The organism is Paraburkholderia tropica (assembly GCF_914484835.1).
In the GTDB taxonomy this organism is placed as follows: Bacteria; Pseudomonadota; Gammaproteobacteria; order Burkholderiales; family Burkholderiaceae; genus Paraburkholderia; species Paraburkholderia tropica_A.
Genome location: NZ_CAJZAR010000061.1, coordinates 57,048 through 99,226 on the forward strand (window position 1 = coordinate 57,048; position 42,179 = coordinate 99,226).

The 42,179-nt window shown below is 62.6% G+C and carries 31 protein-coding genes and 2 tRNA genes (1 of these 33 only partly in view); 27 read left to right on the forward strand and 6 right to left on the reverse strand.

What is annotated here, in order from left to right; translation table 11 throughout:
• The 4 genes from LDO54_RS20840 to infC all read left to right on the forward strand — a co-directional run.
• On the forward strand, positions 1-830 hold the end of the coding sequence (locus LDO54_RS20840) for a RelA/SpoT family protein (RefSeq protein WP_224012566.1). The gene continues 1,432 nt to the left of window position 1, outside the view; the window shows 830 of its 2,262 coding nt (coding positions 1,433-2,262); its start codon lies off the left edge, out of view; its stop codon occupies positions 828-830.
• 118 nt (positions 831-948) lie between these two features.
• Positions 949-1,025, forward strand: a tRNA-Val gene (locus tag LDO54_RS20845).
• A gap of 271 nt (positions 1,026-1,296) precedes the next feature.
• Positions 1,297-3,204, forward strand: coding sequence for a threonine--tRNA ligase (gene thrS / locus LDO54_RS20850; RefSeq protein ID WP_224012567.1), 1,908 nt, complete (start codon positions 1,297-1,299; stop codon positions 3,202-3,204).
• A gap of 49 nt (positions 3,205-3,253) precedes the next feature.
• Positions 3,254-3,775: a translation initiation factor IF-3 gene (gene infC / locus LDO54_RS20855; protein WP_074987823.1), complete on the forward strand. Its 522-nt coding sequence runs from the start codon at positions 3,254-3,256 to the stop codon at positions 3,773-3,775.
• Here the strand turns inward: infC and LDO54_RS20860 are convergent.
• Positions 3,744-4,079: a hypothetical protein gene (locus LDO54_RS20860; protein WP_224012568.1), complete on the reverse strand. Its 336-nt coding sequence runs from the start codon at positions 4,077-4,079 to the stop codon at positions 3,744-3,746. The genes infC and LDO54_RS20860 overlap by 32 nt on opposite strands.
• On the opposite strand from LDO54_RS20860, the gene rpmI reads away from it, so the two are divergent.
• From rpmI to LDO54_RS20940, 16 genes are all read left to right on the forward strand, one after another.
• Positions 4,078-4,275, forward strand: a complete 198-nt coding sequence (rpmI, locus tag LDO54_RS20865; RefSeq protein ID WP_035530936.1) for a 50S ribosomal protein L35 — start codon at positions 4,078-4,080, stop codon at positions 4,273-4,275. The genes LDO54_RS20860 and rpmI overlap by 2 nt on opposite strands.
• A gap of 30 nt (positions 4,276-4,305) precedes the next feature.
• Positions 4,306-4,665 carry a 50S ribosomal protein L20 gene (rplT, locus tag LDO54_RS20870; RefSeq protein ID WP_004192938.1) on the forward strand — a complete coding sequence of 120 codons (360 nt, stop codon included), beginning with the start codon at positions 4,306-4,308 and terminating at the stop codon, positions 4,663-4,665.
• Positions 4,666-4,933: 268 nt separating this feature from the next.
• On the forward strand, positions 4,934-5,947 hold the full coding sequence (gene pheS, locus LDO54_RS20875) for a phenylalanine--tRNA ligase subunit alpha (protein ID WP_205993676.1): 1,014 nt from the start codon (positions 4,934-4,936) through the stop codon (positions 5,945-5,947).
• A 125-nt stretch (positions 5,948-6,072) separates the two neighbouring features.
• On the forward strand, positions 6,073-8,529 hold the full coding sequence (gene pheT / locus LDO54_RS20880; protein ID WP_224012569.1) for a phenylalanine--tRNA ligase subunit beta: 2,457 nt from the start codon (positions 6,073-6,075) through the stop codon (positions 8,527-8,529).
• Positions 8,530-8,610: 81 nt separating this feature from the next.
• Positions 8,611-9,021 carry an integration host factor subunit alpha gene (locus LDO54_RS20885; protein WP_065060340.1) on the forward strand — a complete coding sequence of 137 codons (411 nt, stop codon included), beginning with the start codon at positions 8,611-8,613 and terminating at the stop codon, positions 9,019-9,021.
• Between the two features lie 129 nt (positions 9,022-9,150).
• On the forward strand, positions 9,151-9,540 hold the full coding sequence (locus tag LDO54_RS20890) for a MerR family transcriptional regulator (RefSeq protein ID WP_224012570.1): 390 nt from the start codon (positions 9,151-9,153) through the stop codon (positions 9,538-9,540).
• A gap of 102 nt (positions 9,541-9,642) precedes the next feature.
• Positions 9,643-9,719: transfer RNA gene (locus tag LDO54_RS20895), tRNA-Pro, on the forward strand.
• Positions 9,720-9,814: 95 nt separating this feature from the next.
• Entirely contained in the window at positions 9,815-11,344 is a 1,530-nt protein-coding gene (locus LDO54_RS20900) for a DUF6538 domain-containing protein (protein WP_224012571.1), read from the forward strand.
• 1,020 nt (positions 11,345-12,364) lie between these two features.
• Complete coding sequence (locus LDO54_RS20905) at positions 12,365-13,267, forward strand: hypothetical protein (protein ID WP_224012572.1); 903 nt, start codon at positions 12,365-12,367, stop codon at positions 13,265-13,267.
• On the forward strand, positions 13,264-15,600 hold the full coding sequence (locus tag LDO54_RS20910; RefSeq protein ID WP_224012573.1) for a UvrD-helicase domain-containing protein: 2,337 nt from the start codon (positions 13,264-13,266) through the stop codon (positions 15,598-15,600). The genes LDO54_RS20905 and LDO54_RS20910 overlap by 4 nt, the downstream gene beginning before the upstream one ends.
• A 220-nt stretch (positions 15,601-15,820) precedes the next feature.
• Positions 15,821-16,417 carry a recombinase family protein gene (locus tag LDO54_RS20915; protein WP_224012574.1) on the forward strand — a complete coding sequence of 199 codons (597 nt, stop codon included), beginning with the start codon at positions 15,821-15,823 and terminating at the stop codon, positions 16,415-16,417.
• 640 nt (positions 16,418-17,057) lie between these two features.
• Entirely contained in the window at positions 17,058-18,596 is a 1,539-nt protein-coding gene (locus LDO54_RS20920; RefSeq protein ID WP_224012575.1) for a hypothetical protein, read from the forward strand.
• A gap of 154 nt (positions 18,597-18,750) precedes the next feature.
• Positions 18,751-19,425, forward strand: coding sequence for an endonuclease domain-containing protein (locus tag LDO54_RS20925; RefSeq protein WP_224012576.1), 675 nt, complete (start codon positions 18,751-18,753; stop codon positions 19,423-19,425).
• A gap of 526 nt (positions 19,426-19,951) precedes the next feature.
• Positions 19,952-20,890 (forward strand): DMT family transporter, encoded by a 939-nt coding sequence (locus LDO54_RS20930; protein WP_224012577.1) that lies wholly within the window; start codon positions 19,952-19,954, stop codon positions 20,888-20,890.
• A 484-nt stretch (positions 20,891-21,374) separates the two neighbouring features.
• A complete protein-coding gene (locus LDO54_RS20935) occupies positions 21,375-21,941 on the forward strand; it encodes an acyloxyacyl hydrolase (protein ID WP_224012578.1) in 567 nt (188 codons plus the stop codon).
• Positions 21,942-22,167: 226 nt separating this feature from the next.
• Complete coding sequence (locus LDO54_RS20940; RefSeq protein ID WP_224012579.1) at positions 22,168-23,028, forward strand: 3-hydroxybutyryl-CoA dehydrogenase; 861 nt, start codon at positions 22,168-22,170, stop codon at positions 23,026-23,028.
• 63 nt (positions 23,029-23,091) lie between these two features.
• On the opposite strand, the gene LDO54_RS20945 is transcribed toward LDO54_RS20940, so the two are convergent.
• Together LDO54_RS20945 and LDO54_RS20950 are read right to left on the reverse strand one after the other, a co-directional pair.
• Entirely contained in the window at positions 23,092-24,156 is a 1,065-nt protein-coding gene (locus tag LDO54_RS20945; RefSeq protein WP_224012580.1) for an aldose epimerase family protein, read from the reverse strand.
• A gap of 39 nt (positions 24,157-24,195) precedes the next feature.
• Entirely contained in the window at positions 24,196-25,446 is a 1,251-nt protein-coding gene (locus LDO54_RS20950; RefSeq protein ID WP_224012581.1) for a XylR family transcriptional regulator, read from the reverse strand.
• Between the two features lie 271 nt (positions 25,447-25,717).
• Here LDO54_RS20950 and xylA point away from each other — a divergent pair, with 271 nt between their 5' ends.
• The 6 genes from xylA to LDO54_RS20980 all read left to right on the forward strand — a co-directional run bounded on the left by xylA (position 25,718) and on the right by LDO54_RS20980 (position 36,060).
• The gene (xylA, locus tag LDO54_RS20955; RefSeq protein ID WP_224012582.1) at positions 25,718-27,040 is read left to right on the forward strand and encodes a xylose isomerase; all 1,323 of its coding nucleotides are present in this window, start codon (positions 25,718-25,720) and stop codon (positions 27,038-27,040) included.
• Between the two features lie 62 nt (positions 27,041-27,102).
• Positions 27,103-28,593, forward strand: coding sequence for a xylulokinase (gene xylB / locus LDO54_RS20960; protein ID WP_224012583.1), 1,491 nt, complete (start codon positions 27,103-27,105; stop codon positions 28,591-28,593).
• A gap of 215 nt (positions 28,594-28,808) precedes the next feature.
• Complete coding sequence (gene xylF, locus LDO54_RS20965) at positions 28,809-29,837, forward strand: D-xylose ABC transporter substrate-binding protein (RefSeq protein ID WP_224012584.1); 1,029 nt, start codon at positions 28,809-28,811, stop codon at positions 29,835-29,837.
• Between the two features lie 146 nt (positions 29,838-29,983).
• A complete protein-coding gene (xylG, locus tag LDO54_RS20970) occupies positions 29,984-31,525 on the forward strand; it encodes a D-xylose ABC transporter ATP-binding protein (protein WP_436975636.1) in 1,542 nt (513 codons plus the stop codon).
• Positions 31,522-32,721 carry a sugar ABC transporter permease gene (locus LDO54_RS20975; protein ID WP_224012586.1) on the forward strand — a complete coding sequence of 400 codons (1,200 nt, stop codon included), beginning with the start codon at positions 31,522-31,524 and terminating at the stop codon, positions 32,719-32,721. Before xylG ends, LDO54_RS20975 begins: the two co-directional genes overlap by 4 nt.
• Before the next feature lie 477 nt (positions 32,722-33,198).
• Positions 33,199-36,060, forward strand: a complete 2,862-nt coding sequence (locus tag LDO54_RS20980) for an ATP-dependent Clp protease ATP-binding subunit (protein WP_224012587.1) — start codon at positions 33,199-33,201, stop codon at positions 36,058-36,060.
• Between the two features lie 82 nt (positions 36,061-36,142).
• Here the strand turns inward: LDO54_RS20980 and LDO54_RS20985 are convergent, their stop codons facing one another.
• Entirely contained in the window at positions 36,143-38,416 is a 2,274-nt protein-coding gene (locus LDO54_RS20985) for an ATP-dependent DNA helicase (protein ID WP_224012588.1), read from the reverse strand.
• The gene (locus LDO54_RS20990) at positions 38,413-40,290 is read right to left on the reverse strand and encodes a VRR-NUC domain-containing protein (protein ID WP_436975637.1); all 1,878 of its coding nucleotides are present in this window, start codon (positions 40,288-40,290) and stop codon (positions 38,413-38,415) included. The genes LDO54_RS20985 and LDO54_RS20990 overlap by 4 nt, the downstream gene beginning before the upstream one ends.
• A gap of 143 nt (positions 40,291-40,433) precedes the next feature.
• On the opposite strand from LDO54_RS20990, the gene LDO54_RS20995 reads away from it, so the two are divergent.
• Positions 40,434-41,003 carry a hypothetical protein gene (locus LDO54_RS20995; RefSeq protein ID WP_224012589.1) on the forward strand — a complete coding sequence of 190 codons (570 nt, stop codon included), beginning with the start codon at positions 40,434-40,436 and terminating at the stop codon, positions 41,001-41,003.
• 56 nt (positions 41,004-41,059) lie between these two features.
• Here the strand turns inward: LDO54_RS20995 and LDO54_RS21000 are convergent.
• Positions 41,060-42,179 (reverse strand): DUF3443 domain-containing protein (locus tag LDO54_RS21000; protein WP_436975635.1); only part of this gene is annotated, 1,120 nt, incomplete at its 5' end.

The following is a 42,179-nucleotide window of genomic DNA, read 5'->3' on the forward strand; positions in this document are numbered from 1 at the left end:
CGGTGAAGGAGGGAGGTCCGTCGCGCGACTGGCTCAATCCGCAACTCGGCTATCTGCAAAGCCACCGCGCGCGCCAGAAGGTGCGCGCGTGGTTCAACGCGATCGAGGCGCAGGAACACATTGCGACTGGCCGCGCGATGGTCGAAAAGACGCTGCAACGCGAGGGGCGCACCTCGGTCAATCTCGACCAGCTGGCCGCGAAGCTCGGTTTCAAGTCGACCGACGAGTTCTTCAGCGTAGTCGGCAAGGAAGAGTTCAGCCTGCGTCACGTCGAGCACGCGCTCAGCGATGCGCCGGTCGCGGAGCCCGAGGAGGAAACGCCCGAACAGCTCACGAAGCGCGCGAGCGGCGCGAACGTGGCGCACGGCGGCTCGTCGGGCGTGCTGGTCGTGGGCGTCGATGCGTTGCTCACGCAGCTCGCGCGCTGCTGCCGTCCCGCGCCGCCGGACGAGATCAGCGGGTTCGTCACGCGCGGCAAGGGTATGTCGATTCACCGCAGCGATTGCCCGACGTTCATCCGCATGGCGCGCCGCGCGCCCGAGCGCGTGCTGCAAACCACGTGGTCCGCCGACGTGATGGGCGGGCGCGGCCAGTCGGTCTATCCGGTTGATATCTCGATCGAGGCCACCGACCGGCAAGGCTTGCTGCGCGACATCTCCGAAGTGTTCGCGCGCGAGAAGATGAACGTGATCGGCGTGAAGACGCAGTCGCGCCGCAACGCGGCCTATATGCAGTTCACGGTCGAGGTGTCGAATTCCGCGCAGATCCAGCGCGCCTGTGTCGTGTTGGGCGAAGTGGCGGGCGTGGTGCGGGCGTCGCGGCGGAGTTGATGCGTATCGATGCGGGTGAGGGAGGGCGCAATGGTTTCTCCCGATTGCGTTCCTCCATGCCGCAACGCAAAAAAGCTCTTGCCAGCTCCGTGAAAACGTTATATAGTCTTGCTTCTTCAGGCTCGTAGCTCAGCTGGTTAGAGCACCACCTTGACATGGTGGGGGTCGTTGGTTCGAGTCCAATCGAGCCTACCAACGAAATCGAAGTTTTGATGTGCGGTTAGCATCGGGGCTTCAAGGCAGTAAAAGCGCTCTGCGCTCAAGGCGAATACGGTTATGACATCGCGAACGTTTACCGAAACTACTTCGGAGCGACGCTAGTCGAGGACCTCTTTCGCCCTGCAATCTGGTTTGAAAAGTGAATGCGGCCCCTCGAAAGCGGGGCCGCATTTTTTTTCGCCGCGAGTTTTGCGCGGGGCTGTTCCCACGAATACGATGTGCCGTCGAGGCACTTCTGGAGAAAAACATGGTTGCGATACGTCTGCCCGACGGTTCGGTTCGACAGTACGATCATCCCGTCACGGTCGCCGAAGTGGCGGCTTCGATTGGCGCGGGCCTCGCCAAGGCGGCGCTCGGCGGCAAGCTCGACGGTGAACTGGTCGACACGTCGACGCTGATCGATCACGACGCATCGCTGGCCATCGTCACGGACAAGGACGCCGACGGTCTCGACATCATCCGTCACTCCACGGCGCACTTGCTGGCGTACGCGGTCAAGGAGCTGTTCCCGGAAGCGCAGGTCACGATCGGGCCGGTCATCGACAACGGCTTCTATTACGACTTCGCCTACAGCCGTCCCTTCACGCCCGAAGATCTGGAAAAGATCGAAAAGCGCATGCAGGAGCTCGCAAAGAAGGACGAGCAGGTCACGCGCCGCGTCGTCTCGCGCGGCGACGCCGTCGACTACTTCAAGAGCATCGGCGAGAAGTACAAGGCTGAGATCATCGAGTCGATTCCGGGCGACCAGGACATCAAGCTGTATTCGCACGGCGGTTTCACCGACCTGTGCCGCGGCCCGCACGTCCCGTCGACGGGCAAGCTCAAGGTTTTCAAGCTCATGAAGGTTGCTGGCGCGTACTGGCGCGGCGACGCGAAGAACGAGCAGCTGCAGCGCATCTACGGCACGGCCTGGACGAAGAAGGAAGATCAGGAACTCTATCTTCACAATCTCGAAGAGGCTGAAAAGCGCGATCACCGCAAGCTCGGCAAGCAGCTCGACCTGTTCCACATGCAGGACGAGTCGCCGGGCATGGTGTTCTGGCACCCGAAGGGCTGGACGCTCTGGCAGCAGGTCGAGCAGTACATGCGCGGCCGCCTGCGCGTGGCCGGCTACGACGAAATCAAGACGCCGATGATCATGGACCGCTCGCTGTGGGAAGCGTCGGGTCACTGGCAGAACTATCGTGAAAACATGTTCACGACGGAGTCGGAGAAGCGCGACTACGCGATCAAGCCGATGAACTGCCCGGGCCACGTCCAGGTGTTCAACCACGGCCTGCGTTCGTACCGCGATCTGCCGCTGCGTTACGCGGAATTCGGTTCGTGCCATCGCAACGAGGCGTCGGGCGCGCTGCACGGTCTGATGCGCGTGCGCGGTTTCGTCCAGGACGATGCGCACATCTTCTGTACGGAAGATCAGATCATCGCCGAGTCGATCGCCTTCAACACGCTCGCGATGAGCGTCTACAAGGATTTCGGGTTCGATCACATCGACATCAAGCTGTCGCTGCGCCCCGAGTCGCGCGCGGGTACGGACGAAATCTGGGATCGTGCCGAACAAGGTTTGCGCGAAGCGCTGACGGCGTGCGGCCTGAGCTGGGAAGAACTGCCGGGCGAGGGCGCGTTCTACGGTCCGAAGGTCGAGTACCACATCAAGGATGCGCTCGGCCGTTCGTGGCAGTGCGGCACGCTGCAGCTCGACATGGTGCTGCCGGAGCGCCTTGGCGCCGAGTACGTGGCGGAAGACAACAGCCGCCGCCGCCCGATCATGCTGCACCGCGCGATCCTCGGTTCGATGGAGCGTTTCCTCGGTATTTTGATCGAGCACCATGCTGGTGCAATGCCGTCCTGGCTGGCTCCGATGCAGGTCGTTGTGATGAATATCGCGGAAAGTCAGGCCGAATATGCAGCAAATCTAGCCCAATCGTTGCAAAAACAAGGGGTTAGAGTGCAGGCCGATTTGCGCAATGAGAAAATTAGCTATAAAATACGCGAGCACACGCTTGAGAAGGTCCCGTACCTGCTGGTTGTCGGCGACAAAGAGCGTGAAGCACAAACGGTAGCCGTGCGTGCCCGTGGCGGTGTCGACCTGGGTGTCATGCCTGTCGACGCATTCGCTGAACGTCTGGCGCAGGACGTCAAGTCGTTCAAGTGAGCCACCTGGCAGCGCGGCTCGTTTTTTTAATTTTTAGAGGAAACGTAACATCGCTACGGATAAGTCGCATCGCATCAACGGTGAAATCTCTGCACCCGAGGTGCGTCTCGTCGGAGTCGACAACGAGCCGCTCGGCATCGTAAAGCTGGCCGAAGCGTTCCGGATGTCGGAACAACAGGACGTCGATCTGGTTGAAATTGCCCCGCAGGCTGTGCCCCCCGTGTGCCGCCTGATGGACTACGGCAAGTTCAAATACCAGGAGGCGAAAAAGCAACACGAGGCCAAGCTCAAGCAGAAGGTTATCCAGGTCAAGGAAGTCAAATTCCGTCCGGGTACCGATGACGGCGATTACAACGTCAAGCTGCGCAATCTCGTCCGCTTCCTCGAAGACGGCGACAAGACGAAGATCACGTTGCGTTTCCGTGGCCGTGAAATGGCCCACCAGGAAATCGGCATGCGCGTGCTTGAGCGTCTGCGTACGGACCTCGAAGAAGTTGGTCAGGTCGAGCAGATGCCGAAGATGGAAGGGCGCCAGATGATCATGGTGCTTTCGCCGAAGAAGAAGAAGTAATGATGGTGTGCCGCGTCTCACACGACGCGGCGGCCAGAAGAATTTGGTAGGACGTGCAGCGCGCCATAGGGCGTGAAGCACGGGAAGCAGGTTCCGGAAATGGCGCCCGCGCGCCGCGCGAAAGTGCGGTAAACGGGCGTTTTTCCTGAAAGCGGCGGCGAGCTTGTTTTTTTAAGGCCGGCCAGCTGCCAAAACAAGTGGAGTGGGTTTCGAAGGGCGGTATGAGGGCAAAACACGAGGTGTTCGCACCGCGTGTGGGAGCCAGCCGCACACCCATGTCCATCAAATAAATGGAGTTTTTCATGCCCAAGATGAAGACCAAGAAGAGCGCCGCAAAGCGCTTCGTGGTTCGTCCGGGTGGTACCGTCAAGCGCGGTCAAGCCTTCAAGCGTCACATCCTGACCAAGAAGACCACCAAGAACAAGCGTCATCTGCGTGGTGCAACGGCCGTTCACGAGTCCGATGTGAAGTCCGTCCGCGCAATGATGCCGTTCGCGTAATCCTCAACCGACAACTCATAGGAGCTACTCATGCCTCGAGTCAAACGTGGGGTTACCGCACGGGCCCGTCACAAGAAGATCATCAACCTGGCCAAGGGTTACCGCGGCCGTCGCAATAACGTCTATCGCATCGCCAAGCAGGCGGTCATGCGCGCAGGCCAATACGCCTACCGCGATCGCCGCAACAAGAAGCGTGTGTTCCGCGCACTGTGGATCACGCGTATCAATGCAGCGGTGCGTCAGCACGACATGACCTACAGCGTGTTCATCAACGGCCTGAAGAAGGCTTCGATCGAACTCGACCGTAAGGTCCTGGCTGACATGGCTGTGTTCGACAAGGCTGCATTTGCTGCGATCGTCAAGCAGGTGAAGGCCGCCGTCGCTGCCTAAGTCGGGTATTGCGCAGGTTCGTTGCAGCAGCGTCCGGTCGTTTCGGTGATGCTGCAACAAAAACGGGGCTCCTCACCGAGCCCCGTTTTTGTTGGTGAAGCGCTTCCTGCGCGCTTCAAGTGCTGTGCTTCACGTGCTGTTCAAGTGCCGAGTACGGCGCCGCTTCTGGCAGTGTCGTCACGACGTCGTCCGCGTGGGTCATCATGGCGGTCGGCAGCGTGCCTCGCTGCTCCAAGTCTCAAACACTGACGCTGAAAAGATGGGATCAATGGATCTGGACCAGATTGTCGCCGACGCGCAACGCGCCTTCGCTTCCGCCCCCGACGTCAACACGCTTGAAAACGAAAAGGCTCGCTTTCTCGGCAAGTCGGGCGCGCTGACCGAACTGCTCAAGGGCCTCGGCAAGCTCGACCCGGAAACGCGCAAGACCGAGGGCGCGCGCATCAACGCCGTCAAGCAGCAGGTCGAGGCGGCGCTCAACGCGCGCCGCCAGGCGCTCGCCGACGCGCTGCTCAACCAGCGTCTCGCCGCCGAGGCGATCGACGTCACGCTGCCGGGCCGCGGCACCGGCACGGGCAGCCTGCATCCGGTGATGCAGACGTGGGAACGCGTCGAGCAGATCTTCGGCTCGATCGGCTTCGACGTGGCCGACGGTCCCGAGATCGAGACCGACTGGTACAACTTCACGTCGCTCAACAGCCCGGAAAACCATCCGGCGCGTTCGATGCAGGACACGTTCTACGTGGACGGCAAGGACGCCGATGGCCGTCAGCTGCTGCTGCGCACGCACACGAGCCCGATGCAGGTGCGCTACGCGCGCACGCACACGCCGCCGATCAAGGTGATCGTGCCGGGCCGCACGTATCGCGTGGACAGCGACGCCACGCACTCGCCGATGTTCAACCAGGTCGAAGGCCTGTGGATCGAAGAGAACATCAGCTTCGCGGACCTGAAGGGCGTGTACAGCGACTTCCTCAAGAAGTTCTTCGAGCGTGACGACATTCAGGTGCGTTTCCGCCCGTCGTACTTCCCGTTCACGGAGCCGTCGGCGGAAATCGACATGATGTTCGAGCACGGCAAGAACGCGGGCAAGTGGCTCGAGATCTCGGGCTCGGGTCAGGTGCATCCGACCGTGATCCGCAACATGGGTCTCGACCCGGAGCGCTACATCGGCTTCGCGTTCGGCAGCGGCCTCGAACGCCTGACGATGCTGCGTTACGGCGTGCAGGATCTGCGTCTGTTCTTCGAAGGCGATCTGCGCTTCCTGCGCCAGTTCGCCTGAGTACGCGACGCGCGCGATAGCACGCTAGAGCTGCATTAGCTGCGCGCGAAGCGGACGCGGCACCGGAGACGGTGCGCGAGAACCCGCTTCGCTGTGGTCACAATCTGTCTGGAACGTAAAACCCCATGCTATTTCCCGAATCCTGGCTGAGAAGCTTTGTCGATCCGAAGCTCACGACCGATGAACTCGCCCACGCGCTCACGATGGCGGGCCTCGAAGTCGAAGGCCTGAGCCCGGCCGCGCCGCCCACCACGAAGATCGTCGTGGGCCGCGTGCTCGAAGTCGTGAAGCACCCGGATGCCGACAAGCTCAACGTCTGTCAGGTCGACGCCGGCACCGGCGCGACGCTGCAGATCGTGTGCGGCGCGCCCAACGTGGCGCCCGGCATCAAGGTGCCCGTGGCGCTGGTCGGCGCGGAACTGCCGCCCGCCGAAGAAGGTGGCAAGCCGTTCGCGATCAAGCTCTCGAAGCTGCGCGGCGTGGAAAGCCAGGGCATGCTGTGCTCGGCGCGCGAGCTCAAGCTCTCGGAAGACCACAGCGGCCTGATGATCCTGCCGGAAGATCAACCGATCGGCCAGGACATCCGCGAAGCGCTCAATCTCGACGACACCATCTTCGAAATCAAGCTCACGCCGAACAAGGCCGATTGCCTTTCGGTGTACGGCGTTGCGCGCGAAACCGCCGCGATCACCGGCGCGCCGCTGCAAGCGCCCGTGTATCCGAAGGTCGAGGTCAAGCTCAACGAAACGCTGCCTGTGAAGATCTCGGCGCCCGATCTGTGCGGCCGTTTCTCGGGTCGCGTGATCCGCGGCGTGAACGCGCACGCGAAGACGCCCGCATGGATGGTCGAGCGCCTCGAGCGTTCGGGCCAGCGCAGCATCTCGGCGCTCGTCGACATCTCGAACTATGTGATGCTCGAACTCGGCCGCCCGTCGCACGTGTTCGATCTCGACAAGATCCACGGCTCGATGGACGTGCGCTGGGGCAAGAAGGGCGAGTCGCTCAAGCTGCTCAACGGCAACACGGTCGAAGTCGATGAAACCGTGGGCGTGATCGCCGACGATCGCGAGATCGAAAGCCTCGCGGGCATCATGGGCGGCGACAGCACGTCGGTCACGCTCGACACGAAAAACATCTATCTGGAAGCCGCTTTCTGGTGGCCGGATGCGATTCGCGGCCGCTCGCGCCGCTACAACTTCTCGACCGATGCGGGTCATCGTTTCGAGCGCGGTGTGGACTGGTCGACGACCGTCGAGCACATCGAACGCATCACGCAACTGATCCTCGACATCTGCGGCGGCGAAGCCGGTCCGGTCGACGATCAGACCGTGAACGTGCCGCAGCGCGCGGCCGTGAAGATGCGCGTCGCGCGCGCGAACCGCATCATCGGCGTGAAGATTGGCGCCGATGAAATCGCTGAGATCTTCACGCGTCTCGGTCTGACGTTCGAACGTAGCGTCGATGCCGCGGGCGAAGAGTCGTTCAGCGTCGCGCCGCCGCCGTATCGTTTCGACATCGAGATCGAAGAAGACCTGATCGAAGAAGTCGCGCGTATCTATGGCGTCGAAAAGATTCCGGCGCTGCCGCCGGTGGCGCGCAGCGAAATGCGCGCGACCAACGAAACGCGTCGTTCGATCCATGCGATCCGTCACGCGCTCGCCGCGCGCGACTACGCGGAAACGATCAACTTCAGCTTCGTCGACGCCGAGTGGGAACTCGATTTCGCCGGTAACGACAAGCCCGTGAAGCTGCTGAACCCGATCGCGAGCCAGCTTTCGGTGATGCGCACGACGCTGTTCGGCAGCCTCATCAACGTGCTGCGCCACAACCTCAATCGCCGCGCGGACCGCGTGCGCGTGTTCGAGGCGGGCCGTGTATTCCTGCACGATGCGTCGATCAAGGCCAGCGAGATGACGGTCGAAGGCTTCGCACAGCCGAAGATGATCGGCGCGCTCGCGTATGGTCCCGCGCTCGACGAGCAGTGGGGCGCGCAAACGCGCGGCGTGGACTTCTTCGATATGAAGGGCGATCTCGAAGCGCTGTTCGCAGGCCTCGGCGCTGCGAAGACGCCGCGTTTCGTGAAGGCCGAGCACCCGGCGCTGCATCCGGGACGCAGTGCGCGCGTGGAAGTCGACGGCCGCGCCGTGGGCTGGATCGGCGAACTGCATCCGCGCTGGATGCAGAAGTACGACCTGCCGCATGCACCGATTCTCTTCGAAGTGGAAGCCGACGCGCTGATGGCGCGCGAGCTGCCCGCACCGACCGATGTCTCGAAGTTCCCGCCGGTGCGACGCGATATCGCGCTTGTTGTGGATCAAAAGATCGAGGTGCAAGCGCTGCTCGACGAGTTCCGCAAGGGCATCCAGGACGAGCCCGCACGGATTGTGCAGAGGGTTGCGTTGTTCGATGAATTTCGTGCAAAATCAAACACTTCCGGGCTTGGCGCGGACGAGAAAAGCCTTGCCTTCCGGGTGACCCTGCAAGATACTGGCGGAACTCTTCAGGACGAGACGGTCGACGCGGCCATCAAGTCCCTGGTGGATCGCCTGGCTCGAGTGTTTGGCGCCCGGTTGCGCGGATAAGCCTCACGGCTCATCACGGACCGACAATCGCTTCCGGTTTGCAGCGTCATTGCAACCGGAAGCGCGCCATTTCAAAGATAGATGAACGAAATGAACTCGAGTGATTTCGAAGCCCTTCTAGCGGCACAGCGTAGCGCCATGATTCGCGACATTCCTGCCTCGTCGGCAAGCGCCACGAACGACACGCCCACGCTGACCAAGGCCGAACTCGCAGAGCTGCTGTTCGACAACGTCGGGCTCAACAAGCGTGAAGCGAAGGACATGGTCGAAGCGTTCTTCGAAGTGATTCGTGACGCGCTCGAAGGCGGCGACAGCGTGAAGCTCTCGGGCTTCGGCAATTTCCAGCTGCGCGACAAGCCGCAGCGTCCTGGCCGCAACCCGAAGACGGGCGAGGCGATTCCTATCGCGGCACGCCGCGTCGTTACGTTCCACGCGAGCCAGAAGCTCAAGGCGCTGGTCGAGAGCGGCGCCGAGGCGAGCTTTCCGCGTTAAGCGAGATCAATGCATGCGCGGGTCATCCCGCGCGCGCCCGCACGGGTGGCACAGCGGCGGGCGTGACTGGATACTACGGACCCTGGCGGCGACGCCAATTTGCGCAACCACCACGACGGCAACCCGGCGATGACATCGACAATCGAAAAGGTCGTCTTGCCTCCGATTCCCGCCAAGCGCTACTTCACGATCGGCGAAGTGAGCGAGCTCTGCGGCGTGAAGCCCCATGTTTTGCGGTATTGGGAGCAGGAGTTCACGCAGTTGAAGCCGGTGAAGCGGCGCGGCAATCGCCGCTATTACCAGCATCACGAGGTCTTGCTGATTCGCCGCATTCGCGAATTGCTCTACGAACAGGGCTTCACGATCAATGGCGCGCGCAACCGTCTCGATTCGCATGGCGCCGCGAGCGACGAACCCGAAGCGAACGAAGCGCCGGTGAGCGAAGGCAACATGGCGAACGTCGATGTCGATCAGCTGCGCAAGGCGCTGCTGCATGTGCTCGATGTGCTTGGGCGGTGAGTGGTGTTGAGTGGCGGTGAAATTGCCCCGCAGCTTCTTTTCCGACGAATTGCACGCAGGCAGTTCTAATTGCGAAAAGGGTCTGTTATACTCTCTAGCTCTCGGGGCGTAGCGCAGCCTGGTAGCGTACCTGCATGGGGTGCAGGTGGTCGGAGGTTCAAATCCTCTCGCCCCGACCAGATATCTCTTTGATTCTGTTCTGGAATCAAGAAAATCAATGGCTTAAAGCAGGGTGTAGCCGGTGTTACACACACTTGTTACACTCCTGCCCGCCATGACAAACCATCTCATCAAACGCGGCAACGTTTATTACTTTCGCCGCAAAGTTCCCGTCGATCTCGAAGAGCACCTTGGCCAAAAGGCCATCATGTTCTCGCTGCGTACGCGCGAGTACGCGGAAGCCAAGCAACTGGCTGCTACACATACCGTCCTTACGGACGCTCAATTTGCTGCGGCCCGAGCGCTGAAGGCGGCCAAGACCCCGGAACCCAACGCCACACCGCCTATGGATTCGGCAATGGCCGACGTATTCCTTGTTGAGGAGGAATGGCGGCGCGAGTACGAGGCGAACAAACAGTGGCACGATGCGCGCTCCGCTGGGGAGCGCGACCAGCGCGAATCCGTTGATGCGATCATGGCCACGTCTGGTATGCCCAGCGTGAGCCAAATGGAGTTTTTCGCAAGCGAAGGCGGCTTCCATCCCGACGACATGCCGACGCCGAAGGAAGTAGCGCTGGTGGTCGCAATGCGACGTGCTGCCGGGACGGCGAACTCCTCCAAGATTGGTCACGCTGGTATAGAGCGGGACGTTGCGCCCGCAATCAGCTTGAGCGGGGAAACCTTGCGACATGTCGTTCCGTCGTGGATCGCTCGCAACGCACCTAAGGCAAACGCGATCAGCCGGACGAATAAGGCGTTGGACCTGTTTGAGGAGGCAGTGGGTCTAATTCCCCTGCGGCAACTCACGAAAGCCCATGGAGCGAAGTTTGTTCGGTTCCTGCTTGATGAGAGCGAGCGAGGCTTTAAGCGGAAAACAGCAAGTAACCACGCTAACGCGATTGGCGTGCTGGTCCGTGTCGCGGTGAAAGACGACCTAATCGACAGAAACCCTTTTGACTTGACCTTTGACAAGACCATCGGTGCCGAGACGCGGACGCCATGGACCGACGCAGAACTTGCGCTCGTCTATATGCACCCTTTGTTTTCCGACCGAATGGATGCGGTGCCAAGGTGGCAGCGCGTAACGCCAGCGGACGGCCGGGCGCTACTGCTGATCCTGCAACATACGGGGGCGCGCATTGGGGAAGTGGCCCAGCTACGCCGCTGTGATTTCCTGGTACAGGACGGCATGACGGCGATTCGTATTACGGCAGAGGCTGGGACGCTCAAGACGAAAGAATCAGAACGCACGGTGCCACTTGCGGCGCACCTTTTGGCGGACGCATGGTTTGGCGCGTGGGTCGCAGGGTTGATGGACGGCACCAGCCCTGGTGCGCCGGCATTCCCCTCAATGGCCGGCCGAACCCGGGGCCCAGGAGATACCGCTGTTCAGTGGTTTTTCCAGTTCCGAAAGGCGGCGGGGCTGCCTGAGGGTACGCTAAACGGAGCGCACCGCTTTCGGCATTGGATACGCTCGGCGTTGGCGGCCAAGCACATCGGTGAGGAGACCGCTGACGCGATAACGGGACACGCAGCGCAAGGTTCCTCGGGGCGGGTGGCGTACACCAAAATCCCCCTTGACGTCATGCTGGACGCACTAAATCGCTTAACGTTTCCGAATCTTTGCTCGGGTAGGGGCAGCTAGACTGTGGTCTTGCGCGAACTATACGGCCGAGTGCGCGGCGGTTGAGGTTGAGTGATCATCTGTCAACCGAAGGTGTCAACCATTTGTCAACCGGTGACACCAGCGAAAGCCTTGTCGCATAAGGGTTTGCGGGTAATTTGAGCCCGCAGCGAGTAAAAACTGTCAACCAAATTTGGATTTTTTATCGCTAGTTGAGAGTCGTGCGCGCGCAATGCCCATGCTAAAGCAGGGCGGGGAAGGACCCGCAAAAAGGACATTAAACTAGCCATCTCCTTTCGCGCGCTCGCCTGTCACTAGAAAAGCATTCGGATGGCGCAGCCGCCGCTGGCTTGGCACAGGCGCGCGACCACCGTGTGCTTGCAGATCATTCCTTGGTGTTGACGTTCACCCAGAATTGACCTGGTCAGGATTCGGTGAACGCCAACAGGCAAAGGTTTGCCGTTCTCGATTAACTCAGTCGCGCATTCTGTAACTACCTGCCTAACTCCGGGCAGTGTCCCGGCTTCGGTTTCTGGCATCCAATCCAAGCTCGGGAACTTAGCGCATAGCTGACGTGTACATGGTCCGCTACGGACCGATGGCGCTGTGCGTGTGCAGATCAGCGGACATTTTGTTTCTCGCGGATCGTGGATTGCTTTCGGCCTGATTCTATAGCTGCCGATAGCATGCAACCAAAACCCCGGTATTTGGCAACTGTCTGTGGTGTGACATGGATTCGGATGGTTATCTTCCAAGCGTTCGCTGACGCCCGGCAACTAAGTCTCGATTAGCAGCACGCGGTTCACGCGACACCAAGAGTCGGGATGTCGATTGAGCGATACGTAAATATAGAATGTTCACTCTTAGTCGCACATGCGAATCGCATAGAAGACAGTTTCGGTGGTGGCTCGCAGATGAGATCTTTGTGTAACATCAGCGCTGCCGCTCAGGGCGGCCGGTTACAAGAAGGCAGGAATGTACTCCTCTTCCTTCCTCGCTAGTGTAAACTCATCCTGAGACCTTAACGTACAACAACAATTTATGCCACCGATCTTTCCGATAAGTGCAGGCGATTACTACAATTCAAATCCGGAAGCGAGTCATTCTGCCGGAGATATTTGGGCTGATCTTCCGACATACGGACTACTTGGGACGCGTCGTCGCGCTGGTATTGTAATCACGCCTCCTTGTGATCTTGCGCAAGGAAAAGTTGAAACAATTACGTATCTTCCGATCATTAATTTAAGCAGCTATTTTTCTATGAGTGCGTTTCTCCCGGTAGTCATCCGGGAGTTACGCGGGCAGCTTACGTTTTTGAAAATTGATGATTTATCCGTAGTTGGTGGACGCTTTGCCTTCCCATCTGGCGATGAACTAAATCGGGCAAAAACAGAAGTTGACGGAATTTTATCAAATAAGAACATAGGTGCCAAAGATATTGGTGCGGCAGAAAAGGCGCGCGCATGTTTGAAGATTTTAGAGCAGATTCTCGATGTGGAGTTGTCGGAATGTGAGGCTGAAATAGTGGGCAGAGCACTTGGCTCTAAAGCCACAAAAACTCTCTATGAGAATTTAATTAAAAATTCGCACGCCATAGATTTGCATTTTCTTCCAAAGGATAATCAACCATCCGAATGGTCTGCCATAAAATCGCATTCACTGGTTCTTTTTAGGTATCCGATCACGGCACCCGTAGAGCTTTTTGATGAGGCGCAGGAGATCAGCAATCGAAACTGGCAATCAGCAGTAGAAAAGGTAGCGAAGAAAGTGCCGGCCGCCGCCGCATTCGCTGAAGTCCGCCCTATGAAAAGAGCTGTTTTGAAAAGTAGCTTCTTTTCCGATTTGCTTACTAGATACGCCGCTATGCACGTGCGAGTTGGATCGCCGGATTTTAGCCAGAATACAATCGACAACTATATTTCCGACCTTGGATTCAAAAAATGAAATATTTCGCGATTACCCAGCAGACCGCCGACTGGTTGTTGAGTAAGCCGACAGTCGTAGACGAGTTGGTAAAATTCATGCTGAATCCAACCGCGATGCGATGTTTAGCTGGCTATGAGTTCACGCAAGGTCCTGTTCGGCTGTCGGGGACGGAAGATTCCAGTATGATTGCGTTCTGGAATATTGACTACCTCGGTGGAACTGGTGCAGAGGCATGGGGTTTTATTAGAATTGACTCATCCGTAGGGCTGAGCGGAAAACCGGAAATTGCGCGAGAGGTGTTCGAGCGTTGCTTATATGTGCTTAACCAGCGCTTGCGCGGGTATCGCATTGATGGAGCGTTTATCCATCGGTCTTATGCTAACGGTACCCACACTTGCTTAGCAGGAAGGGGATCTACCGCGCGGCAGTATAGTGTGGGATTCATTGAGCGAAATATTGACGCTGCGAGCACTGGTAACCGGACGTTTGTTTGTGTCGGCCCGATGCACGACTTTAGCAAGCTATCCGAGTCTGCGGAGCACGAAGGAGCTGCGATTAATGCTCTCTATCGAGAAGTGTCCGATATCCTGATTTCTGCTCGGCGCAACCCGATCACTGATGCCGGTGTACTGCAAGATTTATCTGATGCGCTGTCTGTGTATACATGGGCGGATGGGAATTATCGAGATGAGTATGCCGACGTGGAGATTAGCGCGTCGGATCGAGCTTTTACCGGCGTCGATCTGGTTAAATCTATTGGGATGAGTTACGAGCAGTGGCTCGAAGCAAATAGTCCGCTTTCTAATAACCAACGTCGAATTCTAAACTCAATAGCAATTGATTCTCACCCCCTTAGAATCGTCGGTCCAGGTGGGTCCGGTAAAACATTACTAATGCAGTTGCTCGCGCTTAAGCGCTTGGATATCGCAAAGAAAAGAGATATTTCTCTGCGTGTATTGTATATTGCGCACAACTCTGCAATGGCTGAAAAGGTCGCTCGAAGATTCGATGTTCTTGAAAATGGCAATAAAATTCGTGATGCCAAAAGAACGGTCGATATTATGACGTTGACGGAGTATGGCCTTCAACAATTGGGTCTCGAATTTTCTTCGATTATCGACCCAGATGCTGAGGCGGCGAAGGAATTTCAATTTAATGAATTAGATTCTGCTATTTCTCAGGCGTTTTCTGATATGGAAAATGTCGTGCGAAATAGTACGCTTCTGTCTGAAATCCAGAAAACGCCAAATTTAATGCGGCCGTTTGTAAAGCTGGCTATGGCTGAAATATCGAGTGCAATTAAGGGGCATGGTCTAGAAAATGATAAGCGGCGCTACGTGGAATCCGAGCAACAGTTAAGTCGTCTGCATGGTATTTTGAATGCGGATGAGCGGCTGTTTATGTTCAACGTTTTTGAGCGATATCGTGCCGCCGTTTTTGAAGGTTATCAGGTGCTCGATACTGATGATATTGCGCTTTCGCTTTTAGGGAGACTGCGAACTCCTATTTGGGAGTTAAAGAGAAAGGATCTCGGGTATGACTATGTGTTCGTTGATGAGGCGCAGTTATTCAACGAGAATGAACGTAGGGTATTTCCATTTTTAACGAACGGGAAGGCGCAACACGTTCCCATAGTTTTGGCTCTCGATGAGGCCCAAGATATTTATGGTCAATCAAGTGCTGGTTTTGCCTCGCTAGGTATAGTCGATATGACCAGTGAAAACCTCTCGTCGATTCATCGATCGACTCGGGATATAGTGAAGCTGGCATTTTTTGTTATTCAGAGAAGTACGGATCTTTTTGGTTCTGATTTTCCGGACTTTACGGGAATCGCAGATAAGATGGAGGATGAGAAGCATCCGCTTGTTTCTCGGCCGCGAGTTGAGATTGGAAGCGCAGAGAGCAAGCTCGGCAAATTCGTACTCCGGCGAATTCGAGATCTGCGTAAAGCTAACATTCGCCAGATTGGTGTTATTTGTCACGCGGATCAATATTGGGATGATGTTTTAACCGCACTGCGTGGAACAGATCTACCGCTTCAAATACTTGAGGAGCGAGGAGTACGTTTGCCGTCAACTCAGCCGCTTGTTGTACTTACAAAGCCAGCTTATGTCGGCGGGCAGGAATTCGACGCTGTTGTTGCGGTGGGTCTGGAGCAAGGTGTTGTTCCGCCGCGAGTATCGAATAACGATGCGTTGGCGACGGCAATCGAACAACAAACTCTTCGCGAACTCTACCTGAGCATCACGAGAGCGCGATTCAGGCTAGTTTTTCCGCTAACGACAGGTGCAAGTCCTTCGGCCGTGCTTCAAGACGCGATAGAAGCTGGTTTGCTTGATAACGTTGCCTAAAGGCTGGAATAGTAGAGCGGCGGCCGCGCTTTACGTCGACTTGACGTTGAGTTCGCGGCCGTCGTCTTAAAAAGATCATTTGGGCGGTGGGGGGGGTAGTTCGGATCATTAAGGTATGCCCGTGTGATCCAGCTTCGGGGAAGGCAAAAGCCAGATCAATAGGGTTGATCGTATGTGAGCCAGCCGGTACGATTGATCCACCAACCCAATTGATCCAGTCATGACGAAAGGACGCAAGCTGTACTACGGTCGCATCTCAACCACGGATGGCCAGTCCATCGCAAGTCAGGTCGAAGACGCGAAAAACCACGGTGTCAGCGAGAAAGACACGTTCATTGACGAAGGCGTGAGCGGGTATCACGTTGCGCCACTCGATCGTCCGCAGTGGGCCAAGGTCGAGCACGATCTACGGCACGGGGGCGTGCTGGTGGTTCGCTGGCTTGATCGCATCAGCCGCCGTTACGACGAGCTGCACGCCACGATGCGACGATTGATGGATATGGGTGTACGGGTCGAATGCACGCTCAACGGGATGGTGTTCGACGGCTGCGCAACGGATGCGATCCAGAAGGCGTCACGCGATGCCGTGCTGGCGTTCATGGCCGCGCAGGGTGAGGCGGACTATCTGAACCGGGCGGAGATGCAACGGCGGGGTATCGCGATTGCCAAGGCCGAGGGGAAGTACACCGGACGGCAGCGTGCCCATGACTACGCCGCGATCAAGGCATGGCGGGCCGAACAAGGTGCGTCGATCAGCAAGACGGCAGAACACTTCGGCGTCGGCACCGCGACCGTAAAGCGGGCGTGTGCGGAATAGTCAGGGTCGGTGTTTTTGTGTCAGGAGTCGGCCGGAACCCCGCAGACGGCAGTCCATCCCGCGTTTCGCCGCGGCTGAGGCGAAGACAACCTTACGGGGCCGCCGCCTGTGATATTCACTGCCATCGGCTCCGCCGCTCGCTGGGCGGGTCCCTCGCGCCGGATTTTGTATCTAGACACCGGGTGCAGCCCCAATAGCCATTAGCTGACGTTGGCCTTTTCCCGCATTGTGAAATGCTCGGGGGCTTTGGTAAGGATCGGGAGCCTCGCCCGCTTCCCGGCTCGTTTTTCGTATCGTGAAACAAAGGGGGGTCTTGATACACCCCAAATAGTTGAGGACGCCGCGAGCGTCTTTTTTTTCGTCCATAGAGGCCCACGATGGGGCCAATGCCGGCAATTTAATAAGTTGTATTAATGAATATCAAAGAAAGAGTGGCGCGCTTGCGCCGTCGTAACGCTGGTGTCCGCGTTCTCCGAACCCCCAACCGGGAAGTTGTTGTAGTCGACTTTTCGGAAGTACAGGCAATTACGGCATGGCGTCTGACGCCGTGCACTGTCACACGCAAAGGTGGCACTGAGTACGCGCTAACGGTCGACACCGATTCATTTCTCGCGGCGGTCTTACGGGAGGCCGAGTGAGATTGATCGACGTAGCACCGGGGGCTTGGGCCGCATCTGCGGAGGACATCGCGGAAGTGATGCGCGAGCAGTTCTGGATTGTTGGCGGGCGTGTAGTGCGCTGGGATGGCGACGAGATGATGCCAATGGGCGCGCGGGAGGTTGAGATGCGTTTGTGTGATCAGCGGCAGCGCGCTTATGTGGCCGGTAGGTCGAATGGACGTGCCGCGCGCGTGCCCGCAGACTTACTGGCGCTGGGTATCGCTGAATTCAAGCGCACCGCGCGGAAGCACGGACGGGTGGTTGACCATAAGGTGCGCTGGCCAATGATGGTTCGTGATCGAGGCGGCTGGCTTCCAGTGCCAGTGGCGACGGCGGGTGTTTTGCGTGTAGGTAAGACACTCGTTTGCGTCGAAGGAGATGGCGCGAAGGACGCGCTGGCGTTGGCTGACAACGCGGCATTCGTGCGCGCCGTTGAAGTGGTGATGGCCCCGTTCGCAGAATACCGTTTGGCGGATCAACGGCACCAGGCGCTAGTTCTAGCAGCGATGCTCACGGCGGCGAATCGTCCAGCGCTACGGACAGCTCCGGCTATTGTGATCGAGTCGCCGCTACCGCGTTCAGGCAAAACGCTGCTGGCCGATAGTATTGGCGCGCTTGTGCCCCAGCGGGATGATTACGGCAGCGTCGCTGTATCTATGCCAACGAAAGAGGAAGAGATTGAGAAGCGGGTGTCTGCGTGGTCCGAATCGGACGAGCCGGTTGTCTCACTGGACAACCTGACAGGGCTAGTGGCGAGTGATGCGCTAACGGCGTTGATTACGTCCGGTGTGGCGAAGTATCGCCCGTTCGGATCGAACACCGAAATGTGTACCGTTGATTTTCGCGGGCTGATCGTGATGACAGGGAACAACGCTAAATTGAGCAGGGACTTACGCGCCCGGTCGCTGAACATTCGTATCGACACAGGCAGCCTCGCGCCAGAAACCATCGTGCACGCTTTCCACCCGCTGGAAAAGATCGAGTCCGAGCGGGCTGAGATTGCAGCCGCAGCCATTGGGATTCTGTCGGCGCGTGGTGCGGCGCGCGAGCAGTGGATGCGGGACGTTTCGCCTGATTTCGCTGACTTGATTGCGCCTGCTGTGCGGCGAGCGTGCGAGCTGATGCCGGAGCGTTTTGAGTGGCCCGCCAGCGTTGCGGTGGAAATGTTCCCGACCGATGGCCCGACAGCGGTGGTGTCCGAGTTGTTGGAGGCACTGGTTGGTGCTTCTGACGAGCGCGTGTCGGCGTTCGAAGCAGGTGTGACAGCGGATGAGATGCGCCAATGGACTGAGGTGATCGAAGTCATGGAACCAGTGTTGGCGAACAATCGAAAGGGCTTGAATCGGATCAGCCTTTCGCAAGAGTTGGCCAAGTTAAATGGCGTGCCGTGCGAATTCGGAAGGATCACTCAGACAAAACGGACAGCCACCACAAAGCCGAGATGGCGGGTGGAATTCTCGCCTGCGTTCCGTGAGCAGCGCGCGAAGTGTCTCGTGACGCTGAATATGGACTTGGATTAGGAAAGGTTGGGGGTGGGGGGTGAGGTAGGTCACTAGGTCACAAACCAGACTTTAAGTCACTGCATTCCCAATTTATTCAACAACTTAATGCGAGAATTTACGCCCTGCCGGTAGGTCATCGGTGGGGCATTTTTTATGACCGAAGGAAACAGAAGTGACGAAGTTGAAGTTTGATTTTGAAGTAAGCGGCCGACCTCTGACGGACGGCATTGGTTTTAAACACACGGGCATGAATGCCGCCGAAATCTTGGTACTGAAGGAGTGGCAATGGAAGCAGCAGGGGCGGCGGTGCGCGCTGTGCGGCGCGAAAGTGACGTCGAAAGATGCGGTGTCGGATCATGACCACGCCACAACGGTGGCGCGCGGGGTTTTGCACAGACACTGCAATGCCTGGTTGGGGACGATGGAGACGCGGGGGGAGGCAGCGGCGTATGAGGCAATCAAGGCAAGATCAGAGCGATTCAACGCATCAGATTGGCTGTTTAAAGCTCGGCGGTATTTGGCCGAATGGGCGGCGCTAGTTGCCGAGGTTGTGCCTGTTTACCATGCGTACGGCGCATTGGTGGGAAAGCCATGCCAGCCGATGCCGTGCGGCTTTTCGTCCAAGCTGGCGCGAGCGCGTCGGCGAGCACGCGTGCGCCGCTCTTGGGAAGTGCGGACGAAGTTTTGCCCAAAAACGGCCCGACAGCTACGTCGGCCTGCGCCGGTTGCTGAGTGGAGAGCTGCTGAGCGCAGGCTGGCCGACGTGAGCGGCACGCTTGCGGATTGCATCATGATGGCGTATCAAATCCCGGGATTCAGTCCGGTTAGCCTTTTGGACGCGAAGTGATGCGGTCATCTGGATCGCGACTTAGTTCGCCGGGATTGGACGGTGTTGTCCTCCCGAAAGTGTTACACTGGGCTGTGACATCGGTAACGCAGCGTATTTTTGGACCATTGATTTATAAGGATTTTTGTTGGCGTCGATGGGGTTCAAATCCTCTCGCCCCGACCAGGAAGTTGAAAAAGGACTTACGGTGAAAACCGTAGGTCCTTTTTCTTTTTGCGCTGCATTAAGCGTGCGTCGATACTTTCGCCGCCGTCCTCACACCCGCTTTAAACCCTCCAATACAACGGCGTCCCGCGCGATCGCGGCGAACAAGCCCACAAAGAAGTGCGCCACAAACAAGTGCGCAAGATCCGGCTGTTAATTTTTCTCACATATCGGTGAGAATCATTCGCTATGAGGGACGCGCGCGGACCCTTACGATTAGCGCATCTCACCCGTGCCGGATCTCGCTCATCGCGCGCGACGCCTGCGCGCGTCCGCGCTTTGGCGTTTGCCGCCTCCGCACATCATCGATATCGCCGCTTCCATGAATCCGATCGAACTCGCTCAGCTCGTCTTTCTCGCCGCCTTGTGGGGCGGTTCGTTTCTCTTTATCCGTGTCGGCGTGACGGATCTCGGCGTGGCACCGCTGATGGCGCTGCGCGTGGGTATCGGCGCGCTGTTCCTGCTGCTCGTGCTGTTCTCGCGACGTTCGCCGCGCGAGGCGTTCGCTGCGCTGCGCGAGCGCGCATGGCCGCTGCTCGTGGTCGGTTTTTTCAATTCGGCGGCGCCGTTCTGTCTGTTCGCGTGGGCCGAGTTGACCTTGTCGGCGGGCGTGACGTCGGTGATCAACGCGACCACGCCGCTGTTTGGCGCGATCGTCGCGTACTTCTGGCTCAAGGATCGCTTGAGCGGCCTGCGCGTGGCCGGACTCGCGATTGGTTTCCTCGGCGTAGTCGCGCTGGTCTGGGATCAGATCGCGAACCACGCGGGCGACGGTGCCAGCGCGTCGTCGACGCTGCTCGCGGCGGGCGCGGCGCTGACCGCTTCGGCGCTCTATGGCGTGGCGGCGAGCTACACGAAGCGTCACCTCACGGGCGTCGATCCGCTCACCGTCGCGGCGGGCACGATGACGGCCGCCACGTTCATCCTGACGCCGTTCGCGATCGCCACCTGGCCGCACGCGGCCGTATCGCTGCACGCATGGGGCGCGACGCTCGGTCTCGGTGTGGCCTGCACGGGCGTCGCGTATCTGCTGTTTTTCCGCCTGATCGCCGCGATCGGCCCGGCGCGCACGATCACGGTCACGTTCGTGATTCCGGTGTTCGGCATTCTGTGGGGCGCGCTGTTTCTCGGCGAGCACGTGTCGTTCGGCATGGTCGAGGCGTGCGTGGCGATTCTCTGCGGCACGGCGCTCGCCACCGGTTTCATCAAGCGTTTGCCCGGTATCGGCGCGCGCGCGGATCGCGCCAGCGTGAAGCAGTAAGCGCGTCGCTGCCATATCGTTTCTTCCTCTCGTAGATCGTTGCGAACGCAACGACATGCGTAACAACCTGCGCAACGATCTACGCATCGAGTCGCATCGCAGTGTATCCATCGCACGCGATGCGCTCGCTAGTGACATCCCGCGATTTCCTCATCTCCCCACCCGCATTGCAGGATTCATGAATTGCGCTGAAAGCATTCAATTAGCGATTCCATGAATGCCCGTTCCCGTCCTGCGCACGATCATCCATTCGCCACTACACTGGCGGCACTGTACGGATGATTCATTTGCAAACGCTCGAATTGTCGTGCGGGCTTTGCTCAGCCGATTCAGTTGGCGATGACGTCTGCAACGGCACGTGGCACGTCGCGTGCGCCAGTCGTCGGCGGTGCTGGGAAAGCGTGCGATAGGCGGGCGATAAGCGGGCGATAAGCGGGCGATAAGCGGCCGCGTCGTGAAATGTCGTTCCTTGCCGGGGATGTTCATGACAACAAGTCAATCGGTGACGGCAAGCCGCCTGCTACGCGGCGTGTGCGCGGCGCTGCTCGCCGCGGGAGCGGCCAGCGCGCAGGCCGACCAGTTCGGCATTCAGTTCGGGCCGGGCTGGGCGGACCACGACGTGAAGAAGCTCGACCTCGGCCTCGTCTGGGATCCGGGCTTGCAGTGGTGGCACTTCGCGGGTTTTCACTTCACCGTGGTCGGCGAATTTCACGCGGCCTACTGGCATCTGACCGAAGCCGCCGCCACGCAGCCTTCCATCTGGGAATTCGGCGTGACGCCGGTGTTCCGCATCATCAAGGATACGGGCTGGATTCGTCCGTTCATCGAGGCGGGCGTGGGCGTGCGCATGCTCACGCACGTCGAGCTGACGCCTGACCGCACCTTGTCGTCCGCGTTCCAGTTCGCGGATCTGGTCGGCATCGGCGCGCAGTTCGGCGAGCACCAGAACTATCAGGCGGGTTTCCGCTTCCAGCACATCTCGAACGCCGATATCAAGACCCCGAACCCCGGCCTCAACTTCACCTGGGTCTACGTGCAGTACAACTTCTGAGGCGCTTCGCCGTCTTTCTCCCAGTCCTGCCCCGATTCTTTCCGCGCTGGTTTCTGCCTTTGCCCGCCAGATCCGCGGTGCGGCGCGCCACGGCGCCGCGCCGGAGCCGGTCGCGCGCCGTAACCCGTTACACTATGTTCATGATGCAGTGCACCACGCGCGCTGCATCGCCGGTTTTTTTCCATAGCGATGCGCCGGCGTCGCAGACAAGGAGTGAGGAGCAGGCATGGCAATCGAAACGGTAGGGATCGTGGGAGCGGGCACCATGGGCAACGGCATCGCGCAGGCGGTGGCGGTGGCCGGGCTCAAGGCGGTGATGATCGACGTGAACGAAGCGGCGCTCGCCAAAGGCGTGGCCACGCTCACGCACAGCCTCGAGCGCCTGGTCTCGAAGGGCAAGCTGGAGGCGGGCGCGCGCGACGCGGCGCTCACGCGCATCGAAACCTCCACCGACTATCAGCGCCTCGCGAGCGCCGACCTCGTGATCGAGGCGGCCACCGAGAACGCCGAGCTCAAGACGCGCATCCTCAAGCAGATCGAGAGCGCCGCGCGCGCCGATGCGATCATCGCGTCGAATACGTCGTCGATTTCGATTACCGCGCTGGCGACCACGCTCGCCGATCCGTCGCGCTTCATCGGCATGCACTTCTTCAATCCGGTGCCGATGATGCCGCTCGTCGAAGTGATCCGCGGCTTGCAGACACGCCCGGACGTGGCCGAGTCGGTGCGCGAACTGGCGCAGCGTCTCGACAAGACGCCGATCGGCGTGAAGAACGCGCCGGGCTTCGTGGTCAACCGTATTCTCGTGCCGATGATCAACGAGGCGTTCTTCGTGCTCGCCGACGGCATCGCGAGCGCCGAGGAAATCGACGCGGGCATGAAGCTCGGTGCGAATCATCCGATCGGGCCGCTCGCGCTCGCGGACCTGATCGGGCTCGACGTTTGCCTGTCGGTGATGGACGTGTTCCTGAAGGACTTCGGCGATTCGAAATATCGCGCCTGTCCGCTGCTGCGCGAGATGGTGGCGGCGGGGCAGCTGGGCCGCAAGACCGGCCGCGGCGTGTACGCCTACGACAAGGTGTCCTGAGCGCGCGTCGTGCGCAAACCGGTGCATCGCGATGCGTCACGCGATGCACCGTGACGCCGCCTTTCAGGCGCGCACGCGCACGCCATATTGCGTGACCTGGCGGTACGTGTCGCCGGGACGCAGCACCGTCGCTTGCGCAAGCGACGCGTCCATGTTGATCTGATTCGGGAAGCCGCCCGCTTCGAGGCACAGCGCCCCATGCTTCACGCACGGCACGCCGTGGCGGCCGGGCTGGCCTTCCAGATAATTCCCCGTATAGCACTGCAAGCCGCGCTGATCGGTCGCGACGCTCAGTTCGCGTCCGCTGCCCGGCTCGTACACGCTCGCGACGTGGCGCACGGCGTGCGCGGGATTGTCGCGCAGCACATAGCAATGATCGACGCCGCGTGCGCGTGCCAGTTGCTCGTCGGGCCAGTCGAGCCGCGCGCCGAGCGGCGCGCCGTGACGGAAGTCGAAGGCGCTGCCCGAGACGTCGGCGACGCCGGTCGGGATCATCTGCGCATCGACTTCGAGCACGCTGTCCGCGTCGATCGTGAGGATATGGCCGCGCACGTCCGCGCCCGGCTCGCCGCTCAGATTGAAGTAGCCGTGGCTCGTGAGATTGAGCGGCGTCGGCGCATCCGTCACGCCTTCGTATTCGATCGTCAGCGTGCCGTCGTCGTCGAGCGCGTAGCGCACCTGCACGCTCACGTTGCCCGGAAAGCCGCCGTCGCCCTCGGGCGAATCGAGGCGCATCAGCAGCGCGCCGCGATCGTCTTCGACTTCCCACAGCTGACGATGAAAACCGTTCGCGCCGCCGTGCAGCAGATTGCCGTTTTCGTTGCGATCGAGCGCGTAGTCGATGCCGTCGAGTGTGAAGCGCGCGCCCTGGATGCGGTTCGCCCAGCGGCCGACCAGTCCGCCCATATAGGTGCTCGCGGCGTCGTAGGCGGCGGGCGTGTCGTGGCCGAGCAGGATTTCGCCGAGCCGTCCGGCGCGGTCGGGCGCGAGCCAGGAGACGAGCGTCGCGCCGAAGTCGCTGATCGTCACTTTCATGCCCTGGGCGTTGCGCAGCGTGTAGAGCCGGCAAGCGTCGCCGCCGGGCAGCGTGCCCCAGGGTTCGGGGTTCAGTTGGACGAGACTGTTCATGGGACGATGTGGTGGTGGTCGAGGCGGGGCGGACCGCAATCAGCCCGCGGTGTGCGTTGAAGGAGTGGACGCCGAAGTTGACGCCGATGTTGACGCAGAAGCCGGCGGCGTCACGCTGTCCTGATACTCGCGCGGCGTGCAGCCAAGCTCGCGCCGGAACACGGCGTACATATATTGCAGCGAGGTAAAGCCGCAGCGGATCGCCACTTCGGCGCTCGATGCGTCGCGGCTCGCGAGCATCGCTTTCGCGGCGTCGAGCTTGTGGCGCAGGATTTCCTGGTGGACGGTGCAGTGCCGCTCGCGCCGGAAATACTCTTCGAGCGACGAGCGCGACACGCCCACGTAATCGGCGACCTGCTCGGTCTTGATGCCCTGGCACGCGTACTGGCGGATGAAGTGGCGCGCGCGCATGACGTGCGGGCTCGACAGCGGTTCGTGGCGCGTCGATTCGAGCACGTTGATGCCGACGGGCGGCACCAGAATGCGCCGCCCCGGAAAGCGCGCGCCGCCGAGCATCTGATGCAGCATGTGCGCGGCGGTCTTGCCCATTTCCTCGGTGCCCTGAATCACCGACGACAGCGGAATGCGCGTGAGCGTGCGCGTGAGCGGATCGTTGTCGATGCCGATGATCGCCACCTGCTCGGGCACCGCGATGCCGTGCATCAGGCAGGCTTGCAGCAGTTGGCGCGCGCGCGCGTCGGTCACGGCGATCACGCCGACGGGCTTGGGCAGCGCGTTGAGCCAGACGCCCAGTTGCTCCGAAGCCTGATTCCACGACGGCGCGCTGGTCGCGAGACCGCGATAGATCGGCGCTTCGACGTCTTCCTCGCGCGCGAGCGCCTGAAACGCGAGTTCGCGTTCCTGCGCCCAGCGGTTTTCCTGCGCGACCGGCAGGCTATACATCGCCAGATGCGGCAGCCCCGCGCCGATCAGATGCGTCCACGCGAGCGAGACGAGCTTGCGGTTGTCGGTGGCGATATACGGCAGATCGGCGGGATAGTGCGCGGCGTCCTCGAACGACGAGCCCACGGCCACGACCGGCAGCGGGCAGCCTTGCAGCGCCTCGGCCACGGCGGGATCGTCGAAGTCGGCGATGATGCCGTCGCCCTCGAAGCGCTCGATGCCCGCGAGGCGGCAGCGGAAGTCCTCTTCGAGAAACAGATCCCACGCCACGCGCGTCGAGCGCAGGTAATGGCCGATGCCCGCGATGATCTCGCGGTCGTACACCTTGTTCGCGTTGAAGAGCAGCGCGATCCGATGCGATGTCTGGGAAGCAGGGGCGCGGTTCATGGCGTGTCGCGGGGCGTCTGCAAACCTGCGGTTCGCGGGCGCGGCTGTCTCCGTGTCTGGCGCGGCGCAAGGTGCGCGCGGCGCGGGCTGTTTTAAGTGTGCGGTTATTTTAGGCTCACTGCGGCCTGTGTGCGCGTACGCGGCAGTGCACTGGCAGGAAACGTTACGCGGGTCGCGCAATTTCGCAATTGCCCGCCTTTGCGCGTCGCGGGCAGTATGGCGTCACATTGCAAGGCGCGTGCCGTTGCGCCGCAACATAACCGGAGACGCCATGTCGTATTTCGAAGCCATTCCCGCGATTCGCTACGAAGGTCCGCAATCGGATAATCCGCTTGCCTATCACCATTACGACCGCACGAAGAAGGTGCTCGGCAAGACGCTCGAGGAGCATCTGCGCATCGCCGCGTGCTACTGGCATTCGTTCGTGTGGCCTGGCGTCGACATCTTCGGGCAGGGCACGTTCAATCGTCCGTGGCAGCAGCCCGGCGACGCCATGGAGCGCGCGCATCAGAAGGCCGACGCCGCGTTCGAATTCTTCACGAAGCTCGGCGTGCCGTTCTATACCTTCCACGACACCGACGTCGCGCCCGAAGGCAAGGACCTGAAGGACTACACCGAAAACTTCGCGCGCATGGTCGATTACCTCGGCGCGAAGCAGCAGTCGAGCGGCATGAAGCTGCTCTGGGGCACGGCGAATCTGTTCTCGCATCCGCGTTATGCGGGCGGCGCGGCCACGAGCCCGAACCCCGAAGTGTTTGCTTACGCGGCCACGCAGGTGTGCCACGCGCTCGACGCCACGCACAAGCTCGGCGGTGACAATTACGTGCTGTGGGGCGGCCGCGAAGGCTACGACACGCTGCTCAACACCGATCTCGTGCGCGAGCGCGACCAGTTCGCGCGCTTTCTCTCGATGGTGGTGGAGCACAAGGAGCGCATCGGATTCAAGGGCGCGCTGCTGATCGAGCCGAAGCCGCAGGAGCCCACCAAGCATCAGTACGATTACGATGTGGCGACCGTACACGGCTTCCTCACACAGTACGGACTCCAGAATGAAATCCGCGTGAACATCGAGGCCAATCACGCGACGCTCGCGGGCCATTCGTTCCATCACGAAATCGCCATGGCTTACGCGCTCGGCATCTTCGGCAGCGTGGACGCCAATCGCGGCGACCCGCAAAACGGCTGGGATACCGACCAGTTCCCGAACAGCGTCGAGGAACTGACGCTGGCGTTCTACGAGATCCTGCGCCACGGCGGCTTCACGACCGGCGGCATGAATTTCGACGCGAAAGTGCGCCGCCAGAGCAGCGATCCCGCTGACATGTTCTACGGCCACGTCGGCGCCATCGACGTGCTCGCGCTGGCGCTCGAACGCGCGGCGGTGCTGGTCGAAAACGATCGGCTCGAACAGTTCAAGCGTCAGCGTTACGCGGGCTGGGATACGGAGTTCGGCCGCAAGATTCTCTCGGGCGGCTTCTCGCTGTCGTCGCTGGCGGCCGACGCCGCTGCGCACGGCGTCAATCCGCACCATGCGAGCGGTCACCAGGAGCGGCTCGAAAACGTCGTCAATCAGGCGATTTACGGTCTGCGCTAAGTCGGTGAAGCAGGCGGACGCGCGCCAGTAATCGCGCGCCGCCAGAATAAAGGATGGAGACAATGTTCATCGGTATCGACCTCGGCACCTCGGGCGTCAAGGCCGTGCTGCTCGATCGCGCGGGCGACGTGCTCGGCACCGCGAGCGCGCCGCTCACGGCAAGCCGCCCGCAGCCGCGCTGGTCCGAGCAGGCGCCGCAGGACTGGTGGCAGGCCACGCGCGCCGCGCTGGGCGCGTTGCTCGACGAGGCGCGCCGCAACGGCATCGACACGGACCGCATCGAAGCGCTCGGCCTCACGGGCCAGATGCACGGCGCGACGCTGCTCGATGCGAACGGCGAGGTGCTGCGTCCCGCGATCCTCTGGAACGACGGTCGTTCGGACACCGAATGTATCGAACTCGAACGCGCGGTGCCGGAACTGCACGCGCTGGCGGGCAATCTGGCAATGCCGGGCTTCACCGCGCCCAAGCTGCTCTGGGTGCGCAAGCACGAGCCGGACGTCTTCGCGCGCATCGCGCATGTGCTGCTGCCGAAGGACTATCTTCGCTGGCTGCTCACGGGCGTGTTTGCGACCGATCCGTCCGACGCGGCGGGCACGCTCTGGCTCGACGTCGCGAAGCGCGACTATAGCGACACGCTGCTGTCCGCCTGCGGACTCACGCGCGCGCAGATGCCGCCCGTGGTCGAAGGCAATCAGGTGACCGGCAAGCTGCGCCCTGAACTCGCGAAGGCCTTTGGCCTGCGCGAGATTCCCGTGGTGGCGGGCGGCGGCGATAACGCGGCGGGTGCGGTGGGCGTGGGCATCGTGCGTCCCGGCGACGCCATGTTCTCGCTCGGCACTTCCGGCGTGTATTTCGCGGTCTCGGACGGCTTTCTCGCCAATCCCGATTCCGCCGTGCACAGCTTCTGTCATGCGCTGCCGCGCACCTGGCATCTGATGTCGGTGATGCTCAACGCGGCGAGCTGCCTCGACTTCACCGCGCAACTCACGAACTACGAAAACGTCGGCGCGATGCTGGCCGATGCGCAAGCGCACACGAACGCCGATCTCGACGCGCGCCGTCCGTGGTTCCTGCCGTATCTGAGCGGCGAGCGCACGCCGCACAACAACGTCAACGCGAAGGGCGTGTTCTACGGCATGACGCCGCAAACCTCGCGCGCCGATCTCGCCAACGCCACGCTCGAAGGCGTGGGTTTCGCGCTGCTCGACGGCATGGACGCGCTGCACGCAGCGGGGCTCGTGCCGGAGACGATCACGGTGATCGGCGGCGGCTCGCGCAGCGCGTACTGGACGCAGATGCTCGCTGATATCAGCGGCCGCGCGCTCACCTTGCGTGCGGGCGGCGAAGTCGGCCCGGCGCTGGGCGCGGCGCGTCTCGCGCATCTCGCGCTCGAACCGGATGCGCCGCTCGAATCCGTGTGTCCGCAGCCGCCCGTGCTCGCCGTGCGCGAACCCGATGCCGCGCGTCATGCGTGGTATCGCGAGGCGCGCCGTCCGACATTTCGCGCGCTCTACGCCGCGCTCGAACCGGTTTTCGCCACCGGCGCCTGAAACGCGGCGGTGACGACGAAGTTTCCGCGCGGCCAGCGTAGCCGCGCGGTTTCCTGCAAGGCCCGCAGTTGCATCGCCAGAAGTTGGATCGTTCCCGGTTAGATCGTTTTACGCGCAAGCATCGCGCGCGTGCACTTCATCATCAACTACAACGCCATGACGCGCCGTCGCCGCGCAGTGCGCGGCCGGCGCTCGCCATTACGAGGAGTGGAGACATGCAATTCGCCAAACGCCGTTCGGTTCTGGGGTCGCTCGTTTGCGGCGCCGTGCTCGCGAGTCTGTCGCTGGCCGCGCCGCTCGCCCACGCGAGCAAGGATCATCCGGAAATCGGTTTCTGTATCGACGATCTGCGCGTCGAGCGCTGGTCGCGCGATCGCGATTATTTCGTGGCGGCAGCGGAAAAACTCGGCGCGAAAGTGTCGGTGCAATCCGCGGACGCGAGCGAGGAACGCCAGATCTCGCAGATCGAAAATCTGATCTCGCGCGGCGTCGACGTGATCGTGATCGTGCCGTTCAATTCGAAAACGCTCGGCAACGTCGTGGCCGAAGCGAAGAAGGCGGGCATCAAGGTGGTGTCGTATGACCGCCTGATTCTCGACGCCAACATCGACGCCTATATCTCGTTCGACAACGAGAAGGTCGGCGAACTGCAGGCGCAGGGCGTGTATAACGCGCAGCCGAAGGGCAATTACTTCCTGCTCGGCGGCGCGCCGACCGACAACAACGCGAAGATGCTGCGCGAAGGCCAGCTGAAGGTGCTCAAGCCCGCGATCGATCGCGGCGACATCAAGGTGGTCGGCCAGCAGTGGGTGCCGGAGTGGAGCGCTTCGACGGCGCTGCGCATCATGGAAGACGCGCTCACGGCGAACAACAACAAGATCGACGCGGTGGTCGCCTCGAACGACGGCACGGCGGGCGGCGCGATTCAGGCGCTGGCCGCGCAGCATCTCGCGGGCAAGGTGCCGGTCTCGGGCCAGGACGCCGATCTCGCGGCGGTCAAGCGCGTGGTCGCCGGCACGCAGACGATGACGGTCTACAAGCCGCTCAAGCTGATCGCGGGCGAAGCGGCCAAGCTCGCCGTCGATCTCGCGAAGGGCCAGAAGCCCGCCTTCAACGCGCAATACGACAACGGCAAGAAGAAGGTCGACACGGTGCTGCTGCAACCGACGCTGCTTACCAAGAGCAATGTCGACGTGGTCGTGAAGGACGGCTTCTATACGCAGGCGCAACTGGCGAGCCAATAAGGTCGACTGGCACGCAGTCAGGCAGTGCAGGGGCCCGCGCGCGGCGAATCAACAACGCGCCGCGCGCGGGCGCAGTGAGCGGTGTCGTCACGCTCACGCGAACAAGCAGACCTCGACAGATTGGCGCATAGCGTATGACCGAACCCTTGCTGACGATGCGCGGCATCGTCAAATCCTTCGCGGGCGTGAAGGCGCTCGACGGCATCGACCTCACGGTGCGGCCCGGCGAATGCGTGGGCCTGTGCGGCGAGAACGGCGCGGGCAAATCCACGCTGATGAAAGTGCTCTCGGGCGTCTATCCGCATGGCACCTGGAGCGGCGAAATCCGCTGGGAAGGCGCGCCGCTCGAAGCGCACAGCGTGCGCGACACCGAACGCGCGGGCATCGTCATCATCCATCAGGAATTGATGCTCGTGCCGGAGCTTTCCGTCGCCGAGAACATCTTTCTCGGCAACGAAATCACGCTGCCTGGCGGGCGCATGAATTACGCGGCGATGTACCGGCGCGCGGACGAATTGCTGCGCGAACTGAACATCGACGCCATCAACGTCGCGCAGCCCGTGATGAATTACGGCGGCGGCCATCAGCAACTGATCGAGATCGCGAAGGCGCTCAACAAGCGCGCGAAGCTGCTGATTCTCGACGAGCCGTCGTCGTCGCTCACGGCGGCCGAGACGAAGATCCTGCTCGATATCGTGCGCGATCTGAAGCGGCGCGGCGTGGCCTGCGTCTACATTTCGCACAAGCTCGACGAAGTCGAAGCCGTCTGCGATACCGTCACCGTGATCCGCGACGGCAAGCATGTGGCGACCGAGCCGATGGCCTCGCTCACGACCGACCGCGTGATCGCGATGATGGTGGGCCGCGAGATCAAAAACCTCTTTCCGCGCGAGCCGCACGAGATCGGCGAAGTGATGTTCGAGGCGCGCAACGTGACCTGCTACGACGTGACGAATCCGCGCCGCAAACGCGTGGACGATGTGTCGTTCTCAGTGCGGCGCGGCGAGATACTCGGCGTGGCCGGGCTCGTGGGCGCGGGCCGCACGGAGACCATGCAGGCGATCTTCGGCGCGTATGCGGGCGCGTATTCGGCGAGCGTCATGCTCGAAGGCAAGCCGCTCAAGATCGGCTCGCCGCTCGACGCGATCCGCGCGGGGATCGCCATGGTGCCTGAGGACCGCAAGCGTCACGGCATCGTGCCGCAACTGGGCGTGGGCCACAACATCACGCTCTCGGTGCTGGAGCGTTTCGCGAAGCGCGGCCGCATCGACGCCGCCGCCGAACTCGACACGATCCGCACGGAAATGCAGCGTTTGTCGGTGCGCGCGGCCAATCCCATGCTGTCGATCGCGAGCCTCTCGGGCGGCAATCAGCAGAAGGCCGTGCTCACGAAGATGCTGCTGACCGACCCGAAGGTGCTGATCCTCGACGAACCCACGCGCGGCGTGGACGTCGGCGCGAAGTACGAGATCTACAAGCTCATGTTCCAGCTCGCGAAGCGCGGCGTGGCGATCGTGATGGTGTCGTCGGAGCTGCCGGAAGTGCTTGGCGTGAGCGACCGCGTGCTCGTGATCGGCGAGGGCGAATTGCGTGGCGACTTCGTCAACGAAGGCCTGACGCAGGAACATATTCTCGGCGCCGCGATTCAGAGCGCGCGTGCCCAACCTATCGCAGAGAGTGCAGCATGACCCCAGACGTCACGACCCCCGCCGCGCGCGAAGATCAGTTGCCGGGCGGCAGCGGCCTCGGCCTGCGCTTCCAGCAACTGTTCGCGCGCTACAAGATCCTCGCCTTGCTGCTCGCCGTCGCGGCGATCTGGGTGTTCTTCTCGGTGCTCACGCACGGCGCGTTCGTCACGCCGCGCAACGTCTCGAACCTGCTGCGGCAGATGTCGATCACCGGCATGCTTGCGTGCGGCATGGTGTTCGTCATCATCGCGGGCGAGATCGATTTGTCGGTGGGTTCGCTGCTCGGTCTGCTCGGCGGCGTGGCGGCGATACTCGACGTGAACCGTCACTGGCCGATCGGCGTGACGGTGCCCGTGGTGCTCGCGCTCGGCGTGCTGATCGGGCTGTTCAACGGCTGGTGGTCGACGTATCGTCGCGTGCCGTCGTTCATCGTCGGTCTCGGCGGCATGCTGGCGTTTCGCGGCGTGCTGCTGGGCATCACGGGTGGATCGACGATTGCACCCGTTTCGGATTCCTTTGTATTTATCGGTCAGGGCTATCTGCCGCGTGTCGTGGGCGACGTGATCGCGTTTGCGCTGTTCGTGCTGCTCGCCGTGCTCACGGTGCGTCAGCGCGCGAATCGCCGCCGTTATCAGTTGAGCGTGGTGCCGCTCTGGCAGGACGCCGTGAAGATCGTCGGCGCGGGCGCGATCGTGCTGGCCTTCGTGCTGATGCTCGACAGCTACGGCGGCATTCCCGTGCCGGTGCTGCTGCTGCTCGCGCTGCTCGGCATCTTCACGTGGGTCGCCACGCAAACGGTGTTCGGCCGCCGCATCTACGCCGTGGGATCGAATCTCGAAGCGACGCGTCTTTCGGGCGTCAACACGAATCGCGTGAAGCTCGCGATCTTCGCGCTGATGGGGCTCATGTGCGCGGTGGCGGGCATGGTGAACACCGCGCGTCTCGCGGCGGGCTCGCCGTCGGCGGGCACGATGGGCGAACTCGATGCGATCGCGGCGTGCTTCATCGGCGGCACTTCGATGCGCGGCGGCTCGGGCACGGTCTATGGCGCGTTGATCGGCGCGCTCGTGATGGCGAGTCTCGACAACGGCATGTCGATGCTCGATGTGGACGCGTATTGGCAGATGATCGTGAAGGGCGGCATTCTCGTGCTCGCCGTGTGGGTGGATGTGGTGTCGGGATCGAATCGTCGTTGATGTTGCTGATGTCGCGGACGAAATAGGGCGGCAATAGCAAACGTGATTGATCTCGCGTGAAGCCGGACATGTGACGCACATCGCGCGAATGTGTAGTGGGCGAGTACAACGCGCAGACTAAAACGGGCGGACCATCGGTTCCGCCCGTTTTCTTTTATCGGCCTGACGTTCTATCACGGCCCGCTGGCTGCGGGCATGATGAACGCATGCTTCCGTCGTTCGTCATGGTTTATTGCAGGGCGCGCAGCAATGCGTACGCCTGATGCAGCTTCGAGACGTGTCGCCGGGAATCCTGCCACAATCGTTTCGCCGTGTGCCTCTGGCGCGTGTCTTACGCCGCCCGCCCGGCCTTCTTCGCCACGGTGTCGCGCGCCTCGTGCGCGTCACCGCCGCTCTGTCACTTTTCCGGCGCAACCCGCGTTGCGTCGTGCCGTTCCGCGCGCTGCGGCACGGTGCCGAACAGGAGACAAGTCCGTCATGCCTACCCTCTGCGAAATCTGCAATGCGCGGCCCGCGGTCGCGCGCGTGACCGTCGTGCAAAACGGCGAGCGCAAGTCGATGTCGATCTGCGACTACGACTATCGCCAGCTGATGCGCCATCAGAGCATGGTCAATCCCTTTGATTCGCTGCTGGGCGGCGGCGGCTTGTCGCGCTTCTTCGGCGGCATGGAAGGCGGCGGTCACGATGATGACGACGACCACGGCTTTTCCGCCGAAGTGCCGCGCGAATCGGTCGACGCCACCGACGCGTTCAGCGAGCAGACCCTCGAAATCCTGCAACGCGCCGCCGAGAAAGCGCACGAGTTGCGCCGCACCGAACTCGACAGCGAGCACCTGCTGTATGTGCTCGCCGACACCGACGTCTGCGCGGCGCTGCTCAAGGAGCTGAAGCTGTCGCCGCAGGACATCCAGGGCTATATCGACGCGCACGCGCAACTAGGCACCGCGCGCGAGGATGCGGCCATCGACAAGATGACGATCTCGCCGCGTCTGAAGAAAGCGTTTCAGTTCGCGTTTCAGGCGTCGCGCGATCTCGGCCATTCCTATGTGGGTCCCGAGCATCTGCTGATCGGTCTTGCTGCGGTGCCGGACAGCATCGCGGGCACGCTGCTCAAGAAGTACGGCGTGACGCCCGAGGCGCTGCGCCAGAAAGTGGTGAAGGTGGTGGGCAAGGGCGCGGAGGATGGCCGCGTGGATGCGCCCACCAACACGCCCACGCTCGACAAGTTCGGCCGCGATCTCACCGCGATGGCGCGCCAGGGCAAGCTCGATCCGGTGCTCGGCCGCGCGCAGGAAATCGAGAACACGATCGAAGTGCTCGCGCGCCGCAAGAAGAATAATCCGGTGCTGATCGGCGAGCCGGGCGTGGGCAAGACGGCCATCGTCGAAGGGCTCGCGCAGCGTATCGTGAACGGCGACGTGCCCGAGGTGCTGCGCGGCAAACGGCTCGTCGAGGTCAATATCAACTCGATGGTCGCGGGCGCGAAATATCGCGGCGAATTCGAGGAGCGCGCCAAGCAGTTGATCGACGAAGTGACCGCGAAGAACGACGAGCTGATTCTCTTTATCGACGAACTGCACACCATCGTGGGCGCGGGGCAGGGCGGCGGCGAGGGCGGGCTCGATATCGCGAACGTGCTCAAGCCTGCGCTCGCGCGCGGCGAGCTGAGTCTGATCGGCGCGACTACGCTCAACGAGTATCAGAAGTACATCGAGAAGGACGCGGCGCTCGAACGGCGCTTCCAGCCCGTGCTGGTGCCCGAGCCGACGGTCGAACAAACCATCGTGATTCTGCGCGGCTTGCGCGACAAGCTGGAGGCGCACCATCAGGTCACCTTCGCCGACGATGCCTTCGTAGCCGCCGCCGAATTGTCGGATCGCTACATCACGTCGCGCTTCCTGCCCGACAAGGCGATCGATCTGATCGATCAGGCGGCGGCGCGCGTGCGCATCGGCGCGACCTCGCGGCCCGCCGATATTCAGGAGCTCGAAGCAGAGATCGTGCAGCTCAAGCGCGAGCAGGATTACGCGTCCTCGCGCAAGCGCTACGACGAGGCCAAGAATTTCGAGGAGCGCATCAAGGAGAAGCAGGCGAAGCTCGACGATCTCACCGAGGCGTGGCAGCGCAAGACCGGTTCGGAAACGCTCGAAGTCACGGTGGCGTCGATTGCCGAAGTGGTGTCGCGGCTCACCGGCATTCCGGTCGCCGATCTCACGCAGGAGGAGCGCCAGAAGCTGCTCAAGATGGAAGAGACGCTGCGCGAACGCGTGGTCGGACAGAGCGACGCCGTGGTCGCCGTGAGCGACGCGGTGCGGCTGTCGCGCGCGGGGCTTGGCCAGGAGCATCGGCCGATTGCCACGTTCCTGTTTCTCGGGCCGACGGGCGTCGGCAAGACCGAACTCGCGAAGGCGCTGGCTGAAACCGTGTTCGGCGACGAGCAGGCGATCATCCGCATCGACATGAGCGAGTATATGGAGCGCCACGCGGTCGCGCGGCTGATCGGCGCGCCGCCGGGCTACGTGGGCTACGACGAAGGCGGGCAGTTGACCGAACGCGTGCGGCGCCGTCCGTACTGCGTGATTCTGCTCGATGAGATCGAGAAGGCGCACCCCGACGTGTACAACGTGCTGCTGCAAGTGTTCGACGACGGCCGCCTCACCGACGGCAAAGGGCGCGTCGTGGACTTCAGCAACACGATCATCATCGCCACGAGCAATCTGGGTGCGTCGATCATCATGGAGAACCTCGAGCAGCCCGAGGCGAAGCGCAAGAGCGACAAGGACGTGCGCGGCGAATTGATGAAAGTGCTCAAGGGGCATTTCCGTCCCGAGTTCCTTAACCGCATCGATGAGATCATCGTTTTCCATGCGCTCTCGAAGGACAACATCCGCAACATCGTGCAGATCCAGCTCGACCGCGTGACGCGCACGGCGGCGGCGCAGGGCATCACGCTGAAGATGAGCGCGGCGCTCGTCGATCATCTTGTCGAGGTGGGCTATCAGCCCGAGTTTGGCGCGCGCGAACTCAAGCGACAGATCCGCCAGGCCGTGGAGACGCGGCTCGCGAAGGAGATACTCGGCGACGCGCTGCAATCGGGCGATACGGTCGAACTGGGCTACGACACGAGCGCCGAGGAAGTCACCATCGAGAAGATCGCGGTGCCGCCCGATGTGAAGGAAAGCAAGCCCGCGAAAAAGGCGAAGGGTGACGGAAAAGCCGCGAAGCTCGATGTCGACGAGATCGCGCCGGAGCTTGCCGCCGACGACGCCGAAGGCGATCCGCCGCCACCGCCGCCGAAGAAGAACGGCAAGGGCGCGGGCAAGTCGAAATCGGCGTGATGGGTTCGTAGCGAAACTGGCGTCGTGTGCGGCGCCAGTTTTTTATTGCCGGTATTTTATTCGGAATGCTGATGAATGGCGTTCAGCCGATTTCCCACCAGCCGGGCAGCAGCGCACGCACGTCGGGACGCGCGAAGCGGTCGTCGAGCAGATGCACCACGCCGCTGTCGCTTTCGGTGCGGATCACGCGGCCCGCGGCTTGCACCACCTTGCGCAGCCCGGGTATCAGATAGGTGTAATCGAAGCCCGCGCCATAAAGCGTCTCCATGCGCGCGCGAATCGCTTCGTTCACGGGGTTCACCTGCGGCATCCCGAGCGTGGCGATGAAGGTGCCGATCAGCCGCGTGCCGGGCAGGTCGATGCCTTCGCCGAACGCGCCGCCGAGCACCGCGAAGCCCACGCCGCTGCCGCCTTCCTTGAAGCGCGCAACGAAGTCCTGCTGCTGCGCCTCGTCCATCGTGCGCGACTGCATCCACACGGGCACGTGCGGATGACGCGCGACGAACGCATCGGCGGCGCGTTGCAGATATTCGTAGCTGCTGAAGAAACACAGATAGTTGCCGGGCCGCGCCGCATATTGCGCGGCCACGCGCGCGACCAGCGCATCGAGCGAGCGCTCGCGGTCCTTGTAGCGCGTGGAAATGTCACGCGCGATCTGCACGTCGAGCTGCTCCGCGCGAAACGGCGTGCCGATCTCGACGCTCACCGTGTTCGCGGGCAGGCCGAGCATGTCGGCGTAATAGTGCGTGGGCGCGAGCGTCGCGGAAAACAGCGTGACGCTGTGCGCCGCCGCCACGCGGGGACGCAACGCGCCCGCAGGGACGATGTTGCGGATGCAGAGCGTGGAGCGCGTGCGTTTCGCCGTGCTCGCGGCGGGCAGCGGCGTGACGTCGAAGATCGAATGCGAATCGAAGCGCTCGGCGATACGCACGAAATGCAGCGCGTCGAAGTAGAAGCGTTCGAGCTCGGGATCGCGCACGAGCGCGGGTTCCGCGAGTTGATCGCCGATGGAGCCGATCACGTCGCCGAGCGCGGCGATCAGGCCGTCGGGCAACGCGTCGCTCGCGCGCCACGCGTGCGGCTGCACGGCGTTTTCTGCGTTCCAGTGGCGCGTGAGCCGCGTGAGCGCGCGCTTGACCGGCGCGCTCGCGCCGCGCTTCACGGCATCGACGCGTGTCTGGACGAGTTCGGCCGAGTACATCGCGCGGGCGCGTTCGGGCAGATTGTGCGCTTCGTCGACGAGCAGGCTCGTGCGCCATTGATTGTGCGCGGCGAGCATGAACAGCATCGCGCTGACGTCGAAGTAATAGTTGTAGTCGCCGACGATCACGTCGCTCCAGCGCGCGAGTTCCTGGCCGAGATAGTACGGACAGACCGCGTGCTCGCGCGCCACGTCGCGCAGCGCCGCGCGGTCGAGCCGCACGCGTGCGAGCGCCGCCGAGCGCGCGGCCGGCAGGCGGTCGTAGAAGCCGCGCGCGAGCGGACACGATTCGCCGTGGCACGCGAGTTCGGGATGCTCGCAGGCCTTGTCGCGCGCCACGAGTTCGAGCACGCGCAGCGGCAGCGGCGTGTCGCGATTCGGCTGTGCATCGGCGAGCGTCGCGAGCGCATCGAGCGCGAGCTGGCGTCCCGGGCTTTTCGCGCTCAGAAACAGCACCTTGTCGATGCCCGCACGCGCGCACGCCTTCAATTGCGGAAACAGCGTGCCGATCGTTTTGCCGATGCCGGTGGGCGCCTGCGCGAGCAGGCAGCGTGCTTGCGTGGCGGCGCGCCAGACAGCTTCGGCGAGATCGCGCTGTCCGTGACGGAAGTCCGCGTGCGGCAGTTGCAGCGCGATCAGCGCGGCGTCGCGCGCGACGCGGTGCGCGCTTTCCTGTTCGGCCCACGCGGAAAATCGTTCGCACTGCGATTCGAAGGCGGCGCGTAGATCGGCGGCGTTCGCCTGTTCGGTCAGCGCGGTCTCGCGGCCCGTGGCGATGTCGTAGTAGACGAGCGCGAGTTCGATGGCGTCGAGCCCGAGCTTTTCGCACATCAGCGCGCCGTAGACGCGCAGTTGCGCCCAGTGCAGTGCGCGCTGGTTCTCGCGCATGGCGTCGAGATCGCCGCGATAGGTCTTGAACTCTTCGAGCCGGCGTTGCGCGGGATCGTAGCCGTCGGCGCGGCCGCGCACGGTCAGCGTGCCGACGGTGCCCGTGAGCGCGATTTCGGTTTCATAGCCGGGCGGACGGCGTGCGGCGATGGCGGCGTGTCCGGCGCGGCCTTCGCTCGCGTCGGGCGAGGGCGTGAAGCGCAGGTCGAGGTCGCCGCGCTTCGCGGTGAACTCGCAGAGCGTGCGCACGGCGACGGTGTAGCTCATCGCGTCGATGCCGGATTGGCCGCGAGCGTGGCCGGATCGTTGTTGTCGCTCTCGTCGCTCTCGTCGCTCTCGTCGCTCTCGTCGCTCTCGTCGCTCGCCCAGCGCGCCTGCAGCACCGTGACGGGCATGCCGTGCGCCGCGCAGTAGGCGAGCCAGCGGCGCTGATTGTCTTGCAGGCGGTCGCCGGGGCCTTTCACCTCGATCAGTTCGTAGCGGCGCTCGCGCGGCCAGAAGCGCACGAGGTCGGGCAGACCCGAGCGGTTGGCGGCGGGCTCGCGCAGCAGGCGCTCGAACCACAGGCGCAGGTGCGCGGCCGGAAAGCAGTCGAGCGCGAGGGTGAGCAGCGTCTCGTCGAGCGCGGGCCACGCGACGTAGGGCGACTGGATGCCGGTTTTTTCGACGAAGCGCGCGCGTATCGTCGCGCGGTAGGCGCCGCTGTCGAGTTCGGCGAGGCAGGCCGCGAAGCGTTCGGCGCGACGCGCGACGAAGTCGGCGGCGTGCAGGTCGGCGGGGCCGCGCTGAAACGGATGGAAGAACGCGCCCGGCAGCGGCGCGAACAGCGCGGGCCAGCACAGCAGGCCGAACAGGCTGTTGATCAGCGTGTTCTCGACGTAGAACACGGGCGCGTCGGCGCACGTGAGCGCGAGGCGCGACGCTTCTTCCACGCGCAGATCGGCCCAGGCGGCGGGCAAGGTCAGCGTGAGCGTGGCGTGCGTGGGCGTCGGCGTTGATTTTTCGTCGGATGCCGCGGCATCGGCGTGTTTTCGCGCGCGCGTGCGTTGCAGGCGTCCGAGCGTGCGCGCCGCGCGCTGCGCTTCTTCCTCGTTGACGGGCGCGGCGGCGATCGTCTGCGCGAGCGCCACGGCTTCGTCGCGTCGGCCGAGTTGTTCGAGCACGCGCACGCGCCGGTAGCGCGATTCGGGGTGCGCGCAGTCCACGTAGGCGCGCCAGGCGAGTTCGGCGGCGCTCGCGCGCTCGGCGGCGAGGCCCACGGCGTGGCGCAGACGGTCGTGGCGCGCGCGCAGCCAGGCGTTGCCGTGCGTGCGGGGCGCGAGCGCGTCGAGCGTATCGAGCGCGCAGGCGAGGCCCGTGGCCGGATCGTCGGCGAGTTCGAGCGCTTCGCGGCAGTCGCGCAGCGCCAGATACGCGTCGATGTCGTCGCGCTGCTGGAACGCGCGCGACGCGGCATCGAGCGGCACCTGTTCGTAGCGGTAGACGCCCAGATCGGCGAGCACGAATTCGGTCCAGTCCTGACGCAGATTGCCGAAGAACATCAGGCGCAGGCGCTCGCAGAGCGGGGCGGCGCTGAAGCGGAACACGCTGTCGGCCGAGCCGGGGAACCACGCGGGCCATTCGCGCGCGGCGGGCGAGCCGGTTGCCAGCGCGGCTTCGAGCGCGCCGACGAGGGCGGCGCGCGTGGCGCTGCGCTTGTCCAGCGCTTTCAGGGCTTCCAGTGCGGCGGGGCTTTCGATTTCACGCGAGGCCGTAGCGGCGTCGGCTTGCGCACGCTGCGCGAGCGGGTCAACGAGTCGCGCGGCCAGCACCTGCAATTCCGCCTTCGTGACGAGTGCGGCGAGCGCATCGAATTCGAGCACGGGCGCGCCGTCGAGCCAGCCCGTCGCGACCAGCGGCGCGGCGGCCGCACGCGGACAGCCGATCTCGGCATAGTCGAGCTTGCTGGCGCGGAAATCCGGCCCTTTGCGCATCAGCATGCGCACGAACAGCGCGCGCGAGGCGCGCCGCAAAGCGCCGAAGTCGCGCAGGAAACGGCGCTCCTCGTCGTCGAACAGGTCGGCGCAGCGCGCGTCGAGCCAGCCGAGCGCGCGCTCGAAGTTCGCGAGGTAATAGAACGGATCGGGAGAGTCGGGAAGCACGCGCGGCACTGTACGGATATACAGCAGCGATGATAGCAGGCTCGCGCTGCCGCGCATCGGTTCCACGCGGGCCGCGGGCGGCCGTAGGCTACAATTGCCGCAGCCTGAAAACCGAACCGCGCTTCGAGCGCATGAACACAGCGATGAATAAACGGAATGTCAGCCTCGTCGGCCTCGTGGCCGGCGTCACCTTGCTCGCGGGATGCGTCGCGCAGTACCAGAATCCGGGCGCCTGCGCGCAGGAGATGCGCACGCGGCTGACCCAGACGTCGCTGGGCGAACTCGCCGTCACGCATACCGCCGTGGCGTATCGCGGCAAACGCGTGGTGATCGAGGGGCATCTCGAACGTCCCATGTTGCCGGCTTCCGGGGCTGTCGCGGCGTCGAGTGCGTCGGACGCGTCGGGCGTTTCAGCGGCTTCGGCGGCTGTCGGCGCGAGCGGCGCGCAAGGCGCGAAGGCGACTGCCACGACGGCCTCGGCTGCTGCGGCTTCGCAGGCTTCCGACGCGTCGGCCAAACAGGCGGCGGAACCCAAGCCCACGACGCCCGTCGCGCTGATCGCCCAGAAGCTCGGCCTGCACAAGACGCCGCCCACGCCCGCCGCCGCCGAGTGCACCTACAACCAGACCGGCAGCCTCACGTCGTTCCACTGGCTCGCGCCCGCCGCGCTCGCCAAGACCACGCCCGCGTCCGACGCCAGCGCGGACGACTAAGCGATCACGCGCAAGGCGCGCCGCGCGCGCCTTGCTGTCCCACGCTCCCCTCATCGTCAGAACGCGAAATACGGCCCCGCGCCCGCCGGCGTCGCCTGGGCCTCGATCGCCGTAAAGACGCGCTTGCCGAAGAAGAACGGCAGCCCCCATCCGAACGCACGGCTGTTGTAGCCCGCGAGATTCGCGAATGCCCAGTTGCCGCTCGAAAAGAGCGACAGCGCGCTCGCGATCGAGAGCGCCGCGGGCGCTGTCGCGCCGTCGACGCCCTTGATCGTCGCGCTGAGGCTTTGCGGCGACGACGGGCAATACCAGACGCCGCAGCGCGTCAGCGTCGGGTTGGCGAAGAACAGGCCGTTCGAGCCGCTGTCCAGATAGCTTTGCGCGTAGACGCTGCCGTCCGAGGTCGTCGTCGAGACGAAGCCCGTTGCCGTGTTCGCGCGCAGCACCTTCGCGCCGCCGAGCGTGTTGTTCGGCTGCGAGCCGATGCCGAAGATCAGCGAACCGGTCACGCTCGATGCGCCGCTGTCGGCCACGGCGGGCAGGTCGAGCACGACGCCGTTGTTGTCGGTCGCGAAGGCGGCGACGGGGTTGCGCACCTGCTGCGCGAGCGGCTGCGCACTGGCCGTGCAGTTGCCCGACGGACACGTGTAGTACCACGCCCCGGACGCCTGATTGACGCACGATGCGCCGCAGTCGGCATTGAACGGCCCCACGCCGAGGATGCCGTTCGCGCGCAGCGTCGTGAGCGTCATCATCGCGAGGCCGCGGCTCTGGCAGGCGCTCGGGGTCGTCGGCACGGCCGGGTCGGCGATGACCTGGATCGCCAGCGCCGGGGCCACTTCGCCCGCGAGCCGCACGTCGGCGCGGCGCACCGCGCCCCAGGTGTAGCCGGTGCCGAAGCCCGCGCATTCGCCGGCGATGTCCGCGCCGCTGCCCGCTGTCACCGCCGGCAGATTCAGGCCCGCGGGCAACGCGGAGGCGAGCAGGCGCAGGCCCTGCGAGCCCGTGTCCACCTGCACGTTGCCGATGGTCGCGCAGGTGGCGGTGCCCGGCACGCAGACCGTCACGCTGGTGGTGAGCATGTTGCGCGTCGAAGTCGGCGTGGCCGCGACCTGCACGACGTGCACGTTGGGCGTGGTCGATTGGGGCACGGTGGTGCCGCCGGTGGTCGAGGCG

What these genes read in the sequence shown, in the direction of transcription:
- pheT (WP_224012569.1), top strand. Translation starts at nt 6,073, where the DNA reads ATGCTATTTCCCGAATCCTGGCTGAGAAGCTTTGTCGATCCGAAGCTC.
- LDO54_RS20975 (WP_224012586.1), top strand. Translation starts at nt 31,522, where the DNA reads ATGACCCCAGACGTCACGACCCCCGCCGCGCGCGAAGATCAGTTGCCG.
- LDO54_RS20860 (WP_224012568.1), bottom strand. Translation starts at nt 4,079, where the DNA reads ATGAAAAACTCCATTTATTTGATGGACATGGGTGTGCGGCTGGCTCCC.
- xylA (WP_224012582.1), top strand. Translation starts at nt 25,718, where the DNA reads ATGTCGTATTTCGAAGCCATTCCCGCGATTCGCTACGAAGGTCCGCAA.
- LDO54_RS20905 (WP_224012572.1), top strand. Translation starts at nt 12,365, where the DNA reads ATGCCACCGATCTTTCCGATAAGTGCAGGCGATTACTACAATTCAAAT.
- LDO54_RS20940 (WP_224012579.1), top strand. Translation starts at nt 22,168, where the DNA reads ATGGCAATCGAAACGGTAGGGATCGTGGGAGCGGGCACCATGGGCAAC.
- LDO54_RS20935 (WP_224012578.1), top strand. Translation starts at nt 21,375, where the DNA reads ATGACAACAAGTCAATCGGTGACGGCAAGCCGCCTGCTACGCGGCGTG.
- LDO54_RS20910 (WP_224012573.1), top strand. Translation starts at nt 13,264, where the DNA reads ATGAAATATTTCGCGATTACCCAGCAGACCGCCGACTGGTTGTTGAGT.
- LDO54_RS20985 (WP_224012588.1), bottom strand. Translation starts at nt 38,416, where the DNA reads ATGAGCTACACCGTCGCCGTGCGCACGCTCTGCGAGTTCACCGCGAAG.
- xylB (WP_224012583.1), top strand. Translation starts at nt 27,103, where the DNA reads ATGTTCATCGGTATCGACCTCGGCACCTCGGGCGTCAAGGCCGTGCTG.
- LDO54_RS20915 (WP_224012574.1), top strand. Translation starts at nt 15,821, where the DNA reads ATGACGAAAGGACGCAAGCTGTACTACGGTCGCATCTCAACCACGGAT.
- xylF (WP_224012584.1), top strand. Translation starts at nt 28,809, where the DNA reads ATGCAATTCGCCAAACGCCGTTCGGTTCTGGGGTCGCTCGTTTGCGGC.
- rplT (WP_004192938.1), top strand. Translation starts at nt 4,306, where the DNA reads ATGCCTCGAGTCAAACGTGGGGTTACCGCACGGGCCCGTCACAAGAAG.
- thrS (WP_224012567.1), top strand. Translation starts at nt 1,297, where the DNA reads ATGGTTGCGATACGTCTGCCCGACGGTTCGGTTCGACAGTACGATCAT.
- pheS (WP_205993676.1), top strand. Translation starts at nt 4,934, where the DNA reads ATGGATCTGGACCAGATTGTCGCCGACGCGCAACGCGCCTTCGCTTCC.
- LDO54_RS20995 (WP_224012589.1), top strand. Translation starts at nt 40,434, where the DNA reads ATGAATAAACGGAATGTCAGCCTCGTCGGCCTCGTGGCCGGCGTCACC.
- LDO54_RS20930 (WP_224012577.1), top strand. Translation starts at nt 19,952, where the DNA reads ATGAATCCGATCGAACTCGCTCAGCTCGTCTTTCTCGCCGCCTTGTGG.
- LDO54_RS20950 (WP_224012581.1), bottom strand. Translation starts at nt 25,446, where the DNA reads ATGAACCGCGCCCCTGCTTCCCAGACATCGCATCGGATCGCGCTGCTC.
- rpmI (WP_035530936.1), top strand. Translation starts at nt 4,078, where the DNA reads ATGCCCAAGATGAAGACCAAGAAGAGCGCCGCAAAGCGCTTCGTGGTT.
- LDO54_RS20885 (WP_065060340.1), top strand. Translation starts at nt 8,611, where the DNA reads ATGAACGAAATGAACTCGAGTGATTTCGAAGCCCTTCTAGCGGCACAG.
- LDO54_RS20900 (WP_224012571.1), top strand. Translation starts at nt 9,815, where the DNA reads ATGACAAACCATCTCATCAAACGCGGCAACGTTTATTACTTTCGCCGC.
- LDO54_RS20980 (WP_224012587.1), top strand. Translation starts at nt 33,199, where the DNA reads ATGCCTACCCTCTGCGAAATCTGCAATGCGCGGCCCGCGGTCGCGCGC.
- LDO54_RS20890 (WP_224012570.1), top strand. Translation starts at nt 9,151, where the DNA reads ATGACATCGACAATCGAAAAGGTCGTCTTGCCTCCGATTCCCGCCAAG.
- LDO54_RS20945 (WP_224012580.1), bottom strand. Translation starts at nt 24,156, where the DNA reads ATGAACAGTCTCGTCCAACTGAACCCCGAACCCTGGGGCACGCTGCCC.